Raw genomic sequence first — 55,763 nt, forward strand, 5'->3', positions numbered from 1 at the left:
CGCACTCCTGCCCCTCCGCCCCAAGACCGACCTCATGTCGACGGCGGACTGGCTGGCCACGCTCGACGAGCTCGTGGCCGAGGGGGTTCGGTCGGTCGTCGTCTCCGGCGGAGGCGAGCCGCTCCTCAACCCCGAGATCGGGACGATCCTCGACCACTGCCACGAGGTCGGTCTCCGCTACGACATCTACACGACGGGGTTCCAGCTCCGGTCGATGTCGGACCGGACCCTCGCGGCGATCGGTCGGGCGAGGAACCTCCGGCTGAGCATCCACTCGCCGTTCGAGGACGTCTACTCGACTATCACCGGTCTCCCCGAGCACACCCGTCCGCTCCGGCGCGTGCTGGACGGTGTGCAGCGGCTTCGGGAAGCGGGTGCCACGTGTGCGATCGGTGCCGGGTTCGTCATCCTCCCGGACAACGTGGGGCTCGTGTCGGACATGGTCGCGTTCGCCCGCGCCGAGCAGTTCGACTCCCTGCAGTTCCGCGCCGAGTCGGTGGATGCCACCGAGGCGCTCGGGGCCGAGGCTGTCGCGCTCCTCCGGACGCAGCTCCGCGACGTCCAGCTCGCCGCCCTGGCCGAGGACGGACCGGCGATCGACATCTCGGACGACCTCACCCGCCTCGCGAACGGCCAGCCCATGGGCCGCGCCCGGCTCATCACCGGTAACTGCTGGGCCAAGGCGTTCCGGCCGACCATCGATCCTGCCGGGTACATCGCTCCGTGCGACCTCAAGGCCGAGCCGCGGTTCCGGGTCGAGGACATGTTCCTCGGGCGGATCGACCCGGTGGACCGCGACGCGTTCCGGCGCGCGGCGGGACGGCACGTGCCGGACGACTGCGAGCAGTGCATGCCGTCGTCGCGTGCCGGCAACCTCATCTGGACGAAGCTCGCTGCCGACCTCGGAGCGGGCGTGCTGCCGGCGGACCAGCCCTTCGCCTGACCCGGTGCGTCGCGCGTCGGCTCACCTCGCGGCGCGGCGGGACGCCGATCGGGGCGGGTTCTTCCGGAGGTGCTCGCTGATCCGGCCGAGGATCCGGTCGAGCTCCGCGGCGTCCTCGTCCGTGATCGGTGCGAACAGCAGCCCGTGCACCGTGCCGATGTGCCCGGGGAACACCGCCGCGAGGACGGCTCTCCCGTCGTCGGTCAGCGACACCACGGTGCTGCGCTCGTCGTCCGGAGAGGGGCCGCGCGTGACGAGTCCGCGCTGCTCGAGCAACTGCGCCTGGTAGGTCAGCCCACTGCGGCTGTAGACCACCCCGTCGGCGAGGTCCGTCATCCGCAGGTGCCCGTCGGGGGAGTCCCCGAGTCGTGCCAGCAGCTGGAACTGCACGTACGACAGCCCGCCCACGTCCTTGAGCTGCTGCTCGACCGAGGGGCGCAGGAGCGCACTGACCTCGGTGAACGACAGGTAGGCGCGCAGCTGCGTCGGCGTCAGGGACGAGGGGGTTTCGGACATGATCCGATCCTACCTGTTGCTTCGAGTTCGAAGCAGTGTTACAGTTCCATCAATCGCTTCGAATTCGAAGCAAATGACGGAGGAGTCATCATGAAGGCAGTGCAGTTCCACGAGGTCGGCGGTCCCGAGGTCCTCACCTACGGCGACGTCGACCAGCCCACCCCCGGCCCGGGCGAGGTCCTCGTCCGGGTCACGGCATCGGCGTACAACGCGGCGGACAACGGCATGCGCGCCGGCTTCCTGCCCATCCCGGTCGCCCTGCCCCACGTCCCCGGGTACGACGTCTCCGGAACGGTCGCGTCCCTCGGGGACGACGTCACGGACCTGGCGGTCGGCGACGCGGTGATCGGCTTCCTGCCGATGGAACGCGACGGCGGAGCGGCCGAGTACGTCGTCGCTCCGGCGGACGCGCTCGTCGCCGCCCCGACGAGCATCCCGCTGGCGGACGCGGCTGCGCTGCCGTCGGTGGCGCTCACGGCGTGGCAGGCGCTCTTCGACGACGGTCGGCTCGAGGCCGGGCAGCGCGTGCTCGTCGTCGGCGCGGGCGGTGTGGTCGGGAAGTACGCGATCCAGCTCGCGAAGCGCGCCGGTGTCGAGGTCATCGCCACGGCCAGCCCGCGCAGCGCCGACGCCGTCCGGGTCGCCGGTGCCGACCAGGTCGTCGACCACACCACGACCGACGTGCTGCAGGCGGTCGACGGGCAGGTCGACGTCCTGCTCAACCTCGCCCCGATCGAGCCCGAGCAGTTCGCCTCGTTCGTGGCCGCGGTCCGCGACGGGGGTGCGGTCGTGAGCACGACGGCGTTCATGGCGACCCCGGGGGACGAGTCCCGCGGGGTCCGAGCGGCGACGGTGTTCGTGCTGCGGAACCGCGAACGGCTGGCCGAGCTCGTCCGGCTCGTCGACGCCGGGGAGCTCACGGTCGAGGTGACGCGGCGCATCCCGCTGACCGAGCTGCAGGCGCTGCACACCGAGGGCGCCGCCGGACGGATCGCCGGCAAGGTCGTCGTCCTCGTCTGAGCGACCAGCGACCCGGTGGGGGGATCGTGACCCACCACCGGGCCGGGCGCGTCAGGGGGAGCCGCGCCGCGCCTCCTGGGCCACCACCTCGTCGAGGTCCGCCAGCTTCCGCATCTGCTGGAGCGGACGCGCCATCCGGTTGTTGTCCCGCAGGGCGGGCTCCGTCCGCGCGAGGAAGGCCCAGTAGCCGGCGGTGAAGGGGCAGGCGTCCTCGCCGAGCCGCTTCGTCGGGTCGTAGCGGCACCCGCCGCAGTGGTCCGACATCCGGTCGATGTACCGACCACCGGACGCGTACGGCTTCGTCGCGACCATCCCGCCGTCGGCGTGCTGGGACATCCCGATGATGTTCGCGGGCATCACCCAGTCGGTCCCGTCGACGAACACGTCCGTGAACCACTCGGTGAGGTGCACGGGGTCGTACCCGCGCTGCAGCGCCCAGTTGCCCAGCACCATGAGCCGCTGGATGTGGTGCAGCCAGCCGTGGTCGTGCAGGCCCTCGATCGCGGTGCGGAGGCAGGCGGCCTCGACCCGGGACGCGTCGAGCTCCCGCCACCACCGGGGGAGCCGCTCGTGCGCTCCGAGGGCGTTCTCCGACGCGCCGTAGTCGTCGCCGAACCACCAGTAGAGGTGCCAGACGTAGTCGCGCCACCCGGCGACCTGCCGGACGAACCCCTCGACGCTCGCGAGCGGGGCGTCGTCGTCGCGGTGGGCCACGAGTGCCGCCTCGATCGCGTCGCGCGGGTCGAGGACACCGAGGTTCATCGGGACGCTGAGCAACGAGTGCGCCATCGTCCAGTCGTTCGTGAGCGTGGCGTCCTCGAACGGGCCGAAGTCGTTCAGCCGGGTGCGCACGAAATCGTCGAGTGCGTGACGGGCTTCGTCGGGCGTGACCGCGAAGCGCCGACGGTCGTCCGCACCGACGAAGCGGGCGATGCCGTCCCGCTCCCAGCGGTCCAGGTCGCGCCGGACCTCCTCGTCGACCTCGTCCTCCTCGGGCCACCATGGCTCCGGGAGTCCGAGCGTGGTCGCACCCTTCGGCGGCGACTCCCGGTTCTGCTCGTCGAGGCTGAACTTCCCGCCGACGGGCGCGTCCGAGCGCATCAGCCAGCCCTCGCGACGGCGGACCCGCTCGTAGAACGTCTCCATCCGGAAGCGACCGGTGCCCTGCGCGGCCCACTCGGCGAACTCGTCCTCGTCGGTCACGAAGCCGCGGCTCGGCAGCACCTCGGTGCCCCTGCCCCAGTGCCGCACCTGTGCGCGGAGCGTCCGCGACGGCGGGTCGACGACCTCGAGGTCGTCCCGGCCGACCAGCGCCTGCCGGAGCGTGTCGACCTGCACGTGCTCGACGCGGTCGCCCTCGCCCCGGTCGCGGAGGTCGCGGACCAGGTGCCGAAGCGCACTCAGCCACAGGTGCGCCTTCGCACGGTGCACGGGACGCTCGGTGAAGAACTCGCGGGCCTCGACCACGAGGAGCGGGCCGCCGTCGTCGAAGTCCGGGCCGTACTGTCCCGGCAGGATGAGGCGCCGGCGCCGCTCGGAGCGTCGGTCGGCCGGGGCGGTGCGCGCGTCCGTCATGCGGCGGACGGTACGCGAGCACGCGGGTGCGGGCCCGGCACGTCCCCCGACTCCACGGCGGTTCCGCGGGCGCGCCCTCCTGTGTAGGGTGGCGGACATGCAGTGCCGCTGAACCCGCTTCCGACTCCCTCCAGTGCCCCGTCGGGGCCGTCGAAAGGTTCAGCATGCCCGCATCCACCCTGCCCCTCGCCGGCAAGACCGCCCTCGTCACCGGTGTCTCACGACGCCGCGGCATCGGGTTCGCCGTCGCGTCGAAGCTCGCGTCCCTCGGCGCGAGTATCGTCGTGCACCACCACCGCCCGCACGACCTCGACCTGCCGTGGGGCGGCGACGACCTCGACGCCGTCCGCGACGGACTGCGCGCACACCTCACCGAGGGCGCCCGGTTCGCGGACGTCCCCGGCGACCTGTCCGATCCCTCCGTGATCCCGGAGCTGATCGACACCGCGACGGCACTCACCGGCCGCCTCGACGTCCTCGTGTGCAACCACGCCAAGAGCGGGGACGACGGCAGCATCCTCGACATGACGCCGGAGCGGCTCACTGCCTTCTGGGAGGTCAACACCCGCGCGACGATGCTGCTGACCGCCGAGTTCGCCCGGCGCCGCGCACCACGGACGGACGAGCCACGACGGCCGGGGGACCGGATCGTGGGGACCGGCCCGTACGCCGAGGCAGAGGGACACGTGTTCTGGATGACCTCGGGGCAGATCCACGGGGCGATGATCGGCGAGGTCGCGTACGCCGCGAGCAAGGCCGCGCTCGCCGGGGTGACCGCCACGGTCGCGAAGGAGCTGCTCGAGCTCGGCATCGTGCTGAACACCGTCAACCCCGGGCCGGTGAACACGGGCTACATGGACCCGGAGACCACGGACCGGTCGCTCGACGGCCTCGACGAGTACCTGGCGAGCACGCCGTTCGGTCGCGTCGGGACGCCGCAGGACCCGGCCGAGCTCATCGGGTGGCTCGCGACGTCCTCGGGCAGTTGGGTCGTCGGGCAGGTCCTCACGTCGGACGGCGGCTTCAGTCTGTGACGTGGCCACGGTCCTGACCCGGCCACGGTCCTGACGTGGCCACGGTTGGACGGGAGGCGCGGTGCGGGCCGGCACCGCGCCTCCCGTCCGACGGCGGGTCCTGTCCACCGCGACGGGTCGCTGTCCACCGCGACGGGTCGCGTCCACCGCGACAGCGCGGGCGGACGCGTGGTGACGCCGCGTGGTCGCGCCGTGGTCAGTCGGTCGCGCCGCGCGGGGGATCGACCAGCAGCCCGACGCGGTCCGTCAGGTACGCCTCGAGCGGGACGGCAGCGCCCGCGGTGGGGGACCAGCGGACGAACGGGCCGCCGTCGTCGACGAAGAGCACGCTGTCCGAGCCGACGAGTGACCCGTCGACCGGGATCGGCGTCGCGCCGTGGTTCACGGTGTCCCCGGGCTCGAAGTGCCCCTTCTGCGCCGCTGCCCGGTAGGCCCGACGGACCTCGGCGGAGACGGACACGAACTGCGACCGCCCGGGTTCGGTGACGCGCGTGATCCGTCCGGTCGCCCAGACCCGGCCGTCGGTCTCGGGGGAGGACCCGAGCAGCAGCGCGCCGACCCGCCACACCCGGCCGAGCGATCGGATGGTGGGCTCGCGCCGGATGCCGAGCACGGCCTTCGGCTCGACGTACTCGCCGAGGGCCTCGTCCGGGACGTCGGCGTCGCGGAGCCGTCGCGCCGCGTCGTCGAGCAGCGCCCTCGCCCGTTCCACGCCGTCCGTCACGTCACCCGAGCGTAGCCCGGTGGGCGCCGTGACCGCGTGGCCCCCGCCCGTCGGCATCGCCCGCGGCGCGTCGGCGGCGCACGGCCGACACTGTGCCGATCGTGACCATCACCGCGCCGTACGCCAGCAGGACCCCGGCGATCGCGGGCACGAGCCACGAGCGCGACCCGTTGACGAGCTGGTTCACCAGGCCGATGTCCGGCAGGCTGTACCAGACGACCCCGCGCACCTGGGCGGCCGTCACCGGCGCGGGATCGGCGAGCGCGTTGTTGTCGCCCTTGAGCGTGAACGTCCGGGACCCGTCCGACGACGACGCGACCGAGACGACCCGGTGGCTGATGACCGCCGGCTGCCCGGAGGTGATCTGGTAGGTCACGACGTCGCCGATGCGGATGTCCTCGACGGGCGTCGGCCGGACGACGAGGAGCGTGCCCGGCGGCAGCGTCGGGTCCATCGACTGCGTGAGCACGGTGAGCGGCGTGGACCCGGTCGCCTTCGGCACGACGATGAGCACGACGGCGAGCCCGGCGACGATGACGAGCAGCCCCGTGCTCAGCCCGAGCGCGAGGGCGTGGACGACCGCACGCCAGCCGGTGCGCGGCGAGCGCCGGGCGCGCCGGGCAGCGTCGTCGGTGGCCGCGCTCATGCGCCGCACCGGACGGCTGCCCCGTCGTTCTGGGTGAAGAGGGTGATCTGCCCGGTCCCGACCACGGTGCTCGTGGGGTTGCCCGCGCTGTCGAGGATCTTCACGGTGATCAGCACCGGGCCGCTCGTGGCGACGCTCGCGGGGATCTGGCTCGGCGCGATGGTGAAGCGGCCGTAGTAGTCCTGTTGCTTCGGGGCGACCATCGTGGACGCGTCGCGCCCGGCGTAGGCGCCGTACCAGGTGTCCTTCGGACGGGACGAGGTGGCCCAGGCGACCTCGACGTAGTTGCCGCTGTGGTCCGTGCACGTGAGGGCGGGTGTGGCGGCGGAGGTGTTCAGGTAGAAGCCGCCGGACACGACGCCCGAGCTCCACGTGCCGGCCGTCACCGTGAGGTTCACGTTCACGTTCGCGGTGCTCGACGCCGGCGCGGACGAGGACGGCGTGCTGCGGGTGCACCAGACGGCGCTCGCCCCGGCGGCGAGCTTCGTGGTCAGGCTCGGCAGCGACGCCCAGGTGCCGGAGACGGAGCCGGTGCCGACCGAGGTCGACGCCGTGCAGGCCGCGGTCCCGGTCACGGGCCACGCGACGACGCTCACGGCCTGCGCGAGGGCGGTCGAGCTGCCGGACACGACGGAGACGGTGGTGGTGGCGGTGCCGGCGAGCGACCCCGCGTTGGTCAGGGTGAGCGGCTTCGTCGTGCTCGTCACGCTCGAGGAGAACGTGGTCGTCATGTCGCTCGTGCCGGTGAGGGACGCCCCGGTCTTCCCGATGGTCACGCTCGAGGCCGTCGTGCCGGTCGCGCTCCAGAGCGCCCACGCGGCGGACGACCCGCCGACGACGAACGCCAGCGCGAGCAGCCCGGCGAGCACGGTGCGGAGTCGGCGGCTCATGCGCTGACCTGCGTCCCGGTCACGGTCAGGGTGAAGTCGGTGACGGCCCCGGCGACGGTCTGCGGTGCGTCGGCGTCGAGGTCCATCTCGACGCACCCGACCGCGCTCGCGCCGGCCGCGAGGGTGAACGAGCCGCTGCCGGTGTCGAAGGCAGCGAGCCGTCCGCTCGCGCCGGACAGGCCGGTGCGGCAGTCGGCGGTGCTGCCGACCACCGCGAGGCGCAGGCTCAGCTCACCGAGCACCGCAGCCGGGGTCGCGTTCGTGGCGTAGGCGACGTTCGTCGAGGTGGTGGCGACCCGCATGGTGAGCGGGATCGAGCCGGTGTTGCGGACCGTGAACGTGCCGGTGACGCCGCCACCAGGCCCGAGGACGGACGTGTTCATCGCGGAGAGCGGGCCGGTGGTGATGGTGGCGGTCGCGGACCGCACGGTCGAGGCCGAGGTGCTGGCGGTGCCGTTCCAGAGCGCGTAGGTGCCGCCCGTGCCGAGCAGCGCCGTCACGACCGCGACGACCAGGGCGAGGGCAGTGGGCCAGATCCACCGGTGACGACGCGGCGCCGCGTGGCGTCCGCTCGTCCTCGGTGTGCTGGTCATGTCCGTCCCCTGGTCGTCGTGGTGGTGTGCACCGCCGTCCGGCGGTGCGGGTGGGCCAGGAGGCGCGCGGTCGCGATCGGCGGATCAGGGACCCATCGAGACCACGGGCTCCACGGCCCGGGTTGCTTCCGCGGGTCAGGAACCGATCGCGGTCTGGGTCAGCGTGAACGCGAGCGCGCCGACGTTGAGCGTGCCGCCCTGGCCCGTGGTGGCCGACGACGGCAGGGTGATCGTGAAGACGACCTTGACGGTCGAGGTCGCGGCGGAGGGGGAGACCACGAAGGTGTTCGCGTTCGCGGTCGACTGCACGACCGAGGCGCTCGACGAGGTCACCGCGAGGGTCTTCGTCGTCGCGGCGAGCAGGGCGCTGTCACCGGTGATGCTCTGGCTGGCGTAGGTGAGGTTCGCCTTGAGGTCCTGGCCGGTCGCACCGATCGTCAGGGTCTGCGTGAACTGGTACGAGTTGCCCGGCACCATGAGGGCGCTCGCCGGGTTGATCGTCGCGGAGCGGCCGTTCGTGATGTCCGTCCAGACGCCGTCGTTGTTCGCGCTGAGGGTCAGCGATCCCGAGCTCACCGAGGAGGCCGCCGTGCTGGCGCTGGCGTTCCACAGGGCGAAGGTGCCCGCGCCGCCGAGGAGGAGGGCGACACCGGCGGCGCCGGCGATGGCACCGGTCACGATCTTGTGCATGAGGGGTCCGTTCTGCGCGTTCGGGCGCGCTGCGACCATCGGCAGTGCCGACGGGACGATGTCATCGACCCGTGGTTCGTGCGGGTCGCGGCTGACCTGTGCCGGAGAGCTGTCGCCGGGCTCCGCGACGTGACACGTCTCGGGCGGGCTGGACTCGCTCTGGTGTCGACGCTACCGGTCCCCCAAAGTGCGGACAAGTGGGAGCATGCGTCTGAATGGACCCAGTACAGGGGTCATTTTCGTCCCCGAGAGTGCCGACACGGTTTGTACCCCGATCGGTCTCGGTCGTGCAAGGAATGCCGACCGCCCCCGTACCGTTGCACCGTCCGGAAACGAGGAGGGCCCATGGGCATCGTGCGGTGGCTGTTCGACGCGCAGCTCGTCATCGGCGACCAGACCGTGCTCTGGCGCGAGGTGATCGGCAACGTGTTCGGCCTGCTCAGCGCCCTCGGTGGGATGCGCCGCAAGGTGTGGGCCTGGCCGGTCGGCATCGTCGGCAACGCCCTGCTCTTCACGGTCTTCATGGGAGCGCTCTTCGACACCCCCAACCCGGTGAACCTGCTCGGTCAGGCCGGACGCCAGGTGATGTTCATCATCGTGAGCGTCTACGGCTGGTACCGCTGGACGCACCGTCCCGACGACGCGACGACCGTGATCGAGCCGCGCTGGGCCTCCTGGAAGGCTCGTGGACTGATGGTCCTCGTCATGGTGGGCGGCACCGCCGTCCTGACCCCGGTGTTCCGCGCCCTCGGCTCGTACGAGCCGGTGTGGAGCGACGCCTGGATCTTCGTCGGCTCGCTGCTCGCGACCTACGGCATGGCCAAGGGCTGGGTGGAGTTCTGGCTGATCTGGGTCGCGGTCGACCTCGTCGGTGTGCCGCTGCTGTTCTCGGCCGGGTACTACGCCTCCGGGCTCATGTACGTGTTCTACGGCGTCTTCACCCTGACCGGGTTCTTCGTCTGGATGCGCCAGCGCACGAAGCCCTCGGCGGCCCCGGTCACGGTCGGCTGACCGAGGCCCCCGCTCTGGGACGAGACAAACCCTCGGGAACAGTGTGTGATGGTCGGATGGCACACCACCACGACGCGGCCTTCGAGGACGAACAGTCCCTGGCCGAACGGATCGTCCGCGCCGCGATCCGCGCCTACCGACTGCACCCGTTCGACAGCGTCGACGCCGAGGTGGTCGCCGAGGTCGCCGGTATCGAGGTGACCACGGTGGAGCGGCTCTTCCCGACGTGGGACGCGCTGCTGCTCGTGACCTACGACCGGTGGACGCAGCTGCGCGGGACGCGTCGGAGGAACCCGCCGACGTGCACGATCGAGCACGTCCGGATGACCCTCGCCGAGGACGTCGCCGACCCCGGCCTCGTGCGGGTGCTCGCCGGTGCCATCACGATCGCGGCGGCCGACACCGGCTTCGCCGAGCTCTTCCGCAAGCGCTTCGAGGAGTACGCCGAGCAGCTCTCGTCCGGGCTCGAGCGCGACGTCGAGTCCGGGTCCGAGCGCCTGGCGATCCCCGCGTACCAGGCCGCGACGCAACTGCTCGCGGTGTACGAGGGGCTGCAGATCCAGATGCTCGTGCGCCCGCACATCGACGTGCTCGTGGAGTTCGACCGTGCCGTCCGCACCCTCCGTCAGGGGTGGCGCGAACGCGAGGTGCGGGCGTGGGACCTCGACGAGGTCGTCCTCACCAGCTAGCCGGTCGGGCCGGTCAGGCCCGCGACCGACGCCGCCACGACACGATCTGCCGGAGCGTCACCTTCGAGCCGTACTGCGCGACGGAGTGCCGGAACAGGTACTCGGCGAACCACAGCAGCACGGCCGCGACCACGAACACCTCGACGATGCAGACCACCGACTCGGTGACGGTGAGCGACCCGACCGCGTTCCGGACCATCGCGGTGATCGGTGTGAACGTCGGGAAGTACGTGAAGAACGACGCCACCGGCGAGGTCGGCGTCGTCATCACGAAGAACGCCGCGTAGAGCGGGATGATGAGCGAGAAGATCGCCACCGACTGCAGCGCCGAGGCGTCCTTGATCGAGGGCACGGCAGCCCCGACCGCGACGAACAGCGCCGACGCCAGCAGGACCCCGCCGACGAGGAGCAGCGCGCCGACCACCATGCGCCAGGGGTCGATGGTCAGCCCGCCCAGTCGTGACGCAACGAGGGGGAGCGCGGCGAGCAGCCCGATCAGCCCCGGGACGACGAACACCCCGACCTGGACGAACCCGACGAGCAGCATCGCGATGACCTTGCCGCGGATGAGGTCGCCGGCCGTGACGGTCGTGAGGATCATCTCGGAGATGCGGTTCTCCTTCTCCTCGACCACCACCGTGACCATGCGGGTGGCGAGCAGGATGACGAGCCCGAAGAACGCGGCGACGTAGAGGAACGGCGGCACGATCGACAACCAGCCCGGCGCCACCCGGCCGTCCGCGTAGGTCGTCAGGTCGGTGTCCGGCGGGTTCCGGAGGAGTTCGACGGACTCCGGGTCGTCGACGGTCGCGGCGACGCTCTGCTCGAGGACCCGCTCCGCCAGCGAGGAGTACCCGCCGTTCCCGAAGAGTCCGCGGTCGGCCGCCTCGACCCGGATCGGCGACGTCGACGGCGACTCGGGGAAGGTGATGAACGCGTCGAGGGTCCCGGAGCGCACCGCGGCCCGGTCGGCGGCGGGGTCGGTCGACGGCGACCCGCCCCACTTCGCGGCGACGCTCTCGGACACCAGCCCGGAGTCGTCCACGTACCGGAAGGGCGTCTTCGTCGCGGACGAGCTGGACACCACCGAGTCGGTCCCGGCGGACTGCCCGACCCCGACGAGGAGCGACACCACGACGATGACGACCGGCAGCGCCAGCGTGCCGATCCAGAACGCGGGCTTCTTCACCGCACGCACGAACTCGAACCGGATGACGGTCCCGAGGCGGCTCACGCGGCGGCTCCGGCCCGTGCGGTGTCGGCAGCCGCGTCGGCTCCGGCGTCGTGGCCGTACACCTGGACGAAGATCTCGTCGAGCGGGATGCGCCGCATCTCGAACCCGGTGACGTGCACGCCGGCCGAGACGAGCGACGCGAGGATGTCCGACCCGTCGGCCGCGGCCGCGGGCATCGGCACGAGGTAGGCGACGTGCCCCTCGTGCCGGGCGAGGCGGTACAGCGGCGACGGCGGCACCGGCCCGTCGAGGCCGACCCGGGCGACCGCGCCCCCGAAGGCGTCCTGCACGTCCGGGATGGTGCCGTACGCGGCCGCGGTGCCGTCCTTCAGGAGCAGGATGCGGTCGCAGAGCCGCTCGACCTCGTCCATGTGGTGGGTGACGAGGACGACCGTGGCACCGTCGGCCTTCCGCTCGTCGACGAGGTCGAGCAGCAGCCGACGGTTGACCGGGTCGAGGCCCTTCGTCGGCTCGTCGAGGATGAGCAGGCGGGGCCGGTCCATGATCGTGATGCCGAGCTGGACCTTCTGCTGCTGCCCGCCGGAGAGCTTGTCCACCCGGAGCTTCGCCCGGTCCGCCAGGCCGACGCGGGCGAGGTAGTCCATGCTCCACGCCGTCGCCTCGGGCCCGCGCAGGCCGCGGAGCCGCCCGAAGTACGTCATCACGTCGATGACCGACTCCTTGCGGTACAGGCCGCGTTCCTCGGGCAGGTAGCCGATCCCGCCGGTGGCCGGTCGGTAGGGCTGCCCGTCGATCGTGAGGGTGCCGGCGGTCGGGGTGGTGATGCCGAGCAGCGCACGGATGGTCGTGGTCTTGCCCGAGCCGTTGCTGCCGAGCAGGCCGAAGGTCTCGCCGGGGGCGATGTCGAACGACAGCCCGTCGACCACGTTCCGGTCCCCGAACCGCATCACGAAGTCCTGCACGCTGATGGTCGCCCCGCTCATGCCGCGACCCTACCGGCACCGCCTGACGGCGCTCGGGCGTGACCGCCTGACGGACTGGAGGCGCGGTGCCTGCCCGCACCGCGCCTCCAGTCCGTCACCTGGTCGCGTCAGGAACGCAACCAGGCCGTCCCCACACCCGACAGTGCGCCGTCTGCCACCGGCGCGGAGGCGAGCAGCAGCTCGCCCGCAGGGAGGTCGTACGGCTCGTCGCCGAACACCGTCACGCTCGTCCAGCCGTTCGGCCGGCGGAACGCGAGCACGTCGTCGCGGCCGGTCTCGAGCCACTCGAGGTGTTCCTCGGACTGCAGCTGGCCGCGCAGGCCGAGCGCCTTCCGGTACAGGTTCAGCGTCGAGTCGGGGTCGGCGTCCTCGGCCTCGACCGACACATCGGCGAACCACGCCGGCTGCGGCAGGTGCGCACCGCCGTCGCCGAACCCGAAGCTCCTGCCGTTCCGGGTCCAGGGGAGCGGCACGCGGCAGCCGTCACGGCCGACGTCGACGCCCGGGTTCCGGAAGAACGCCGGGTCCTGGCGGTCGGCTTCGGGGATGTCGCCGACCTCCTGCAGGCCGAGCTCCTCGCCCTGGTAGAGGTAGGCCGAGCCGGGCAGCGCGAGTTCGAGCAGCGTCGCCGCGGTGGCACGGCGCAGTCCGAGCGAGCGGTCGAGCGCGTCCTGCGAGCCGCCGGCGAGCAGCCAGGCGCTGCCCTGCTTCTCCTCGGCGCCGTTGCGTGCCGGCAGGGCGTAGCGGGTGGCGTGCCGGACGACGTCGTGGTTCGAGAAGACCCACGTGGTCGACGAGCCGGACTCCTCGGCGAGCCCGAGGTTGAACTCGATGATGCTCCGGAACTGCCCGGCGTCGAAGTCGGCCTCGAGCAGGTCGAAGTTGAACGCCTGCCCGAGCCCCTCGGCGCTGGCGTACCGGGCGCGGCGGTCGGCGGCGACCCACGCCTCGGCGACGGCCGTGCGTGCGGGCGTGTACTCGTCGAAGACCTTCCGCCACTCGGCGTAGATCTCGTGGACGTCGTCGCGGTCCCAGAGGATGTGCGAGCCGTCCTTCGGCGACGCGAGGACCTCGGCCCACGTCGGGAGCGGGCCCGACGGCAGGTCCTTCGCCAGGCCGTGCGCGACGTCGATGCGGAACCCGTCCACACCGCGGTCGGACCAGAAGCGGAGGGTGTGCAGGAAGTCGTCTCGGACCTCGCGGTTCGCCCAGTTGAGGTCGGGCTGTTCCTTGGCGAAGTTGTGCAGGTACCACTGGCCGTCGCCGACCGCGGTCCAGGCCGGGCCGCCGAAGATCGACACCCAGTCGGCGGGGGCGCCCTCGCCGGACGGCCCGGTGCCGTCGCGGAACACGTAGCGGTCGCGTGCCGGGCTGCCCTTCGGGGACGCCAGGGCCTCGCGGAACCACTCGTGCCGGTCGCTCGTGTGGTTCGGGACGACGTCGACGATCACGCGGATCCCGGCACCGTGCAGCGCCGCGACCATCTCGTCGAAGTCCTCGAGCGTGCCGAGGCGCGGGTCGACGTCACGGTAGTCGTCCACGTCGTAGCCGCCGTCGGCGAGGGCGGACGGGTAGAACGGGCTGAGCCAGACGGCCTCGATCCCGAGGGACGCCAGGTACGGCACCTTCGCGGTGACACCGGGCAGGTCGCCGATGCCGTCGCCGTTCGCGTCGGCGAAGGACCGCGGGTAGATCTGGTAGACGCTGGCCTGGCGCCACCAGGTGCTGCTCCCGTCCTCGGTCGCGGGTGCGGCGGCGGTCTCGACGACGTCGGTCATGGTGGGGGTCCTCTCGGTTGCGGAGTCGGTGGTCGTCACTTGATCGCGCCCTGCGTGACCCCGGCCATCACCCAGCGCTGCGTGAACAGGTAGACGATGATCGCCGGCGCCATCGCCATCAGGTACGAGGCGAACGACACGTTGTAGTTGTTGCTGAACTGCGTCTGGAACATCTGCTGCAGCACCGGCAGGGTCTGCAGCGCCGGGTTCGAGGTGATCAGCGACGGCATCACGAAGTCGTTCCAGGACGCGAGGAACGCGAAGATGCCGACGGTGGCGCTCATCGGTGCCAGCAGCGGGAACACGAGTCGCCAGAACACCTGCGCCGTGCTCGCACCGTCGATGCGGGCACTCTCCTCCAGTTCGGCCGGGATCGACCGCAGGAACGCGGTGAAGAGCAGCACGCTGAACGACAGCTGGAACATGACGTGCAGGATCGCGACGCCGAACGGGTTGTCGAGGTGCGCCAGGCCGGTGAGCTTCACCTGCGACAGCGCGAGCACCGGGAACGGCAGGAACATCGCGGCGAGCAGGTAGAAGAACGACCAGCGGAACAGCCGGCGGTCCCAGTTCCGGGCGATCGCGTACGCCGTGAACGACGCGAGCAGGATCGTGCCGACGACGGTGATCGCGGCGACGAGCACCGAGACGCCGAACGCGCGCGGGAAGTCCGTCAGCTGCCAGGCCTGCACGAAGCCGTCGACGCTGAACGGAGCCGGGAGGGAGAACGCGTTGCCGTCGACCGCCTGGCTCGTCGTCTTGAACGCCATCGTGATAGTCACGTACAGCGGGACGAGGACGGACAGGGTGCAGAGGACGAGGACGACCGTGACCGGCCAGTTGAAGCGCTCGCCACGACGGCCGGCGTTCCGATCGGCGTCGACGGAGCGGATGGTGCCGGTCGCGGTGGTCCCCGGCTGGAGGGGTGCCTGGATGGTCATCAGAGCGCTGCCTTCCCGCGGGTCGCCCGCAGCTGGATCACGGCGATGACGACCGCGATGACGAAGAAGATCGTGGCGTTCGCCATCTGGTAGGCGTAGTCGCCGCCGTTGAAGCCCTTGAAGATCGACATCGCGACGCTGGTGGTCGAGGTGCCGGGGCCGCCGTCGGTGAGGCCGACGATGATGTCGTACGAGTTCAGGAAGTTCTTGAACCCGATCACGAGGTTGATGAGGATGTAGCCCGCCGTGAGCGGTGCCGTGATCGACACGAGCTGCCGCCAGGCGCTCGCGCCGTCGAGCGCCGACGCCTCGTACACCTCGGCCGGGATCGAGAGCACGCCGGCGATGTAAATGAGCAGTGTCGACGGGATCGCCTGCCACGCGGTCACGACCACGATCGCGATCCACGCCAGGTCCGGGTTCGCGAGGATGCTCTGCTCGAGCGGCGCGAAGCCGAGCGTGGTCGCGAGCGCCGGCAGGCTGTTCGCGAACAGGAACGAGAACACGTAGGCGATGACGATGCCCGAGATCACCATCGGCAGCACGAACACGGCGCGGAGGGTGATCTTGCCGCGGACCTTCGAGGTCAGGGCGATCGCGAGCAGGAACGCGACCGCGTTCACGACGAGGACCGTGACGAGGGAGAACCCGATCGTGAACAGGTACGCCTGCAGGATCGCCGGGTCGCTGAACACGGCGACGTAGTTCGTCAGGCCGATGAACCGGAAGTCACCGAAGCCGACGGAGTCGGTGAAGCTCAGCACGATGCCCATCACGGCGGGGAGCGTGATCGCCAGGGTGAAGAGCAGGAGGGTGGGGATCAGGAAGACCAGGAAGAGCGGGTCGGTCCGGCTGCGCTTCGTGCGCAGTCCGGCTCCGCCCCGTCGTCCGGACTGGAGGCGCGGTGCGGCTCCGCCCCGTCGGCGGCTGCCCGCCGTCGTGACGGATTCTGTGGTCGTGGTGGCCAAGGTCGTCTCCTTACGCGGCCGTACGGAGCGCGAGACGCGCCCAGTCGCCGTCGAGGGTGCGGAGTTGGGGAGCGGGGGCACCGCCGAAGGCGATGGACTGCAGGTAGTTCGCCACCGGGATCTCGGCGGGGATGAGCTGCGAGGCGCCCAGGGAGAACTTCGCCTGGTCGTAGGAGTCCTGCATGCCGCGGAGCGCGGGGTTCGATGCGGGTGGCGAGTCCTTCCGGACGCCGAAACCGTTGTTGTCGGCGTTGTACTTGTCGTTCACGGCGGGGCTCATCAGGAACGACAGGAACTCGCGCGCCGCCTCCTTCTTGCGGGACGCCTCCGGGATCCACAGGCCGAGGTCGACGTTCACCCGCACCTTGTTGTCGGCGGCGTCGTCGGTCGCCGGGAACGGGAACGTGCCGAGGTCGATGTCCTTGTTCGACTTCGCGATCTCACCGAGCGCCCACGGCCCTTGCAGGTACATCGCGGCCTTCCCCTGCGCGAACGCGAGGTTGCCGTCGCCGTACCCGCGGCTCGCCGCGCCCTTCTGGTGCCACTGCAGGAGGTCCACCATGCGGTCGACGGGGGCGGCGAAGTCCTTCTCGAACGAGACGCTCGAGCTCGTGCCCACCTTCGTGCCCTCGCGGTCGAGTGCCGCGAACGTCTGCTGCAGGTCGAGCATCCCGCCCACCGAGTAGTCGAACATGCCCTGGGCGATCGTCCAGTTGTCCTTGTACGTGCCGTACATCGGCGTGATGCCGGCCTTGGTGAGTCGTTCGCAGACGTCGCGGAACTCGCTCCACGTGGTCGGCACGTCGATGCCCTGGTCGGCGAAGATCTGCTTGTTGTAGATCACCGACGCTGCGGTCACCGAGTACGGCAGCACGCTCGTCCGACCCGGGTAGTCCGCGGTCTGCTTCATGAGCGGCCACAGGTCGGGGTTGATCGTGTCCCTCTCCGGCAGGTCCGACAGGTCGGAGAGGGCGCCGTGCTCGACGAACGAGACCATCGCGTAGTTGTAGTTCAGGCAGCCGAGGTCCGGCGGTCGGTTCCGGACGAAGTTGGCGGACATGTTGGACGTCGAGTCGCGGATGACGCGGATCCTCGACTGGCTGTCGTGGAACTTCGCGATGACCTCGTCGAAGTAGCCGATGACCTCGGGCTTCGACACGTAGAACGTGATCGTCTCGGGGCGGCTGCTCGAGGAACCGAGCGGGGCACACCCGGCGAGGGCCAGGCCCGCTCCGATGCCGCCCGCCCCGAGCAGGAACCCGCGGCGGCTGAGCGCGGCGGCGTTCCTGGTGGTGGCGTGTGTCTGCACGTCGTCTCCGTCCGTCCGGACCCGGCGTCCCTGCCGTTCCGGTTCGCGGTCCGGCTCCACTGCCGCCCGCAGAACTAAATCTAGCGACAAAATCTAATTCTGCAAGGAACTGTTTCCGCGGTAGTGTGCGGGCATGCCGCCGCCCCGTGGAACGAGCGCAGAGACGCTGCTCGCGTACGCCTTCTCCGTGCGCGCGTTCACCGCGACCGAGGCGATCGACACGACCGGCCTGACCCGTTCGACCGTCCTCGCCGCGTGCGAGGAGCTCGTCCGCCTCGGTTGGGTCCGCGAACTCGACGACGCCCGGGCCGCGGGGGAGTACCGCATCGGCCGACCGGCGCGCCGGTACGAGCTCGACACCGCCGGCGGCGTGGTCGTCGGGATCGACGCCGGGCAGCACCGGGTGACCGTGCTCGTCGCCGATCTGCGCGGCACCGTGCTCGGCCGTGCCGAAGGGGCCCTCGGCGACTCCGGTCTCGACGTCCCGGTCCGGCTCGGGGTCGTCGGCGAGACCGTCGCCGCCGCACTCCTCGACGCCGGGGTCGACCCGCTGCGGGTGCTCGTGTCCGTCGTCGGCATCCCCGCCCCCGTGGACGCCGGCGGCGCGTCACCCGGCGACGGCGGGTTCTGGGACCGGATGAACCCGGGCTTCGCCGACGCCGTCCCGGGGCACCGGGTCGTGGTCGAGAACGACGCCAACCTCGCCGCGCTCGCCGAACGGCCGTCCTCGGGCGACGCCTCGTTCGCAGCACTGCTCTCCGGCGAGCGGTTCGGCAGCGGACTCGTCGTCGACGGGGTCCTGCTCCGGGGTGCCCACGGCGGCGCGGGGGAGATGCGCGTGCTCGACCTCGTCGAGGGTGTCGGGTCGTCCGACGGCATCGGTGCCACCGCCCGCCGGCTCGTCGCCGAAGCGCTCGCCGCGGGCGACGTCCCGCCGGACAGCCCACTCGCTGCGGACGCCGACGCCTCCGTCCTGTTCCGCGCGGCGCACGACGGGGACCCGGTCGCCCTCGGCATCGTCGACCGCCTGGGGGACCGGTTGGCCCGCGTCTGCGTCCTGCTCGTCAGCCTGCTCGACATCGACCGCGTGGTCGTCGCGGGGGCCATCGCCGAGCCCGCCGGTGCCGTGATCGACCGGGCCCGGGCCTGGCTCGACGGCGCGGGGTTCGACCCGGTCCCCGAGATCGTCGCGTCGACGCTGGGCGCCGACGTCGTGGTGCTCGGTGCGGTCGCCCACGCGGTCGACGCGGTCCGGGCGGCGCCGTTGTCCTTCGCCCTCACGACACGCCCGGCTGTCCCCGCGCTGTGACGATCGGACCGGTCCGGACACTGCTGGGGTGAAGGGGGTGGTCATGGACCGATCACGAGAACCGGACACAGCACTGGTCCGGGCGGCGGGGAACGGCGACCGGGCAGCGGGCGTCGCGCTCTTCGACCGCTACGTGGCGACGGTGACCCGGTACGCCTGGGCGCTCGTCCCGTCGCGCCAGGACGTCGAGGAGGTCGTCCAGGACACGTTCGTGACGCTCTGGCGACGGGCGGCTTCCATCGAGCTCCCCGACGAGTCGATCCTGCCGTGGCTGCTGGTGGTCAGCCGCAACCACTCGGCGAACCTCCGGCGCACGCACCAGCGGCACCAGGGCGACGAACTGCCGGACGACCTGCCGGCACCGGTCGAGGACGACGACGCCCGCGACCGGCTGCGCTGGGTCAGAGCCGAGATCGACGCGCTCTCGCCGATCGACCGGCAGGTGTGCGAGCTGTGCCTCATCGACGGCCGTTCGTACGCCGAAGCCGCGACTGCGCTCGGGCTGAGCGTCGGAGCGGTCAGACAGCGGGTCGCGCGATCGCGGGCCCGGATCAAGAAGGCGGTGACGCACGATGAGCTCTGAACCTCCCGTCGGAGACGACCTGCAGCAGATGATCGTCGGCATGCGCCAGCGCTTCGTCGCACACCTCGACGCCGAACCCCGTCGGGTCTCCGTCCGCAAGCGTGTCGGGATCGCCGTCGCGATCGTGGCGCTGCTCGGTGTCGGCACCGCGAGTGGAGCGGTCGCGCTCGGGATGATCCCGAGTCCGATCGCCGCGCCGCCGGCTCCGAGCGCTTCGAGTCCCGCGGCCGAGCCCCGGCCGGACCGGACGGCCTCGTCGGCTCCCATCCGCCCGACCACCCGGCCGTCCTCACCGACGTCCGGTGGTGTCGCGGCATCGATCCCGGACTCGTGCGCCGCGGCAGTGCCGTCAGCCGATTCCGCGCGGCTGTTCGGCCAGCGGAAGGTCGAGCAGATCCGACCCGTCGCACCCGGCGGAGTCGGATCGGACTACTGGGTCGACCCGGACGAGCCGTTCGTCGCCGACGCGGCCCTCGTCTGCCGGTGGTCCCAGACCGGGAGCCCGGAAGAATCGGACAACCTCTTCCTCGCGATGGGGTCGACCGCGGAAGGGGCCCTCGACGAGCGACTCAGCGCACACGAGCAGGCGGGTTGGTCGTGCACCGATCGGCTCGGTGGGCGGGCCTGTCAGCACAGCGAGTCGTCGGACTACCACGGCGACCCGCTGGAGACCACCCACACGTTCTTCGTCCGGGGGGACACGTGGATCTCGGTCACGCAGACCAACACGCCCACGGACGGGCTGCTCGAGGTGCTGGTCCGGCAGACGTGGCGGTGAGACGGAGGTGACGGGGCACTGGAACCACGACACGCACGTCCACCGGCGCTCCTCGGTCACCTGGCGCCGTCCGCGCTGATCGTCACCGGCAGGCTCGCGCCGGACCCCTCGCCGTCGTGGCTCTGCACCGCGAGGACAGCGTCGCCCACCGGCGACCGTGAACTGCTCGCCCTGCGGGGTCGGCCGCCCGAGCAGCACCGGGTCGCCGGTCGACGCGGGCGTGATGGTCACCGTGACGTCGTCGGACGCACGGAACGTGCCGCCACCGTCCTCGCAGTCGCGGGAGAGCCAGTCGACGTGCAGGTCGACCGTGCCGCCGGGGCGCAGGTCCCAGTCGCCGAGCTCGATCGACGTCCCGGCGCAGGACGTGCGGCTCCGCTCTGCACGCCACAACCCCCACCTCCGGGCGGTCCATCGGGTCACGATCTCGGTACGTTCGGGGTGTGGGGAACGAACGATCAGCTGAACAGACCGAGCCGGAGCACGACCCGTACGCCCGGCGCCCGGGCTACGTCACCGCCATCGACGGCCGGACCGACCGGGTCACGACTGCGGCGGCGGTCGGCGCGGGCGTCGGCCTCGTCACGTCCTGGGTGCTCGGCTTCTTCCAAGCGCCCGAATGGGTCGTGTGGGCGGGGGCCATCGCCGTCGGTGTGACGACGTGGCTGCTGCTGCGCGCTCGACAACGTCGCCGCGACCGAAGCGAAGGCCGTGCGACCGGCGCCGTCGCCCGTGCGCGCGACCGTGCGATCGCCGACGCGAACGGCGGCCGACGCTTCTTCGTCGCCCCGAACCCGGTCGTCCTGATCGTGATGGGCGGGATCTTCATCGCGCTCGCCGTCGGCACGCTCGGGCTCGGGAGCATGTCGGTCCTCACCGTGATCCGGACGATCGTCCTGGTCGGCGGTGGCGCGTACTTCGTCGTCCAGGGCATCGGCACCCTCGTCGTGCGCCGCCGCCCGCCCGAACCCCGCTGACCCGCTCCGGCGCCTCGTCGGCGCCGAACCACGAATCCGACATCGAACCAGCGGCGCTGCCTGGTTCGACGTCGGATTCGTGGTTCAACACCCGCGTCGGCCAGGTCGGCCAGGTCGGCCACGCCGGCCGCGTCGGCCGCGACGCACCGCCGGCGTGACCGCGCGCCGGTCAGCCCCGCGCGACCGGCGTCAACCGCTGCAACTGCGTCACGTGCCCCGGCTCGAGCTCGTCGAGCGAGGCCACCCCGAGCAGCCGCATCGTCCGCTCGATCTGCTCGGACAGGATCTGGATCATCCGGTCGACCCCGGCCTCGCCACCCGCCATCAGGCCGTACAGGTACGCCCGACCGACCATCGTGAACTTCGCGCCGAGGGCCACCGCGGCGACGATGTCGGCGCCGGACATGATCCCCGTGTCGAGGTGCACCTCGGTGTCCTTGCCGACCTCGCGGACGACGGAGGGGAGCAGGTGGAACGGGACGGGAGCGCGGTCGAGCTGCCGGCCGCCGTGGTTCGACAGCGTGATCCCGTCGACGCCCATGTCTGCCAGGCGCTTCGCGTCCGCCAGTGACTGCACGCCCTTGACGACGACCTTCCCCTTCCACTGCGACCGGATCCACTCGAGGTCCTCGTAGGTGACGGTCGGGTCGAACATGTGGTCGAGGAGCTCGCCGACGGTGCCGGACCAGCGGTCGAGCGACGCGAACGCCAGCGGCTCGGTGGTGAGGAAGTCGAACCACCACCAGGGCCGCGGGATCGCGTTCAGCACGGTGCGGGCGCTCAGCTGCGGCGGGATGGAGAACCCGTTCCGCTTGTCCCGCAGCCGGGCACCGGCGACGGGCACGTCCACGGTGACGAGCAGCGTGTCGAACCCGGCCTTCTCGGCGCGGGAGACGAGCGCCATCGACTTCTCACGGTCCTTCCACATGTAGAGCTGGAACCAGTTGCGGCCCGACGGGTTGGCGTCGCGGACGTCCTCGATCGCGGTGGTCCCCATCGTGGAGAGCGAGAACGGGATGCCGGCGCGGCCTGCTGCCCGGGCTCCGGCGCGCTCGCCCTCGGTCTGCATCATGCGCGTGAAGCCGGTCGGGGCGATCCCGAACGGGTATGCGACGGGCGCACCGAGCACGTCGCGCGACGTGTCGACCTTCGAGACGTCGCGCAGGATCGCGGGCGTGAACTCGATGTCCTCGAACGCCTGGCGGGCACGGGCGAGGGAGATCTCGGCCTCGGCGGCGCCCTCGGTGTAGTCGAACGCGGCCTTCGGCGTGCGACGGGCGGCGATGTCGCGCAGGTCCCAGATCGTCAGCGCCGACTCGAGACGCTGTCGCCGACCCGGCAGCGACGGCTTCTTGAACTGCATGAGCGGCGCGAGGTCACGCACGGTCGGCAGCTGCCGCCTGATCGGTGTGCGCCGGGCCGACGGCGCCCCGGGGGTCGCTGCCGGAGCGCCCGTCGCGGGGTCGACGCGGTGCTGGTCGTCGGTCGAGGTCATACAGACATCCTACGTCTCGGGGTGGATCGGTGGGTGGAGTGATCGGCTCGCGGGGTGTAGCGCACGGGTTCGACGGAACGGGCGATCGTCGAGCGCAGGGCCTCGAGTGAGGCGCCACCGAGGCCGCCGAGCCCGACGGCCCGCGCCTGCACGAGGACGTTGCCGAGCGCGGTCGCCTCGACCGGCCCGGCGAGCACGGCGAGCCCGGTGCGGTCGGCGGTGAGCTGGCAGAGGAGCCGGTTCTGCGATCCTCCGCCGACGACGTGCACCTGTCGGACGTCTCGGCCCGTGACGGCGACGATCGTCTCGAGCGTCGAGGCGTACGCCGAGGCGAGCGACTCGAGGATCGACCGCACGGTCTCGGCCCGCGACGCCGGGGCGGCGAGTCCGTGTGCACCGCACCAGGCGGCGATCCGTGTCGGCATGTCACCCGGCGCGGTGAACGTGTCGTCCGCGACGTCGAAGACGGGGACCGGGGCGGTGACGTCCGCTGCGGAGGCGAGCAGCGCCTCCAGGTCGACGCGCTCGCCACCGCGCTCCCAGGTGCGCACGCTCTCGGAGAGCAGCCACAGCCCGGACACGTTCTTCAGGAACCGGACGCGTCCGTCGACGCCGCCCTCATTGGTGCAGTTCGCCTCGCGAGCCGCGTCCGACAGGACGGGTGCATCGAGCTCGACGCCGACGAGCGACCAGGTGCCGGACGAGATGTACGCGAAGTCCGGGTCGGTGGCCGGTACCGCCACCACGGCCGAGGCCGTGTCGTGGGAGCCGACGAGCGTGACCGGCGCGGTGCCGCCGACCGCCTCGGCGACGGCGGGCAGCAGGGGACCGAGTCGGTCGCCCGGGTCGCGCAGGGTGGGCAGGAGTCCGCTCGGGAGGCGCGCAGCAGCCCGCAACGCCGGGTCCCACCCGCGGGTGGTCGCGTTCAGGACCCCGGTCGTCGAGGCGTTCGTGCGCTCGGCCGCCTCGACGCCGGTCAGCCAGTAGCCGAGCAGGTCGGGCACGAGCAGCGCCCGTTGCGCGAGCTGCAGGGACGGGTCGGCGGCGAACTGGAACAGGGTGTTGAACGGCAGGTGCTGCAGGCCGTTCCGGGCGTACAGCTCGGCGGCGGAGAGCCGCTCGTGCACGGTCGCGACGCCGCCCTCGTGTCGTGCGTCGCGGTAGTGGGACGGCAGCCCGAGCAGCCGCCCGCCACGGAGCAGCCCGTAGTCGACCGCCCACGAGTCGATGCCGATGCTGGCGATGTCCGGCGTCCGGGCGAAGGCGTCGCCGAGGCCCGCGGTGACCTGCCGGTACAGCTCGACAACGTCCCAGTGCAGGGCGTCGCGGTCGCCCTCGTGGAGCGCGACCGGACCGTTCGGGAACCGGGCGACGTGCTCCATCCGGACGCCGTCGGTGTCGACGTGGCCGACGATCACCCGCCCGCTCGTGGCGCCGAGGTCGACCGCGGCGACGCTTCCGCTGTTCGTCACGCTGCTGCCCCTGTTCTGGACATCAGCGCAGGAACGCGGCGGCCACACCGGCGTCGACGGGGACGTGCAGGCCGGTCGTGTGCGAGAAGTCGTCGGTGCAGATGGCGTAGACGGCGTTGGCGACGTTCTCGGGCACGACCTCGCGCTTGAGGATCGTGCGCTGGGCGTAGAACGTGCCGAGGTCCTGCTCCTCGATGCCGTACGTCTTCGCCCGGTTCGCACCCCAGCCGGACGCGAAGATGCCCGAGCCACGGACGACACCGTCGGGGTTGATGCCGTTGACGCGCACCCCGTGCTCACCGAGTTCGGCCGCCAGCAGCCGGACCTGGTGCGCCTGGTCGGCCTTGGTCGCCGAGTACGCGATGTTGTTCGGGCCGGCGAACACCGAGTTCTTCGACGAGATGTACACGATGTCGCCGCCGAGGCCCTGCTCGATGAGGACCTTCGCGGCCGCCTTCGACACCAGGAACGACCCCTTCGCCATGACGTCGTGCTGCAGGTCCCAGTCCTGCTCGGTGGTCTCGAGCAGGCTCTTGCTGAGGCTCAGCCCGGCGTTGTTCACGACGAGGTCGAGGCCGCCGAAGTGCAGGAGCGTCTGCTCGATCGCGTGGTCGATCGCGCCGGCGTCCGTCACGTTCGCGGCGACGCCGATCGCCGTGTCGGTGTTCCCGATCTCGGCGGCGGCCTCCTGCGCCTTGGAAAGGTCGAGGTCCGCGATGACGACCGCGGCCCCCTCGGCTGCCAGGCGCTTCGCGATGGCCTTGCCGATGCCGCTCGCGGCTCCGGTGACGAGGGCGATGCGCGTGGCGAGCTTCTTCGGTGCGGGCATCCGCTGGAGCTTCGCCTCCTCGAGGGCCCAGTACTCGATGCGGAACTTCTCGGCCTCGTCGATGGGGGCGTACGTGCTGAGGGACTCCGCGCCGCGCATGACGTTGATGGCGTTCACGTAGAACTCGCCGGCGACGCGGGCGGTCTGGGCGTCCTTGCCGGAGGAGAACATCCCGATGCCCGGGACGAGCACGATGAGCGGGTCGGCGCCGCGGATCGCCGGGCTCGTCTCGTCGGCGTGCCGGTCGTAGTAGGCCTGGTAGTCGACGCGGTACTGCTCGTGGAGCTCGTGCAGGCGGGCGGTCTGCTCCTCGACCGTCGCCGTGGCGGGCAGGTCGAGGATGAGCGGCTTCACCTTGGTGCGGAGGAAGTGGTCCGGGCAGCTCGTCCCGAGGGCCGCGAGCTCCTCTGCCCGTGACGACGCGAGGAAGTCGAGCACGACGTCGCTGTCGGTGAAGTGACCCACCACCGGCTTGTCGTGCCCGGCGATGCCCCGGATCGTCGGGGCGAGGGCTGCGGCGCGCGCGCGGCGTTCGTCCGTCGGGAGCGCCTCGAAGCCGCGGCGGACGGGGCCGAACGGCTGGTCCTTCCCGTGTTCGGCGATGAAGGCCTCTGCGGTGTCGATGATCCAGCGGGAGTTCGCCTCGGCCTCATCGCTCGTGTCGCCCCAGGCGGTGATGCCGTGGCCGCCGAGGATCGTGCCGATCGCCGCGGGGTGGTCCCGCTTGACCGCCGCGATGTCGAGCCCGAGCTGGAACCCCGGTCGGCGCCACGGCACCCAGACCACCTTGTCGCCGAAGACCTGCTCGGTCAGGGCCGGGCCGTCGGCGGCGGTCGCGATGGCGATGCCGGCGTCCGGGTGCAGGTGGTCGACGTGCGCGGCGTCGACGAGGGCGTGCATCGCGGTGTCGATGGAGGGTGCTGCCCCACCGCGACCGAACAGGGTGTGGTCGAACGCGGCGACCATCTCGTCCTCGCGCTCGACGCCGGGGTAGACGTCCTGCAGTGCGCGGACCCGGTCGACGCGCAGGACTGCGAGGCCCGCCGGGGTGAGGGTGCCGAGGTCGCCCCCGGAGCCCTTCACCCAGAGCAGCTCCACCGGTTCGCCCGTGACCGGGTCGGTGTCGGTACCCTTGGCGGAGGTGTTGCCGCCCGCGTAGTTCGTGATCCGCGGATCCGAGCCGAGCGCGTTCGAACGTGCGACGAGCGCACTGATCGTCGTGTCTGCGTCGGTGCCGTGCGTTGCGGGGTCCACCCGGGCCTCCAGTCCTGTGCTTGTCATGATGTCTACGCGCCCCAGCCGGCCTGGACGCCGCCGACTCGGTCCTCGGCGATCTGCCGCTGGTAACCGGAGTCGAGGTAGGCGCGCATCGGGTTCGCGGGGAGCCCGCGGGACTCGCGCCAGGCGGCGAGGTCGGCGCGGACGTCGGTCTGGTACGCGTCCATGAAGATCTCGTTCGCGCCGAGGACGTCGTGCGCTTCCTGTGCGGCGGTGAGTGCGACGCGGTCGAGCAGCAGTGCGCGGGCCGTCATCTCCTGGACGTTGAGCACCGAGCGGATCTGCCCGGGGATCTTGTCCTCGATGTTGTGGCACTGGTCGAGCATGAACGCGACGTCGGGGTTGTCGTAGCCGCCGCCGCGGATGACCTCGACGAGGATGCGGAACAGCTGGAACGGGTCGGCGGCGCCCACGATCAGGTCGTCGTCGGCGTAGAAGCGCGAGTTGAAGTCGAAGCTGCCGAGCTTGCCGAGGCGGAGGAGCTGCATGACGATGAACTCGATGTTCGTGCCGGGGGCGTGGTGGCCGGTGTCGAGGCAGACCATCGCCTTGTCGCCGAGCGCGGCCGTCTGCACGTAGCTCGTGCCCCAGTCCGGGACGTCCGTGTGGTAGAACGACGGCTCGAAGAACTTGTACTCGAGCACGAGGCGCTGGTCCGGGCCGAGGCGGTCGTAGATCGTGGTCAGCGAGTCGTGGAGGCGGTCCTGGCGGGAGCGCATGTCCTCCTGCCCGGGGTAGTTGGAGCCCTCGGCGAGCCAGATCTTCAGGTCGCGGGAACCCGTGGCGTCCATCACGTCGATGCAGCGCAGGTGGTGGTCGATCGCCTTCTGCCGGATCGTCTCGTCGACGTGGGTCAGGGCGCCGAACTTGTAGTCGTCGTCCTGGAAGGTGTTCGAGTTGACGGTGCCGAGGGAGACGCCGTGCTCCTCCGCGTGGCGCTTCAGGTCGGCGAAGTCGTCGACGAGGTCCCACGGGATGTGGAGCGCGACGGTCGGTGCGAGCCCGGTGTACCGGTGCACCTGGGCGGCGTCGGCGATCTTCTCGTACGGGTCTCGCGGGGTGCCGGGGGTCCCGAACACCTTGAAGCGGGTGCCGGAGTTGCCGAACGCCCAGCTCGGGAGCTCGATCGCCTGCCGGGCCAGCTGGTCGGCGACGGAGCTGAAGCTCGCTGATGTCATCGTGTCACTTCCTCGTGTCGATTGAATCGTTTCATACGGTACGTGCTGCGCGGGGTTCGCGCAAGCCGGGGTCTGGTCGCGCGCTCCGTGGTGGCGGTTCGGGGCGGTGCTGCACAACCACAGTGCGTTCGAACCGCGCGATCGCGCGGCGCAACGTGCCTTTGGTTGTGCGCCGCCCCGCGGCCGCCGCGGCGGGGGCGCGGCGGGGCCGGGCGGCGCGGCGGGCGGCGCGGCAGGTGGCGCGGCGGGCGGCCGAGCGACGAAGCGCCGCCGCCCCGCGGCCGCCGCTACCCCGCGGGGACCGCGGCCGGCGCGCGCAGCTCGTGCGTGCCTCCCGACACGCGCTGCTCCGCAGCACCCGGCAGCCGCACCACCGCGGTGACGCCCTCGGGCACGGTCACCCGCACGAGCAGCTCCCCGTCGACGAGCTCCCACCGCACGGCGACGTGCCCGTGCACGGTGTCGAGCGAGGTCGACGCCCACGTGAGACCGCCTCCGGGCTGCGGCGCCACGAGCACCGACTCGTACCCGGGCGTCAACGGCGCGAGACCACCGACCACGCGGTGCATCCAGTCCGCCACGGCACCGAGCGCGTAGTGGTTGAACGACGTCATCTGGCCCGGGTTGATCGTGCCGTCCGGCAGCATCGAGTCCCACCGCTCCCACACCGTCGTCGCGCCCATCGTCACCGGGTACAGCCACGACGGGCACTCGGTCTGCAGCAGCAGCCGGTACGCGTCCTCGAGGTGTCCGGTCTGCGTCAGCGCATCCGTGATGAACGGCGTCCCGGCGAAGCCCGTCGAGATCCGGTACCCCGACTGCTCGACGAGCTCCGCCAGACGGTCGCCGGCCGTGGCCTGCTCCGCCTCGGACAGGATCCCGAACACGATCGCGAGCGTGTACACGGTCGTGCAGTCGGACAGGATCCGACCGTCGTCCTGCAGGTAGTGGGTCCGGAAGCCGGCCTGGAGGCGCGACGCGAGTTCCCGGAACTCGCTCGCCTCCGCCTCGTGGCCGCCCAACAGCTCGGCCGCGTCCGCCGCGATGGTGGCGGACCGGTACGCGCAGATCGTCGCGACGACGCCCTTGTCGGCCTTCGCCGCCGCGGGGTCCTCCGGCGGGGCGTCCGGGTCCAGCCAGTCGCCGAACTGGAACACGGTGTCCCACAGGTCCTCGGGGGAGAGGTGGTCGCGGATCCGCCGGAGGTGCGCGGCCATGGACGGGAACTGCTCCTCGAGCACCGCGGTGTCGCCGTACGCCTGGTAGAGCGTCCAGGGCACCCACACCCCGGCGTCCGACCAGACTGCGGTGGCGTCGGGCTTGCCGAAGTCCTCGGCGGGGGAGTACTTCAGCACGTCCGGCACGACGAAGGGGATGATGCCGTCGGCGTGCTGCTGCTCGAGCCACACGTCGCGGAGCCAGTCGCCGAGGAACGCCCGCGTGTCGAAGAGGTACGAGGCCGTCGGCGCGAACGCCGCGATGTCGCCGGTCCACCCGAGTCGTTCGTCGCGCTGCGGGCAGTCGGTCGGCACGCTGAGGAAGTTGCCCTGCATGCCCCGCACCACGTTGTCGTGGAAGGTGTTCAGCAGCTCGTGGCTCGACTCGAACGTGCCGGTGCGGGGGAGGTCCGACCCGACCTGCACCGCGGTGAGGGCGGTGCGGAGCTCGTCGAGCGTGCCGGGCCACCCGTCGACCTGGGCGTACCGGAAGCCGTGGAACGTGAAGCGCGGCTCGAAGACGTCCTGGCCGTCCCCGCTGAGGGTGAAGTGGTCGGTGGCCTTCGCGGTGCGCAGGGGGCGCGTGCCGAGCTCGTCGTGCTCGAGGACCTCGGCGTGCTGCAGGGTCAGGACCGTCCCCGCCGGGCCGGACGCGGTCACCCGGATCCAGCCGACGAGGTTCACGCCGAAGTCGACCAGCGTGGCGCCGGCGGGGCTCGTCCAGACCTCGACCGGGGCGATCTCGGCGAGCGGTCGGACGGGCGGCACGGTGTCGGCGACGAGCTCGCGCTCCCCGAGGTCCACCGTGTGCACCGTGCTCGTGCGGCCCTCGTGTCCGTCCACGCTCGGCACCGTCACGTCACCGGGCGTGAGGAAGGAGCCGTCGCGCAGGCGGGCGTCGACGTCCTCGCCGTCGTAGAGCTGGTCGGCCGTGATCGCACTCGACAGCGCCTGCCAGTCGGTGTCGGTCGCGACGAGCTGCTCGTGGCCGTCGGCGAAGGTGACGCGGAGTTCGGCGAACCCGGCGACCTCGTCGGCGTACCAGCCGCCGCCGCCTCCCCAGGCGAGGCGTCCGGCGGCCCAGCCCTTGCCGAGGACGAGCGCGAGGACGGCGGCGCCACCCGGCTCGGCACCGGCGAGGTGTGCCGTGACGTCGTGCGAGACGACGCGGACGCGCCACTCGTAGCTCGTCCACCCCGGCTCGAGCAGGTGGTCGGAGACGCGCTGCCCGCCGAGCCAGGCCTCGACGACGCCGAGGGCGCTGACGTCGAGGGTCGCGCTCGTCACGGCGCCGTGGCCGTCGTCGAGGGTGAACTCCCGGCGCAGGATCGGTGCGCTCCCGAGGTCGGCGTCGCTCGCGATGAACGGTGCTGTCCAGGCGGTCATGTGGTGTGTCCTTTCACGCGACCGGTCATCGTCGACCGGTGCGGGGGTCGTGGGCCCGGCCACCCGCCCGCGGGGGGCGGGGTGGTGGAGGCGGGTCGCGCCTCCAGGCCGTGGATCGGGCGTCAGCCCTTGACGGCGCCGCTCGTCATGCCGGCGACGATCTGACGGTTGAAGAAGATGTAGAGGATCAGCGGCGGGATCGTGATGAGCAGCACGTCCGTGAACAGCAGGTTCAGCTGGCTGACCGACTGGCTCTGGAACGTGTACAGCGTCTGCTGCACCGTCGCGTTCTCGGAACCCGGCAGGAAGTACAGCGGGTTCGTGAAGTCGTTGAACACGGTCACCGACTGCACGAGCACGACCGTGATGATGACCGGCTTGAGCAGCGGCAGGACGACCCCGAAGAACAGGCGGATCGGACCGGCGCCGTCGAGCACGGCTGCTTCGTCGAGCTCCTTGGGGATCGTCGCGACGAACGCCCGGAAGAGCAGGATGCAGAACGAGAGGCCGAAGGTCGCCTCGATGAGGATCATCCCGCCCATGGTCTTGAACAGGTTGAGCCCCTGCAGCACCCAGATCGTCGGGACGATCGCGGGCGGGACGATGAGGCCGGCGAGGACGAAGAAGTTGATCAGGCCGTTCCACTTGCTCGGTCGCCGTTGCAGGACGTAGCCGACCATCGCGGAGAACACCACCATGATGATGACGCTCCCCACGGTGAGCACGGCGCTGTTCAGGAACGAGCGCAGGATCCCGCCGTCGCCGGTCTGCATGACCGCCACGAGGTTCTGCCACAGCTGCCACTGGGTCGGCAGGCTGAAGCCGAGCTGGTTGGCCTCGGCCGGGCTCTTCGCGGCCTGCAGCAGGACGAAGACGAACGGCACGAGGAAGACCACGAAGCTGACGACGATCGCGACGATGCCGATGACCCACTTGCGTGCGGTGTGCGGGCTCCGTCGGCGCGGGGTGGGCGTCTTCGCGGCGCCGGCGCCGGCACGTCGGCTGGTGGTGATCGCGGTCACAGGTCCGCCTCCTTGCGGTTGATGAGCCAGGAGATCGGGACCATGATCGCTGTGACCACGATGAACAACACGACGTTGCCGGCGGTCGACAGCCCGTAGAACCCGGCCTGGTACTGCTTGTAGATCACGCTCGCGATGACGTCGCTCGTGAAGCCGGGTCCGCCGCCGGTCATCGCCCAGATGAGGTCGAACGACCGCAGGCCGCCGATGAGCGACAGGATGATGACCGTCCCCATCGCCGGGCGGGACAGCGGCAGCGTGATGTTCTTGAAGATCGTCCACGCGCTGGCGCCGTCGACACGGGCGGCCTCGAAGTACTCCTGGGGGATCGCCACGATGCCGGCGATGAAGATGAGCGTCGCGATGCCGACGCCCTTCCAGACGTCCACCGCGGCGACGCTCCAGAGGGCGAGGGCCGGGTCGGTCAGCCATCCAGGTGTGGGGAGGCCGACCGCCCCGAGGGCGCCGTTGATGATCCCGTGGAAGGGGTCCATCAGCGCCTTGAACGTGATGCCGATGCCGATGGTCGACACCAGCACGGGGAAGAACACCACCGCTCGGAGGTACCCGCGCCCGAGCACGGGGCTCGTGAGGAGCAGGGCGAGGGCGAGTCCGAGGACCACCTTCGCCGCGCTCGTCACGAACCCGTACTCGAACGTGTGCACGAACCCGGAGACGAGCTGCGGGTCCTGGAAGAACCGGACGAAGTTGTCGAAGCCGATGAAGGTCTGGTCGAACAGCGTCCAGCGGGTGAGCGAGAAGTAGAACCCCGCGAAGGTCGGGACCGCGAAGAACACGACGTAGAGCGCGATCGCCGGGATGAAGAACCAGGCCGGGTAGAACGAGCGCATGCGGCGCCGTGCCGGCCCGGGGCCTGCCTTCGTGGTCTGCGGCGGGGCCACCGCCGTCGTGAGGGTCGCGGTCACCGGATCACCAGCCCTTGATGCCGAGCTGCTGGGCCTGCTGGACGACGTCGTCGTCGTACTGGTCAGCGCCCTTCGCCGCGTTCGTGATGCCCGAGCCGACCTGCACGCAGATCTTCTCGAGGTTCGGGCCCTTGATCGGGGAGAGGAACTCGAGTGCCGGGCTCGCCTTGCCGTCGTCGAGGTACTTCTGCAGGTCGCCGATCATCGGCGGGACGGAGTCGGGCAGGGTGCAGGTCGAGATGACGTACGGGCCACCGGGGGTGCCGGTGTCGTTCTGCACCTTGCAGCCCTCGGACGAGTTCGCGAAGGCGACGAACTTCTTGGCGGCCGCGAGCTTGTCACCCGTGGTCGTCTTCGGGATGTAGAGGCCGTTCGGCTCCCAGATGGTGAGGTTCGTGTCGTCCGCGTTCTCCGCCGGCAACGCGAAGGCACCGATGTCGTTCACCGCGTCGGGCGAGTCCTGCTGGATCGCCGAGATCGCGTTGGTCAGCATCGGGTACTGGGCGCCCTTGCCCTCGGCGAGCATCTTCAGGCCGTTCGCCTGCGTGGCGGACGCGTAGTCCTCGTTGTAGAGGTCCTTGTCCTTGCCCTCCTGGAGGTGCTGGAACCCGGCCAGTGCCGGCTGCTCCGCGTAGGACTCCTTGTGCTTCGTGTACTGCGTCGCCCAGTTCTTCTGCTGCGCGGTGATGTTCGCGAAGTCGCCGAGGACGAACAGCTGGCTGGTCCAGGTGTCGCCGTAGGTCTGGATGATCGGCGCGATGCCGGCGTCCTTGATCTTCTCGCTGTTGCTGATGAAGTCCGCCCACGTGGTCGGGACGCTCAGGCCGAGGTCCGCGTAGACCTTCTTGTTGTAGAGGACGGCGCCGCCGAAGCTGGTGCCGAACGGGGCGCCGTACATGCCCTTGTCGGTGCTGACGACCTTGGTGAACTGCGGGTCGACGTCCTTCGCCCAGCTCTCCTTCGAGAGGTCGACGAGGGTGTTGTCCGGGTTGAGCGCCTGCATGAGCGAGCCGGAGTTGTAGTTGAAGACGTCGGCCATCTCGCCGGTCGACAGCCGGGTCTTCACCAGGTTGTCGCCGTCGGTGCCCTGCGGCTTCGTGTCGAACTTGACGGTGATGTCGGGGTTCGCCTTCTCGAACGCGGCGATGAGCGGCTTCGCGGTGGCGGCGGTGGCCTCGGCGTTGTCGGCGAGGTACGTGATCGTGACCTTGCCGCCGCCGCTGCCGGTGTCGGCGGAGCCGCCCGACGAGCACGCGGCCAGGCTGCCGATGAGGACCGCGGCGCCGCCGATGGCGAGCAACCTGGTGGTCAGGGGACGAGCTGACATTCCTTACCTCCTCGTAAGGCCCGGGACTGGGGGAACCCGGGTGAAACGGACCCGGTCACCGCGCCGATGCGGTTCCCGGTGGTGCTGTTTAGAACGTTTCAATCGGAATGGAACCATGTGGATTGAAGCGTGTCAATCACCGGTCCTGATTCGTTACGCAAGTGCGCGGTCCCGCCGGCCGCGGGAGCCGGGAGGCGCGGGGTGGGCCCCGGCGGGTGGGGCGCGCTGGGCGGGCGGTGCGGCCGCGGCTGCGCTGGCGGCAAAGCGACACCGTGCCGCCGAACCCGCGTGGGAATGTGTCGCTTGCGCGGGGTCGAGCGCGGAGCCGTCCTGTGAACTGTCGCTTTGGTGGAGCGGTCGGGGCGCGGCGGGCGGGCGGTCGCGCGCGGGCCGCCGCGCGAGACTCGCCTCGGCGGACACTTTCGCGGCTCCGCGCCCGCGAAAATGTCCGCCACCGCGAGACTCGGGAACGCCGAGCGCCGCGCGCGCCCCGTCAGGCCTCGGTACGCCTCGGGTCGCTCGGCGCCGTCCGGGCAGCCGCCTCGGCCGCCCCCGCCCGCCCGAGGGTGCTCTCGCGCGGCACGAGTTCGCTCCCGAGCACCACCGTCCGGTGCACGTGCTCCGCGGGGTCCTCGTCGAGCTCGGCCAGCATGAGCTCGACCGCCGCCGCGCCCATCTCCGACCCGTGCATCGTCACCGACGTCAACGGCACGGCGCCGCCCCACGCGACCGAGTTGTGGTCGCAGCCCGACACCGGGATGTCCTCCGGCACCCGGATCCCCGCCGCGCGCAGTTCGGACACGACCGCCATGGCCAGCAGGTCCGTCACGCCGAGGATGCCGTCCGGCCGCTCGTCCGCCGGCATCGCGGCGATGCGTGCACCGGCGTCGGTCCCGCCGGGAGGGTCGATGTCCCCCGCGTCGACGTCGACGAGCGTTACGTCGGGGTGAGCGGCGACCGCACGGAGCACCCCCGCCCGCCGACGTTCGACGGGCTGCAGCTCCGCGCGGGCGCTGACGAACCCGATGCGTCGGCAGCCGCGTTCGATGAGGTGCTCCGTCGCGAGGAACGCCGCTTGCTCGTTGTCCACCACCACCGAGCACGCATCGACCTCGGTCGGCTCGAAGTTCACGTAGACCACCGGTCGCCCGTGCCGCCGCGTGGTCTCGACCTGCTCGCGGGACTGGGTCATCGGGGCGAGCAGGATCCCCGACACACGTGCGCTCTCGAGGAACGCGAGGTGCTCACCCTGCGCCTGCAGGTCGTCCTCGCTGCTCGTGATGAGCAGGGTCAGCCCACGTTCACGCGCGGCGAGCTGCGCACCGTTCACCATGTCGCTGAACAGGGAGTTGCGGAGGGACATCACGACGAGCCCGATCGCTCGCGTGCTCCCCGAGGCGAGTGCCCGCGCGTTGCGGTTCGGCGTGTACCCGAGGTCGGTGATCGCGGCACGGACCCGCGCTGCGGTCGCGTCGGCCACGCGTTCCGGGTGGTTCAGCACGTTCGAGACCGTCGCGAGCGAGACGCCCGCCCGAGCGGCGACGTGGTGCACGCTCGGCGGTCCGTCGCGCCGGGGGACATGCACCATGCTCCGATCGTATGCGGACCGGCGCGCCCTCCCGGCCATCCGCCGGACAGGACGGCCGACCGACGCGCCCACCCGGCCATCCGTCGGACGGGAGGTGGGCCCCACCAGCCGGTTCCGGCGCACCGCGCCAGCGCGGCGACTGCCGTGACGGGAGGCGCGGTGCGGCGCCGACCCGCGCCTCCCGTCCGACGCGGCTCGCCGCCCCGTTCGCCAAAGCGACGGTGTGCCGCGAACGGTTGCCTGGGGTCTGTCGCTCTGCCGTCACGGACGCCGCGGCCTTCCTGTGTCCTGTCGCTCCGGCGGCACGATCACGGGCGCGCGGCGAAGCGCGCAGCGCCCCTCAGCGCTCGGCGACGGTGGACTGCCGCACGACGAGCTCGGGCGTGAACTCGACGTGCAGCTGGTCCGTGCCCTGCCCCTGGTCCACCTGGGCGAGCAGCAGCTCGATCGCCCGCCGCCCGAGGTCCTGCGCCGGCTGCCGCACCGAGGTGAGCGGGACGACCGCGGCCTCGGCGAACGCGATGTCGTCGTACCCGACGATCGCGATCTCCTCCGGAACCCGGATCGACCCGCGCATGATGAACGCCTGTTCGAGGCCGACGGCGAGCAGGTCGTTCGCCGCGAACACCGCGTCCGGGCGGTCGGCGGCCGGGCGGGCCTGGATCTCCTCGCCGACGCGCCGACCCTCGAGGACGGAGAGCGACGTGGTCGGGATCACCTCGAGCGCCGCACCCGCCGCCTCGGCCGCGGCGACCGCGCCGGTGTGCCGGTCGGTGACCTGCCGGATGCCGAACGGGCCGCCGACGAAGGCGATCCGCCGACGTCCGATCGCGGTGAGGTGCGTGACGGCGATGCGGCCTCCGGCGACGTCGTCGACGGAGACGGACGCGAAGTGCTCGTCGTCGGCGCGGCGGTCCACGAGGACCACGGCGGTGCCCTGGTCGCGCAGTCGCTCGAGGCGGCCGAGGTCGTCCCCGGCGGGGGAGATGAGGAGTCCGGCGACGCGGCGCTCCTCGAAGAGGTCGACGTAGGTGTGCTCGCGGTCGACCGACTCGTCGGAGTTCCCGACGAGGACGGCCAGGCCCTTCTGCATCGCCGCGTCCTCGGCGCCGCGGGCGACGTCGGTGAAGAACGGGTTGCCGCCGTCGAGCACGATGAGCCCGACGGTCGAGCTGCGGCCGGCGCGGAGCTGGCGGGCGGAGTCGTTGCGGACGAACCCGAGTTCGGCGATCGCGGACTGCACGCGTTCGACGGTCCCCGGTGCCACCTTGTCGGGACGGTTCAGCACGTTCGAGACGGTGCCGAGTGACACCCCGGCGAGCGCTGCGACGTCCCGAACGCTCACTGCCATGGGGTCATCCTGGCATCGGGGCGGGCGTTCCGGTGGAGCGACTTGCCCTCCGGCCGAACGACGAGTACCGTCTCCGCAGCACCGTTGAAACGATTCACTGACGAACACGCGAACGGAGGACCAATGGCGGTCCGTATCGGAGCCCGCAACACCACGGGCTGGAAGGCGACGATCTCGGTCGCCATGTCGAACTACATCGAGTCGGGGTCGATCATCGCGATCGCCACGAGCCTCAGCCTCTGGCAGGCGCAGTTCCACGTCGGGGACCTGCAGGTCGGGCTCCTCGCCAGCCTGTCCGCGAACGCGTTCGGCGCAGCGGCCGGCGCCATCATCGGCGGACCCCTGTGCGACCGCTACGGCCGGAAGTTCATCTACACCTACGACCTGCTGCTCTACATGCTCGGGATCCTGCTCGCGGTGTTCGCCGGCAGCTACGGCATGCTGCTCGTCGGGTTCATCCTCACCGGCATCGCGGTCGGCGCGGGCGTCCCCGCGAGCTGGACCTACATCGCCGAACAGGCCCCGGCCGACAAGCGCGCTGCCCACGTCGGCACCGCGCAGCTCGCCTGGTCGATCGGCCCCATGGTCGGCTTCGCCCTGGCCATCGCCGCCGCGCCGCTCGGGCTCCTCGGCAGCCGCCTGATCTTCGCGCACCTGTTCGTCGTCGCCGCGATCGTGTGGTGGCTGCGACGCGGCCTGCCCGAGTCCACGATCTGGAAGGACGAGCGCGCGGCCACCGGCTCCGCGAACTTCTTCCACGGCTTCACCCAGCTGTTCAGCCGCCGCAAGAACCTCACCGCGATGCTGTTCCTGTTCGGCGTCTACGCGCTCTGGAACACCGTGGCCGGGCAGGCCGGCATCTTCCAGCCCCGCGTCTACTCCGCCACCGGCGTGACGAGCGTCACCGAGCAGTACGGGCTGCAGATCCTCGTGTGGGGCTGCACCGTCGCCGCGACGTACTTCGGATTCATGCGCTTCGCCGACCGGATGAGCCGGAGGCTGCTCTACGCGATCGGCGCCGCGCTCGCGGTCGTCGCCTGGGCCGTCCTCATCTACGCGCCCGCGAACCTCGGCACGCTGCTGTTCTTCGCGATCGCGTGGGGCATCTCGTCTGGCATCGGCGCGCAGGCGTTCTACGGGCTCTGGACGAGCGAGCTGTTCGCCACCCGGTACCGGGCGAGCGCGCAGGGCGTCCTGTTCCTCGCCGCGCGGGTCATGGTCGGCCTGCTGAGCATCTGGTTCCCGCTCCTGCTCTCCGACATCGGGCTCCGTGCACTCGGCGGGCTCATCCTCGGCCTGCTCGCGCTGTCGTTCCTGGTCGGGACGATCTGGGCGCCGCGAACGCAGGGCAAGACCCTCGAGGAGATCGAGGCCGAACGCTACGGCACCGTCACCAGCGCGACCGGCACGGTCCGCACGCCCGAGGAGCACGCCGCGCGTCAACAGACGCTGCGGGGTGCGCGAGACGAGCGGACGCCACGGTGAGCGACGCGGACCAGCGTGATGCGCGCCTCCCGGACGGCCCTGGAGGCGCGGATCACGTGACCCGCGTCTGCTTCCGCCTGCAGGTGGGGACCGAGCACCTCGACGCCTACCGCGAGCGGCACGCCGCGGTCTGGCCGGCGATGCTGCGGGCGATCGCGGCCGCGGGACGTCGGAACTACTCGCTGTTCCTCGACGACGACGGCCTGCTCATCGGGTACTACGAGACGGAGTCGGTGGCGGATGCCGACGCGTCGCTCGCCGCGTCCGAGGTGGCCGCCGCGTGGGAGGCGCACATGCAGGACCTGTTCGACGGCGCGACCGGGCGGGCGGACCAGACGGCGCGCGTGCTGCCGGAGGTCTTCAACCTCGAGGACCAGCTCGCTTCGTGCGCATCGTGAGCAGGAATGGTCGGGTCCCGTCGCCGGACCCGACCATTCCTGCTCACCGAACGACGCCCGCGGGGCACCGGGGACTGCAAGGCACCCTCGCTACCGTGGGGCCATGCAGCAGCCCGCAGCCGGGACCCTCCGCGTCCTCCACCTGTCCGACACCCACCTCACGGGCGACGGTGCCCTGCACCAGGGGTCCGTCGACACGACCGCCGCGCTCGAGGGCGTGCTCGCCCGGGTCGACGGCGTCCCGGGGATCGGGCTCGTGGTGGTGTCCGGCGACGTGTCCGAGGACGGCACTCCGGAGTCGTACGCCGCGGTGCTCGAGCGCGTCGGTGGCTGGGCGGAACGCCACGGTGCGGCGCTCGTCACCGTCCCGGGCAACCACGACCTCCGCGAGGGGTTCCGACAGGTCCTCGCGAACGGCCACGTCCTCGGCGAGGGCGGCCGGCCGCTCATGCACACCATGGAGTACCACCCGCCGACCGTGCCGGTCTGGGGGCAGTCACTCGTCGCTGGTCGGCGGATCGTCACGGTCGACACGAGCGTCCCCGGGGTCGGCTACGGCGAGATCGCCGAGGCGTCGCTCGAACGACTCCGCGCCGCGCTCGCCGGCGACCACGCGCCGCACGGCACCGTCGTCGTGCTGCACCACCCGCCGCTGCCGGCACCGACCGCGCTGCACGAGGCCCTGCGACTCCGCAACCCGGAGGCGCTCGCCGACGCGATCCGCGGCTCCGACGTCCGGGTCGTGCTCGCGGGGCACTACCACCACCACTTCGCCGGGACCCTCGCGGGCGTGCCCGTGCTCGTCGCGCCCGGTGTCGCGAACGACACCGACGTCACCGGCGCCTACGACGAGGAGTCCGCGTACGTCGACTCCGGAGCGCTCGTCGTCGACGTCGCCGAGGACGGCTCGGTCTGGTCGACCCCGGTCCGCGTGCCGCGGCCGGACGCGGACCCGCTCGCGTTCGCGCTCGACGCGGACACCGTGGCGCGCGTCATCGAGGCATCCACCGGGCAGTAGACGCACCGTTCGTCGGACGGGAGGGACGGTGCGGGCCCGCACCGTCCCTCCCGTCCGTCGTGTGCGGACGCCGGTACCCCGCGCGTTCGGGTTGCAGTCGGGAACTCCGAGTAGGCCGGTGGCACACCTGGAGCGAAGGAGCACCCCATGCGGATCGGCAGTGCAGTGCAGTACGACCGGTACGGCGACTTCGACGTCGTCGAGCTCGTCCCGCAGGAACGCCCGGAGGCGGGTCCCGGCGAGATCGTCGTCGAGATCGTCGCGGCGGGGCTCAACCACATCGAACGGTTCCTGCGGGAGGGCAAGCTCCAGGACCACATCGAGCTCACGTTCCCGGCTCGTCAGGGCGTCGACTTCGCCGGCATCGTCCGGGCACGCGGCGACGGGGTCAAGGACCTGCGCGTCGGCGACGAGGTGATGGGGCACGCACCGAACGGCGGGTCGCACGCCACCTGGCTCGTCGTGCCGCGCGCTGCCGTCATCAAGAAGCCGGAGCACGTCGGCTGGGAGGTCGCCGGCGGCCTCTACCTGGCCGGGTGCACCGCGGTGTCGGTCGTCCGCAGCCTCAAGCTCGGACCGGAGGACACCGTCGTCATCACCGCCGCGGCCGGCGGCGTCGGGCACATCGAGTGCCAGCTGGCGCACGATGCCGGGGCGACCGTCATCGCGCTCGGCAGTGCGCGCAACCACGACTACCTCCGCCAGATCGGCACCCTGCCCGTCGTGTACGGCGAGGGCGAGGAGGAACGCATCCGTGCGATCGCGGACGGCCGCCCGGTCACCGCGTTCATCGACAACCACGGCGAGAGCCGGGCCGAGGAACTCGCGGAACGCCTCGGCGTCGCACCGGGGCGGTTCGTGTCGTCCGAGGCGCGGCGCGACATCGAGATCCGGTTCCTGCGGGCGCCGGCCGAGGACGAGGAGACCCGGGAGCTCCTGACCCTCCTGGCGAAGGCCGTGCAGGACCGTCGCGTGCAGGTGCTCATCTCCGGGTTCTACCCGTTCGAGTACATCGTCGAGGCGTACGAGGACCTCGCCGAGATGAAGTCCCGCGGCAAGGTCGTGATCGGGATGCAGACCGTCGAGACCGGTACACGGATGGACTGGTACCGCTCGGAGAAGGCCCGTGACCTGCGCGACCGGTACGCCGACGCGCGGGGGAGCGACTCCGAGACGATGGCGGGCGGGTCGGCGAGTCCGAGCGCCTAGCTCAGGACGTCCTTCGTGGTGAACCGGCTGTACGCCAGCGCGCCGAAGACGACGACGTAGCCGAGCTGGAGCACGGCGTTCGACCCGAACGAGTCGAACGCGATCGGGTCGCGGAGCAGGTCGCCGAACCCGAGCCACTGGTGCGAGAACAGGTACGGGTGCAGCCAGTCGAGCTGCGGCAGCTGGTCGAGCACCTGGGACGCCCCGGCGAGCACCACCGTCGCGGCCATCGCACCGACCGGCACGCTCGTCAGGGTCGAGGCGACCAGCCCGATCGCCGACAGCCCGAGCATCGACAGCGTGACGTAGAGCGCGAGCAGCACGGCCCGGCCGGCGTAGGACCAGCCGTCGACCTGCGTACCCGAGAGCAGGGTCACCGGGCCGATCGGGAACAGCACGGCACCGATCGCGGCCCCGACCAGGACGATGAGGAGCGTCGCGGCGAGGCAGAACGCCACTGCCCCCGCGTACTTGACGAGGATGAACCGCACGCGGCCGGTCGGGGCCACGAGCAGGTAGCGGATGGTGCCGTGGCTGGCCTCGCCCGCGACGGTGTCACCCGCGACCACGCCCACGGTGAGCGGCAGGAACAGCGGGATCGACACGGTCAGCGCGGTGAACGCCACGAACAGCCCGTTGTTCGTGATGTCGCCGAGGAACGCGGGACCGCCGGAGTCGTCACCGGTCGTGAGCCGGACGGCGACGGCGATGAGGATCGGCACGAGCGCGAGCGCCCCGAGCATCGCCCACGTGCGGCGGCGTCGGAAGACGAGGGCGAGCTCGGAGCCGAGGAGTGCGAAGGGGCGCTGGCGGGGACGCGGGGAGGCGCGGACGTCGTGCGACTGCGGGTCGTCCGTCGGCACGGTGGCGGCGTCAGGCTGCGACATCGAAGCCCTCTCCGGTGAGGGCGACGAAGAGGTCCTCGAGGGTGCCGCCGCCGACGGTGAGCCCGCGCACCCGGACGTCGGCGCGGACGAGCTCGGTCGTGATGGTCTCGGGCAGGACCTCTGGTGGCAGGTCGGCCACGAGGACGTCGGCACCGCCCTCGTGCCGCGGGGTCAGGCCGAGACGGCTCAGCACGGTGCCGGCCTGCCCGAGGTCGGGCGTCCGGACCGTGACCGTCCGGGCACCGGCGGCGCGGAGCTCGTCGAGCGGCCCCTGCGCGACGAGCTTGCCGGTCCGCATCACGGCGGCGTGCGTGCACACCTGCTCGATCTCGGCGAGCAGGTGGCTCGAGACGAACACCGTGGTGCCGTCGTCGGCGAGGGAGCGGATGAGGTTGCGGACCTCGCGCGTGCCCTGGGGGTCGAGGCCGTTCGTCGGTTCGTCGAGCACGAGGAGGTCCCGCGGGGCGAGCAGGGCGTTCGCGAGCCCGAGCCGCTGCTTCATGCCGAGCGAGTACGCGTGCGCCTTCTTGTCGGCCGCGTGCGAGAGCCCGACGCGGTCGAGGGCGCTCGCCACCCGGGTCTTGCGGGTCCGTGGGTCGGAGGTGGGGTCGGCGGCGTCGAACCGGTACAGGTTCGCGCGGCCGGAGAGGTACGGGTAGAACGCCGGACCCTCGACGAGTGCACCGACGCGCGGCAGGACGTCGTGGAGGGCCTTCGGCATCGGTTCGCCGAGCACCTCGATCGTGCCGCCCGTCGCGCTGGAGAGCCCGAGGAGCATGCGGATCGTCGTCGTCTTGCCGGAGCCGTTCGGCCCGAGGAAGCCGAACACCGCGCCGCGCGGGACGGCGAGGTCGATCCCGTCGACCGCGCGCTGCTTGCGGAAGACCTTCGCCAGTCCCGTGGTGCGGATCGCGAGGGCTGCGTCGGGCGTGCTCACTCGGCTGCGGCGACCAGCGCCGACACCGGGACCGCGCCCGCGAGGACCCGGCCGTCGTCGGTGAGGTAGACCGAGACGAGCGAGGTCTGCACCGCGCGGCCCCCGTCGACCGAACGGGTCAGCTGGTCGAGCAGCCCGCTGGCGTCGTCGCCGAGCGCGGTCTGGTCGACCGAGCCCTTCGGCAGTTCGGCGATGGTGCTCCAGCCCGTCCCCGTGAGCGTCGGCTCGTCGCCGGTGCGTCCGTGTCGGTGCTGCGCGTCGCCCTCGCCGTGGGCTGCCGCGTCGGAGAGGTCCTTCGTCTCGACCGTCGCGCCCGTGGGCGGCGTGAAGTCGAACAGGCGTGCGGCCGGCGCGCCGTACTGCAGGCTCGTGAAGCCGACCTCGACGGCGGGGTCGGACTGGCCCTTCGCCTCGATCGTGGCGCGCAGCGGGAGGCCGGTCTGCTGGTCGACCGCCAGGCGCACGGACCCGACGAGCGTGCCCGTCGACTTCGGCGTGAGGGTGATCTGCCAGGCGTCGTGGCCGGCGACCCGGACGTCCTTCGGCTTCGACACCGTGGTGCTCGGCGTGATCGCGTCGATCGCCTGCTTCGCGATGTCGGACGGCGTCGCGGCGCCGGACTCCGGCGTCCGGGCGTCCTTCGGGAGGGTGACGTGCGTCGCCGTGCGCTCCTTCGAGTCCCAGGTCCAGACGTCGGACCCGTTCCGGACGAGGTCCTGCTCGGCGAGCTGCTGCGTCAGCTGGACGCGCTGCTTGTCGGGACCGTCGACGTAGACGCGGGCGGTGTGCGACGAGGTGAGGAGGCCGAGCGCGTCGGAGGCGTCGCCCTCCAGCGAGGAGCCGCCGGACCCGGTCGGGAGCTCCGGCAGGCCGAGGTCGCTCGTCTGCACGAGCTTGCCGGAGTACTTCGCGTCGGACGACCCCGCGATGCTGGCGATGACGTCCGCCGCGCTCGGGTTCGTCCCCGCGACCGGGTCGCTCGACGCGTTCGCGATCATCGGCGCAGCGACGGCGCCGGCGACGACGACCGGTGCGATGACGGCGGGCAGCCAGGCTGACTTCTTCATCGGTTTCCCCTCGGTGGAGCATTCGGAGTCGGCAGTACGGTACGTCGGCCCGCCGACAGTGGGCTGGGCGTTCGTAGACTCGGGGGCGACCGACGCGGGTCGGTGGCGGCGAAGGAGGCGGCATGCGGGCGGTGCTCGGTCTGGACATCGGGACGTCGAGTACGAAGGCGCTGCTCACGCGGTTCGACGGCACGGTGATCGCCGAGGTCGGACGACGGCACGAGGTCGACCGTCCGGAGCAGGGGCTCGTCGAGATGGACGCCGCGGTGTGGTGGGACGAGTTCACCGCCCTGACCCGTGAGCTGCTCGAGCGGGTGCCGGACGCCGAGGTCGAGGCCGTCGGCGTGAGCGGCATCGGCCCGTGCGTGCTCCTCACCGACGACGCCGGGGAACCGCTGCGGCCCGCGATCCTGTACGGCGTCGACACCCGGACGGCCGAGATGCTCCCCGCCGTGACGGCCGAGCTCGGCGGCGAGGAGGCGATCCGTTCCCGGTGCGGCTCCGCCCTCAGCACGCAGGCGGCCGGGGTCAAGCTCGCCTGGGTCGCCCGGCACGAACCCGACGTGTGGGCGCGTGCGGCGCGGTTCACGATGCCGTCGTCACGCGTGGTGGAGCTGCTGACGGGGGAGTACGTCCTCGACCACCACTCGGCGAGCCAGTGCACACCGCTCTACGACGTGCACGAGAACACCTGGATCGACGCGTGGTGCGAACGGCTCGCGCCGGGGCTCGCCATGCCGAGGCTCGTCTGGTCGGGTGACCGGGCCGGCACCGTGACGGTTGCTGCGGCTGCGGCCACGGGCCTCCCGGTCGGCATCCCCGTGACGGCCGGGACCATCGACGCCTGGGCCGAGGGCGTGAGCGTCGGAGCCGCCGTGCCCGGGCGGATGTTCCTGCAGTACGGCACGACGATGTTCATGATCGCGCCGACCGACGAGCCGGTCTCGGTGCCGGGGATGTGGACCACCGTCGGCACCCGTCCGGGGCAGCCGAGCGTCGCCGGTGGGATGGCGACCTCCGGAGCGATCACCGACTGGCTCCGGCGGCTCGTCGACGGCGAGTGGTCGACGATGCTCGAGGAGGCCCGCTGCGCCGGCATCGGGGCGAACGGCCTGCTGATGCTGCCGTACTTCGCGGGGGAGCGGACCCCGATCGCGGACCCGGACGCACGCGGGGTGATCGCGGGCCTCACGGTGCGGCACACCCGCGGTGACCTGTACCGGGCGACGCTCGAGGCGACGGCCTACGCGGTGCGGCACAACGTCGAGGTGCTGCGCGAGGCCGGGGTCGAGGTCCACGAGCTCGTCGGCGCCGGCGGCGGACTGCTCGGACGGCTCTGGCCGACGATCGTCTCGGACGTCACCGGGCTGCCGCAGACGGTCCCGAGCGTGACGATCGGTGCGTGCTACGGGTCGGCGTTCCTCGCGGCCGGGCTCGTCGAGGACGTGGACGTCACCGCGTGGAACCCCCCGGCCGCGCGCATCGAGCCCGATCTCGCGGCGACGGCGGCGTACGAGCCGGGCTACCGCGACTACCGCGAGCTGTACGAGGCGACGAGGGCCGTCGTGCACCGGTTGGCCGCGCGCGGTCGCTCGCACTGACGAACCACGAATCCGACATCGAACCAGGCTCGGCGGCCGGTTCGATGTCGGATTCGTGGTTCGGAGCGCCCTACGCGAGCGCCCTACGCGGACGCGTCCACGCCCGCCGGCGCGCTGCCGTCGTACTCGCAGATCGCCGCGACCTTCGACGCGCTCGCGGACGAGCGGTCGAACTCGTAGCCCAACCACTCGCGAGCCATGCGCCGGGCGACCTCGACGCCGACGACGCGCTGGCCCATGCAGAGGACCTGGGCGTCGTTCGACAGGATCGAGCGCTCGACGCTGAACGAGTCGTGCGCGGTGACGGCCCGGATGCCGGGGACCTTGTTCGCGCTGATCGCGACGCCGAGTCCGGTGCCGCAGATCAGGATCGCCCGGTCCGCCTCGCCGTTCGCGACGAGCCGTGCGGCGTCGACGGCGACGTGCGGGTAGGCGGTGTGCCCGTCCGCGTCGACCCCCACGTCCACCACGGACTCCACCCGCGGATCGGCGAGCAGGTCGGCCTTGATGATCTCCTTGTAGTCGAACCCTGCGTCGTCCGAACCGACCACGAGACGGTACGTCATGCGTGTGTCCCTTCCTTGTCTGCTGCACGGGTGGCGAGGACCTCGCCGACCCGCGTGAGGATCATCCCCATCGAGGTGGCACCCGCGTCGGGTGTCCCCAGGCTCTTCTCCGCCAGCGGCCGGGCACGCCCGACCTTCGGCTTGAGGTCTGCGGTCGCAGCGGCTTCCGCGACCGCGACCTGCGCGGCAGCCTGCCACGCCTCGGTGAGCGGCGTGCCAGCCTCGACGCCGCTCCGCAGCTCGTCGACGAACGGGAGCAGCGCATCGAGCAGCGTCTTGTCCCCGCGGGACGCCCCGCCGAGGTGCACGATCGAGTCCGCGAACGCCTGCGCCGCCTCGACGACGTCGGACGCCTCGTACGCGGAGCGGTCGTCGCGGAGCGACCGGCCGAACGCCTCGAGCGCCGCACCCCACAGGACCCCGGAGGTGCCGCCCGCGAACTCGGCCCACGCGTCACCGGCGCGTCCGAGGACGAAGGCGACCCCTGCCTCCTGGCCCGCCCGGTCGACCGCCTTGCGGGCCGCACCGATCCCCTTCACCATGCCGCGTCCGTGGTCGCCGTCCCCGGCGACCGCGTCGATGCGGCCGAGCTCCTCCTCGTGCTCCCGCAGGAGCGCGTCGATCGCCTCGATCGCGGCGCGCGCCGTCTGCGCGGCCTGCCTGGAGGCGCCACTCGCGTCCGGCACGACCGTCGCCTCGTCCTCGGCAGCGTCCACGGCGTCGGCCGGCACGAGCGCCGCGACCGGCGCCGCCACCTTGCGGTACGCGGGCGTGTACGCGTCGGCCCTCCACAGCGCCTCGAGCTCGTCGTCGAGCCACTGCAGGGTGAGCGAGCAGCCGCCCATGTCGAGGCTCGTGACGAGTTCACCCACCTCGGGCTCGACGACGTCGATCCCGGCGTCCTGCAGGAGCGGGAGCACACGGCCCCAGAGCAGGAAGAGCTCCTCGTACTTGGTGTCGCCGAGACCGTTCAGGATCGGCGCGACCCTGGTGCCGGCGGCGTCCGGGCGGTCCGCGAGCAGCCGCTCGACGAGGAGCGACGCGAGTTCGGTCGCACGGAGGAGCGGGACGTCCTCGATACCCGGCTCGCCGTGGATGCCGAGCCCGAGGCCGAGGTGGCCCTCGGGGACGGTGAACAGCGGCTCGGTCGCGCCGGGCATCGTGCAGCCGGAGAACGCGACGCCGATGGTGCGGGTCGCCCGGTTGGATGCGGTGCCGATGCGCTCGACCTCGTCGAGGTCGGCTCCGGCGGCCGCCGCGGCACCCATGGCCTTGAAGACCGAGAAGTCACCGGCGATGCCGCGGCGCTTCGACTCCTCGTCGGCGCTGGCGATGTCGTCGGTGACGACCACGATGCGGGTGTCGATGCCCTCGGCGTTCAGCCGCTCGGCCGCGAGCCCGAAGTTCATCGTGTCGCCGGCGTAGTTGCCGAACGACAGCACGACGCCCTTCCCCTGGTCCGCCGCCTTGGCGACCGAGTAGACCTGCGCCGTGGACGGCGAGGTGAAGATGTTGCCGACGACGGCCCCGGTGGCGAACCCCGGCCCGACCACGCCGCAGAACGCGGGGTAGTGGCCGGAACCGCCGCCGACGACGACCGCGACCTGCGGCTCGGCGCCCTCGGTCGGCAGGGCGACGACGCCGCCGTGGACGCCGCGGACCCGGTCGGCGTAGAGGGCGAGCCAGCCCGCGAGCTGGTCCTCGGCGAACTCCTCCGGGTCGTCGTGGATCGTGGTCATGGTGCTTGTCCTTCGCATCGAGTGGGGGTGGTGCACCGGGCGACGGCGGGACGGCCGCCGTCGCCCGGGGTTCAGTGTCCTCGGTCTCCCTGCGGGACCTTGAGGAAGTGGATCATCACGAACGCGCAGGCGTACAGGCCGACGAACGTCCAGGTCACGGCCTGGCCACCACCGCCCAGGGCGAGCACCGCGGCGACGACGCCCGTGCCGAGGAACGCGGCTCCACCGGCGGCGGTGGTGTACATCGCCATCGCGGCGCCCTTGTGCTCGGGGGCGAGCGCCGGCATGATCGCGCCCATCGGGACGAAGCCCGCGAGCAGGCAGCCGAACACGCACCCGGCGACGACGGAGAGCACGTAGCCCCAGTCGGACCCGGCGGGGACGAGCTGCGGGACGTACCACCAGGCGATGAGCCCGAGGGCGGACCCGACGATGCCGAACCACTTGACGGTGCGCTGCCAGCCGATCTTGTCGCCGACCCAGCCGAACAGGGCGTTCACGAGGATGTTCGTCGCGTAGACGCACACCGTCATGAGCAGCCACCGGCTCTGGCCCCAACCGCGCTCGTTCGCGATCACCGCCGGGAGGATGACGAACATGCCGAACTCCGGCGCGGTGTTGATCAGGCGGACGAGGAAGCCCATCAGGATCTTCGGTCGCGTGGCCGTCAGGCGGATGCCGCTCGTCAGCACGCGCCAGGCGCTCTCGCCCTCCGGCGCGATGCGGGAGAACCCGTTCGGCAGGCGCACCCCGAACAGCAGGATGAGGAACCCGATCACGACGAGGCCGATCGAGGCGATCATCGCGCCGGTCTCACCGACCGTGCCGCCGCCGAACACCGGGATGGCGCCGATCGCGAAGAGCGAGCCGAGCGTGGGCAGGCCGCCGGTGAAGGCGACGTAGAACCAGCCGACGGCCGAGCCGTTGCGCTCCACGGGCGTCGTGATGTTCACCCAGACCAGGAATGCGAAGGCGAACAGCGGGTACCCGAAGCCGCGGATGGCGTAGGCGACGGCGGCGAACGGCACGCTGCCGAGTCCGAGGGCGATGAGGAACAGGACCTCGAACACGACCCAGACGGCGAACCCGAGGATCATCACCCGTCGCGGACCGATCAGGTCGGCGAGGGCGCCGGAGACGTAGCTCCCCACCAGGGCGGCGAGGCTGTAGAACGTGACGATCGTCGCGACCGTGGCCTCGGGGGAGCCGAGGACCGCGACCATGTGCGGCGTGATGAAGTTCGACTCGACGCCGTTGCCGGTCATGAAGACCAGGACGGCGAGGAAGCCGAGGGCGAGCGGGCGGGGGATGCCCATCTTGTCGAGCCGGCCCTCGGTGCGGGGCATCGTCGGCGCACCGGTGGCGCGCTGTGTCGTCGTTGACATGCTTGCTGACTCCTGTGGTGGCTGCGGCTCAGGCCTGCAGGGACGGGATGATCGAGACCTTGACGCTCGCGCCCGCGGAGTCGCCGACGAGGTCGAGGGCCTCCTGGAAGCGCTCGAGCGGGAACTGGTGCGTGCAGATCTCCGACATCGGCAGGGTCTCGGCCTCGAGCAGCTTGATCGCCGCCGGCCAGGTGTGCGGGCCGAGGTGGGCACCGCGGACGTCGAGCTCCTTGTCGTCCGAGATGATCGACCAGTCGACGGACACGTTGTCCTTGAAGACCGAGTACTCGACGAACGTGCCGAGCTTGCGGAGCAGGTTGAGCCCCTGCGGGACCGCGGACGGGTGCCCGGTCGCCTCGATGTAGACGTCGGCGCCGTACCCGTCGGTGAGTTCCTTGACCCGGGCGACCGCGTCGTCCTGGGCGATGTTGATCGTGATGTCGGCACCGACCTTGCGTGCGAGTTCGAGCTTGTCCTCGACGACGTCGAGCGCGATGATCCGCAGCGGGTTCTTCTGGCGGGCACCGGCGATCGCGGAGAGCCCGATCGGCCCGGCACCGGCGATGACGACGGTGTCGCCGAACTTGATGTCGCCCCGCTCGACGGCGTGGAACGCGCACGAGAGCGGCTCGGCGAAGGCGGCGACCTGCCCGGGGAGGGCGCTCGACACCGGGTGGGTCAGGGCCTTCGCCGGTACCAGGACGTACTCGGCCATCGCGCCGTCGTAGCCCTTGAAGCCGAACATGTCGTGCACGTTGCACATCCAGTACGCGCCCTCGAGGCAGTAGCGGCACTCCCAGCACGGCACGATCTGCTCGCAGGCGATCCGGTCGCCCACGGACACCCCCCGCTTGGCGAGGGCGGCGTCGTCACCGGCGACGATCGTGCCGACGAACTCGTGTCCGGGGATCCGGTCGGTGTCGGCCCAGGCGGGGCGGTTCTCGTCGCCCCAGAACTTCGCGGCGCCGTGGTAGCACTTCAGGTCGCTCGCGCAGATGCCGACGGCGTCGGTGCGGAGCAGGAGTTCGCCGGGTCCGGGGGTCGGCACGGGGCGGGTCTCGAGGCGGTAGTCCTCGGGACCGTGGACCACGACGGCGCGCATCGTGGTCGGGATCTCGGTGGGCGTCGCGGCCGTGGTGGTCGCGTTCTCGGTCGTCGTCGACATGAGCTGCTCCTTCGTCGGGGTGCTTCGGCGACGACTGTACACCCCGCGGAACGTTTGTCCAGAACACAATTTCTGGTACGGTCGGCACAACGCAAGGGAGCGAACATGACCACCGACTTCGCCGCAGCCCTCCGACCGGGCCCGGACACGATCGACCTGACGAACGACTTCAGCGGCCGCACGGCGGTGGTCACCGGCGGGGCGTCCGGCATCGGCAACGCGATCGCCGTTGCCCTCGCGTCCCGCGGCGCCCGGGTCGCCATCGTCGACGTGCGGGCGGACGGCGCAGCAGCCGCCGCGGCAGCGCTGCCGACCGCCGGCGCACCGGCCCACCTCGGCCTCGGCTGCGACGTCACGGACGAGACGTCGGTAGCCCGCGCGGTCGCCGCCGTCACCGGTGCCGCCGGCCGGATCGACGTCCTCGTGAACTGCGCCGGCGTCGCGCTGCTCGCCCCCGCCGAGGACCTCGACCCCGGTGCCTGGGCCACGACCATCGACGTCAACCTCACCGGCACCTACCGGGTCTCCCAGGCCGTCGGGCGCCACATGCTCGCCGCCGGGTACGGCCGGATCGTGAACATCGCCTCGCAGGCAGCGCACGTCGGCATCGACGGCCACGCGGCGTACTGCGCGTCGAAGGCCGGTGTCATCGGGCTCACCCGCGTGCTCGCGCTCGAGTGGGGCGGACGGGGCGTCACCGTCAACACCGTGTCACCGACGGTCGTGCTGACCGACCTCGGCCGCGGGGCGTGGGCGAACGAGAAGGGCCTGCGCCACCAGGACGAGATCCCCACCGGACGGTTCGCGACACCCGACGAGATCGCCGCCGCCGTCCTGTTCCTCGCCGGGGAGTCGAGCGCCATGGTGAACGGCGCCGACCTCCGCGTGGACGGCGGGTTCACGATCCGCTGACGCGTGCCAGGGCTACGATCGCCCCATGTCCGCCGAGAACCCCGCCGCCGAGGGTGCCCGGACCCGCTTCCCGCTCGACACCGTCTACCAGGCCGCGCGGATGTACTACCTCGAGGACGCCACCCAGGTCGAGATCGCCTCGCGCCTCGGAGTGTCCCGTCCGACGGTCAGCCGGCTCGTCGCCGAGGCACGGAAGGCCGGCCTGGTCCGGATCGAGGTCGTCGACCCGTTCCAGGACGAGACCGTCGCGCTCGCCGAACGGCTGCAGGTGGTGCTGGGACTCCGTGCCGTGCACCTCGCCGCCGTGACGCACACCGCCACGCTCGGCGCCGACCTCGCCGCCCCGCTCGCCGCCGCGGTCGAGGGGATGTCGCTCGTGCCGGGCGACGCCGTGCTCATGTCGTCGGGTCGGACGGTGTACGACGTCGCGCACGCCGGCATGCCGCAGCTGCCGGGCGTGCAGCTCGTCCCGACGGTCGGCGGGCAGGCCGACCCGATGCCGTGGTTCCAGACGAACGAGATCACCCGCGCCGCCGCCGAGCACTCCGGCGCGATCCCGGCGTTCCTGTTCGCGCAGGCCCTGCCGTCACCGGCGATGCGGTCCTCGCTCGACGAGGACCCCGCGTTCCAGCACGTCGTCGGCCTGTGGGGTCGGGCGAAGGGCGCCATCCTCGGCATCGGCGCGCCGACCCCGACCCGGGACGCACTCGCGCGGGGCGTCCCGGTCGAGGACGCCGTCTTCGACCAGGCGGCGGGTGACGTCTGCCTCAACTTCTACGCCGCGGACGGCTCGGCGATCGAGTTCCCGGGCAGCGACCGGATGGTGCGCACCTCCCGCGAGGTCCTCTCCGCCGTCCCGCACGCGATCGGCGTCGCGGTCGGTGCCGCGAAGGTGTCGAGCATCGTCGGGGCCGTCCGCGGGCGTCTCGTCAACGAGCTGGTCACCGACGCGGCCACGGCGCGCGCCCTGCTGGACGCGCTCGCCTGAGCGGTTCCCACCTGTGGGCCCGGAGGGGCGGTGCGGGCCCGCACCGCGCCTCCGGGCCCACAGGCGGTACGGCTACTGCGTGCGCCGCACGTCCCACAGATGGTGCACCGGGTCGTGCGCGTAGTAGGTGGCGAGCGTGGCGACGGTGAACGCGCTGCCGTCCGACCGGAGGCCGGTGCGTCCCAGCTGGTCCTCCCGGACGTCGTCGAATGCACGGGCAGCACGGTGCGCCGCCTCGCCGAGCTCCCGCACGACGGTGGCGGGGTCCTGCTCGCCGTAGCGGTCCTCGACGGCCGTGGCGTCCTGGTCCCAGTTCGGGAAGGTCGGGGCGTCCTCGGTGAGCATGAGCGTCAACCGCTCCGCCATCTTCCGGTGGACGTCACGCACGTGCGCGGCGTACTCGAGCGGCGACCAGGTGTGGTCGTCGGGGCGGTCGCGCACGTCCGCACGGTCGAGGACCGCCGGCCACGCCGAGGTGTTCGCGTCGATGATCCCCGGGACGTCGCGGATCGTGACCGTGCTGCCGTCGTAGCCGCACTCGGGGCACGCGGACTCGATGACCCACGTCCAGTTCTTCGTCTCGGGTTCGATCGCCATGACTGGATGTTATGTGCTCGTTACCGTCCGCCCCGATCCGCGTGCCCGAGGCGATCGGCGCTGACCCCCGTTCGGGTGACACGCCGGTTCCTGTGAATCACCGGCCAATGACATTTCGGTTGCTCGGTAACGTCGTCCGCTGTTCCCGGGCCGGTACCCGTCGGCCCGCCGATCCTCGAGGAGAGATGCATGGGCTCCGATCCCAGCAGTACCCCCACCCGACCGCACCGACGCCTGCGCGAGAGCGACGTCACCGTGGTCGACAAGAGCATGATGCGCCGTGCCGTCAGCGGCATGGTCGTTGGCAACACCATGGAGTGGTACGACGTCGGCGTCTACGGCTACCTGGCCGTCACGATGGGGAAGGTCTTCCTCCCCACGGCCGAACCCTCGGTCCAGATCCTGTTCAGCCTCGGTGTCTTCGCGGCGACGTACATCGCCCGGCCGCTCGGCGGCATCGTGTTCGGTCGTCTCGGCGACCGCATCGGGCGGCAGAAGGTCCTCGCGACGACGCTCATCATGATGGCGGCGTCCACGTTCCTCATCGGGGCGCTGCCCGCCTACGCCACGATCGGGGTGTTCGCGCCGATCGTCCTCGTCGTGCTGAAGCTCGCGCAGGGCTTCTCGACCGGCGGTGAGTACGCCGGCGCGACGACGTTCGTGACCGAGTACGCGCCGGACCGCCGCCGCGGCTTCTTCGCCAGCATCCTCGACTTCGGCAGCTACCTGGGCTTCGCGCTCGGGGCCACCGTCGTCTCGGTGCTGCAGCTCACCCTGGGCGAGGAGGCGATGACCGCCTACGGCTGGCGCTTCCCGTTCCTCGCCGCCGGGGTGATCGGCGTCGTCGCCATCTACTTCCGCCTGCGCATCGAGGAGTCGCCGGTGTTCCAGGCCACCCAGGCCGCGCAGGAGGCCGCGTCCGAGACCCGTGCCTCGCTGTCCGGGGAGCGCCCGGCGAACGTGTTCGTCATGGTCCGCGACCACTGGCGCCCGATCGTCATCGCCGTGATGCTCGTCGCCGCGTCGAACACCGTCGGGTACGCGCTGACCTCGTACATGCCGACGTACCTCACCGACTCGCTCGGCTACTCGGCGCTCGACGGCACGCTGCTCACCATCCCGGTGCTCGTGCTGCTCGCGGTGATGCTCCCGCTCACGGGCAAGCTGTCCGACAAGCTCGGCCGTCGCGTCGTGATGTGGATCGGTGCCGCGACCACCGTCGTGCTCGTCGTCCCGGCGTTCCTGCTGATCGGGCACGGCGCGCAGTGGTCGACGCTCGCCGGGCTCGGGCTCCTCGCGCTCATGACGGCGCTGTGGGTCTCGAACCAGGCGGCCTCGCTGCCGGCGCTGTTCCCGACGTCGACCCGGTACGGCGGCATGGGGTTCGCGTACAACATCGCGATCGCGGTGTTCGGCGGGACGACGCCCCTCATCGTGCAGGCCCTGCTCACGGCGACGGGCGACGAGCTCGCGCCGGCGTACTTCCTGATGGCGATGAGCGTCGTCGGGGCGATCGGGGTGTTCTGCATGAAGGAGTCCTCGCGGCGCCCGCTGCCGGGGTCGATGCCGGCGGTGGAGACCGCTGAGGAAGCCCGCGAGCTCGTCCTCACGCAGGACACGAACCCGAACCTCGACCTGGGGGACCTGCCGTTCGCCGCCGAGGACGCTGCCCGCCGTGCGCGCGAGCGGGAGATGAGCGCGGTGCGCTGACGTGGCCTGCTGACGCGACCACGGACGGGAGGCGCGGTGCGGGTCCGACCCGCGCCGCGCCTCCCGTGCGTGCGTGCGTCTGTGCGCATGGTGCGACGTTCCACCAGTCGATCGACGCGTGTCTCGTCGGATGATGCGCGCGCACTGACCGAGCGCGCACCCGCACCCGCCGCGGGCGTCACTCGTGCCGGTGCTCCTCCGACGGGTCGAGCGCCGGCCACACCGGGAACGGGTCGGCCCACGTGCGCCACACCTCCGGCCCCGCGAGCAGCTCGTCCGACGTGAGGAGCGCCCCGTCCAGTGCCCGCTCGATCGCCGGCACGTCCAACCGCTCGCCGACGAACCAGAGCGCCTGCCCGATCGGCGCGTCCGCGTCCCACGACGGGTTCGCCGTCGGGTCGAGCGCCAGCATCGCTCCGAGGCTCGACCACGACCCGACGTGGTCCGGCCGGGAGGCGAGCCGGAAGAACCCCCGAGACCGCAGCACCCGGCCGTTCCGCCCCGCGGCCAGCTCCCGTTCGATCACCGACGCCAGGCGGCCGGGGTGGAAGGGCAGCGGCTCCCGGTAGCGCAGCGCGACCAGGCCGTCCCGTGGGTCCCGTCCGACCGAGCCCGAGAGTGCGCGCATCCATCCCGCTCCCTGGGCGAGGACCCGCGCCGCCCCGCCGTTCGACGCGGGCAGGTCGGCCGCGCTCCGGATCGCCGAGAGCGCCACGACGACCGCCTGCGGGGCCAACCGGTGGAGCAGCGCGAGCAGTCCGCGGCGGCGCTCCAGCGGCACCGGGCCGACCCGGTCGAGGACGATCACCGTGGCGTACTCGACGAGCGACGCCACGCGGTCGGCCGCGACGAACGCGTCGTCGACCTCGGACCAGAGCAGGTGCGCCACGTCGTCTGCGCGCAGCACGCTCACCACGTGGCGGAGCACCCGGTCGTCGCCGGTCTCCGCGCGCGCGGCGTTGGCGAGCATCATCCCCACCGCACGCGTGTCGGCACCCGGCGGGAGCGTGACGACGAGCCCGTGGTCGGCATCCGGCCCGCAGACCCGGTCGAGGTGCTCGGCGCGGTCGGCGACGGCTCGGACCGCGGCGACGGCGTTCGCGGGCGCGTGCATCCGGTGACCGGTCGCGAGCCGGACGGCCACGCGGTCGGCGTCGACGTCGTGCAGGGCGGAGACGAGGGTGATGGCGGCGGGACGCATGTCGGCTAATGTACATGATCATCGTTCTCAACAATGAGGACACTGACGCAGGAGGTCGCTCGTGAAGGTCCGCAACTCGCTCAAGGCGCTCAAGAAGATCCCGGGGTCGCAGGTGGTCCGTCGCCGCGGCCGTGTCTACGTCATCAACAAGCAGAACCCCCGGTGGAACACCCGGCAGGGGTGACGTCTCCGGCGTTCCGTAGGGTGGCTCCATGCGACTGCTGCTCATCCGCCACGGCCAGACCCCAGCGAACGTGAACGGCGTGCTCGACGCCGTCGTCCCCGGACCGGGCCTGACCGAACTCGGGCAGCAGCAGGCCGACGCCCTGCCGGCAGCGCTCGCCGACCGGGGGATCGAGCGGCTGTTCGTCTCGACGATGGTCCGCACGCAGATCACCGCGGCGCCCCTCGCCACGTCGCTCGGCCTCGAGCCGGTGGTGCTGCCGGGCCTCCGCGAGATCGAGGCCGGCGACACCCAGGGCAAGCGCGACCAGGTGTCCGTGCAGACGTACATCTCGACCGTGCACGGCTGGTCGCTCGGGGACCGCACCACCCGGATGCCCGGCGCCGAGAGCGGGACCGAGTTCTTCGCGCGCTACGACGACGCGGTCCGGCAGATCCTCGAGACCGGTGTCGACGTGGCGGCCGCGGTCAGCCACGGAGCGGCCATCCGGACG

Annotated in this window: 51 protein-coding genes (2 of these 51 only partly in view); 19 read left to right on the forward strand and 32 right to left on the reverse strand. The window is 71.6% G+C overall.

Going from position 1 to position 55,763, the window contains the following annotated elements:
* On the forward strand, positions 1 to 943 hold the 3' portion of the coding sequence (locus ACIPEP_RS03500; protein ID WP_402716515.1) for a radical SAM protein. The gene continues 425 nt to the left of window position 1, outside the view; 943 of the gene's 1,368 nt are visible here — the last part of the coding sequence; its start codon lies beyond the left edge, outside the window; it ends in the stop codon at positions 941 to 943.
* 21 nt (positions 944 to 964) lie between these two features.
* On the opposite strand, the gene ACIPEP_RS03505 is transcribed toward ACIPEP_RS03500, so the two are convergent.
* Positions 965 to 1,459 carry a MarR family winged helix-turn-helix transcriptional regulator gene (locus ACIPEP_RS03505; protein ID WP_071302739.1) on the reverse strand — a complete coding sequence of 165 codons (495 nt, stop codon included), beginning with the start codon at positions 1,457 to 1,459 and terminating at the stop codon, positions 965 to 967.
* Positions 1,460 to 1,549: 90 nt separating this feature from the next.
* On the opposite strand from ACIPEP_RS03505, the gene ACIPEP_RS03510 reads away from it, so the two are divergent.
* The gene (locus tag ACIPEP_RS03510) at positions 1,550 to 2,479 is read left to right on the forward strand and encodes an NADP-dependent oxidoreductase (protein WP_229086866.1); all 930 of its coding nucleotides are present in this window, start codon (positions 1,550 to 1,552) and stop codon (positions 2,477 to 2,479) included.
* Positions 2,480 to 2,530: 51 nt separating this feature from the next.
* Here the strand turns inward: ACIPEP_RS03510 and ACIPEP_RS03515 are convergent, their stop codons facing one another.
* Positions 2,531 to 4,054, reverse strand: a complete 1,524-nt coding sequence (locus ACIPEP_RS03515; RefSeq protein ID WP_402716516.1) for a cryptochrome/photolyase family protein — start codon at positions 4,052 to 4,054, stop codon at positions 2,531 to 2,533.
* Positions 4,055 to 4,218: 164 nt separating this feature from the next.
* Here ACIPEP_RS03515 and ACIPEP_RS03520 point away from each other — a divergent pair, with 164 nt between their 5' ends.
* Positions 4,219 to 5,088: an SDR family oxidoreductase gene (locus ACIPEP_RS03520; protein WP_402716517.1), complete on the forward strand. Its 870-nt coding sequence runs from the start codon at positions 4,219 to 4,221 to the stop codon at positions 5,086 to 5,088.
* Between the two features lie 196 nt (positions 5,089 to 5,284).
* On the opposite strand, the gene ACIPEP_RS03525 is transcribed toward ACIPEP_RS03520, so the two are convergent.
* The 5 genes from ACIPEP_RS03525 to ACIPEP_RS03545 all read right to left on the reverse strand — a co-directional run bounded on the left by ACIPEP_RS03525 (position 5,285) and on the right by ACIPEP_RS03545 (position 8,631).
* Positions 5,285 to 5,812 (reverse strand): hypothetical protein, encoded by a 528-nt coding sequence (locus ACIPEP_RS03525; protein WP_402716518.1) that lies wholly within the window; start codon positions 5,810 to 5,812, stop codon positions 5,285 to 5,287.
* A gap of 1 nt (position 5,813) precedes the next feature.
* Positions 5,814 to 6,458, reverse strand: a complete 645-nt coding sequence (locus tag ACIPEP_RS03530; RefSeq protein WP_402716519.1) for a signal peptidase I — start codon at positions 6,456 to 6,458, stop codon at positions 5,814 to 5,816.
* Positions 6,455 to 7,348, reverse strand: a complete 894-nt coding sequence (locus tag ACIPEP_RS03535; RefSeq protein WP_071295597.1) for a hypothetical protein — start codon at positions 7,346 to 7,348, stop codon at positions 6,455 to 6,457. The genes ACIPEP_RS03530 and ACIPEP_RS03535 overlap by 4 nt, the downstream gene beginning before the upstream one ends.
* On the reverse strand, positions 7,345 to 7,941 hold the full coding sequence (locus tag ACIPEP_RS03540) for a TasA family protein (protein WP_092386151.1): 597 nt from the start codon (positions 7,939 to 7,941) through the stop codon (positions 7,345 to 7,347). Before ACIPEP_RS03540 ends, ACIPEP_RS03535 begins: the two co-directional genes overlap by 4 nt.
* A gap of 135 nt (positions 7,942 to 8,076) precedes the next feature.
* Positions 8,077 to 8,631, reverse strand: coding sequence for an alternate-type signal peptide domain-containing protein (locus tag ACIPEP_RS03545; protein ID WP_070419449.1), 555 nt, complete (start codon positions 8,629 to 8,631; stop codon positions 8,077 to 8,079).
* A gap of 345 nt (positions 8,632 to 8,976) precedes the next feature.
* On the opposite strand from ACIPEP_RS03545, the gene pnuC reads away from it, so the two are divergent.
* Together pnuC and ACIPEP_RS03555 are read left to right on the forward strand one after the other, a co-directional pair.
* On the forward strand, positions 8,977 to 9,642 hold the full coding sequence (pnuC, locus tag ACIPEP_RS03550; RefSeq protein ID WP_070418223.1) for a nicotinamide riboside transporter PnuC: 666 nt from the start codon (positions 8,977 to 8,979) through the stop codon (positions 9,640 to 9,642).
* Between the two features lie 56 nt (positions 9,643 to 9,698).
* The gene (locus ACIPEP_RS03555; RefSeq protein WP_070418224.1) at positions 9,699 to 10,331 is read left to right on the forward strand and encodes a TetR/AcrR family transcriptional regulator; all 633 of its coding nucleotides are present in this window, start codon (positions 9,699 to 9,701) and stop codon (positions 10,329 to 10,331) included.
* A gap of 13 nt (positions 10,332 to 10,344) precedes the next feature.
* On the opposite strand, the gene ACIPEP_RS03560 is transcribed toward ACIPEP_RS03555, so the two are convergent.
* From ACIPEP_RS03560 to ACIPEP_RS03585, 6 genes are all read right to left on the reverse strand, one after another.
* Positions 10,345 to 11,565, reverse strand: coding sequence for an ABC transporter permease (locus ACIPEP_RS03560; protein WP_070418225.1), 1,221 nt, complete (start codon positions 11,563 to 11,565; stop codon positions 10,345 to 10,347).
* Entirely contained in the window at positions 11,562 to 12,509 is a 948-nt protein-coding gene (locus ACIPEP_RS03565; RefSeq protein WP_070418226.1) for an ABC transporter ATP-binding protein, read from the reverse strand. Before ACIPEP_RS03565 ends, ACIPEP_RS03560 begins: the two co-directional genes overlap by 4 nt.
* 107 nt (positions 12,510 to 12,616) lie before the next feature.
* Positions 12,617 to 14,287 carry a glycoside hydrolase family 13 protein gene (locus ACIPEP_RS03570; protein WP_402716520.1) on the reverse strand — a complete coding sequence of 557 codons (1,671 nt, stop codon included), beginning with the start codon at positions 14,285 to 14,287 and terminating at the stop codon, positions 12,617 to 12,619.
* A gap of 35 nt (positions 14,288 to 14,322) precedes the next feature.
* Positions 14,323 to 15,228 (reverse strand): carbohydrate ABC transporter permease, encoded by a 906-nt coding sequence (locus ACIPEP_RS03575; RefSeq protein WP_402716521.1) that lies wholly within the window; start codon positions 15,226 to 15,228, stop codon positions 14,323 to 14,325.
* The gene (locus tag ACIPEP_RS03580) at positions 15,228 to 16,196 is read right to left on the reverse strand and encodes a carbohydrate ABC transporter permease (protein ID WP_071295602.1); all 969 of its coding nucleotides are present in this window, start codon (positions 16,194 to 16,196) and stop codon (positions 15,228 to 15,230) included. The genes ACIPEP_RS03575 and ACIPEP_RS03580 overlap by 1 nt, the downstream gene beginning before the upstream one ends.
* 10 nt (positions 16,197 to 16,206) lie before the next feature.
* On the reverse strand, positions 16,207 to 17,505 hold the full coding sequence (locus tag ACIPEP_RS03585; RefSeq protein ID WP_070419450.1) for an ABC transporter substrate-binding protein: 1,299 nt from the start codon (positions 17,503 to 17,505) through the stop codon (positions 16,207 to 16,209).
* A gap of 133 nt (positions 17,506 to 17,638) precedes the next feature.
* On the opposite strand from ACIPEP_RS03585, the gene ACIPEP_RS03590 reads away from it, so the two are divergent.
* The 4 genes from ACIPEP_RS03590 (at position 17,639) to ACIPEP_RS03605 (ending at position 21,152) form a co-directional block, all read left to right on the forward strand.
* Positions 17,639 to 18,814, forward strand: coding sequence for an ROK family protein (locus tag ACIPEP_RS03590; protein ID WP_070418230.1), 1,176 nt, complete (start codon positions 17,639 to 17,641; stop codon positions 18,812 to 18,814).
* 43 nt (positions 18,815 to 18,857) lie between these two features.
* On the forward strand, positions 18,858 to 19,397 hold the full coding sequence (locus ACIPEP_RS03595) for an RNA polymerase sigma factor (protein ID WP_402716522.1): 540 nt from the start codon (positions 18,858 to 18,860) through the stop codon (positions 19,395 to 19,397).
* Complete coding sequence (locus ACIPEP_RS03600; protein WP_402716523.1) at positions 19,387 to 20,175, forward strand: hypothetical protein; 789 nt, start codon at positions 19,387 to 19,389, stop codon at positions 20,173 to 20,175. The genes ACIPEP_RS03595 and ACIPEP_RS03600 overlap by 11 nt, the downstream gene beginning before the upstream one ends.
* A gap of 443 nt (positions 20,176 to 20,618) precedes the next feature.
* Positions 20,619 to 21,152: a hypothetical protein gene (locus ACIPEP_RS03605; RefSeq protein ID WP_402716524.1), complete on the forward strand. Its 534-nt coding sequence runs from the start codon at positions 20,619 to 20,621 to the stop codon at positions 21,150 to 21,152.
* A 169-nt stretch (positions 21,153 to 21,321) separates the two neighbouring features.
* Here the strand turns inward: ACIPEP_RS03605 and ACIPEP_RS03610 are convergent, their stop codons facing one another.
* From ACIPEP_RS03610 to ACIPEP_RS03655, 10 genes are all read right to left on the reverse strand, one after another.
* Positions 21,322 to 22,515, reverse strand: a complete 1,194-nt coding sequence (locus ACIPEP_RS03610) for an alpha-hydroxy acid oxidase (RefSeq protein ID WP_309886476.1) — start codon at positions 22,513 to 22,515, stop codon at positions 21,322 to 21,324.
* A gap of 128 nt (positions 22,516 to 22,643) precedes the next feature.
* The gene (locus ACIPEP_RS03615) at positions 22,644 to 24,119 is read right to left on the reverse strand and encodes a rhamnulokinase family protein (protein WP_402716525.1); all 1,476 of its coding nucleotides are present in this window, start codon (positions 24,117 to 24,119) and stop codon (positions 22,644 to 22,646) included.
* 22 nt (positions 24,120 to 24,141) lie between these two features.
* A complete protein-coding gene (locus ACIPEP_RS03620; RefSeq protein WP_402716526.1) occupies positions 24,142 to 26,229 on the reverse strand; it encodes a bifunctional aldolase/short-chain dehydrogenase in 2,088 nt (695 codons plus the stop codon).
* Between the two features lie 5 nt (positions 26,230 to 26,234).
* Positions 26,235 to 27,404 carry an L-rhamnose isomerase gene (gene rhaI, locus ACIPEP_RS03625; protein ID WP_071295609.1) on the reverse strand — a complete coding sequence of 390 codons (1,170 nt, stop codon included), beginning with the start codon at positions 27,402 to 27,404 and terminating at the stop codon, positions 26,235 to 26,237.
* 287 nt (positions 27,405 to 27,691) lie between these two features.
* Entirely contained in the window at positions 27,692 to 30,007 is a 2,316-nt protein-coding gene (locus ACIPEP_RS03630; RefSeq protein ID WP_402716527.1) for a family 78 glycoside hydrolase catalytic domain, read from the reverse strand.
* A gap of 122 nt (positions 30,008 to 30,129) precedes the next feature.
* Positions 30,130 to 30,933 carry a carbohydrate ABC transporter permease gene (locus tag ACIPEP_RS03635; RefSeq protein ID WP_071295632.1) on the reverse strand — a complete coding sequence of 268 codons (804 nt, stop codon included), beginning with the start codon at positions 30,931 to 30,933 and terminating at the stop codon, positions 30,130 to 30,132.
* Between the two features lie 92 nt (positions 30,934 to 31,025).
* The gene (locus ACIPEP_RS03640; RefSeq protein ID WP_083295454.1) at positions 31,026 to 31,880 is read right to left on the reverse strand and encodes a carbohydrate ABC transporter permease; all 855 of its coding nucleotides are present in this window, start codon (positions 31,878 to 31,880) and stop codon (positions 31,026 to 31,028) included.
* A 79-nt stretch (positions 31,881 to 31,959) separates the two neighbouring features.
* Positions 31,960 to 33,282, reverse strand: a complete 1,323-nt coding sequence (locus ACIPEP_RS03645; RefSeq protein ID WP_070418239.1) for an ABC transporter substrate-binding protein — start codon at positions 33,280 to 33,282, stop codon at positions 31,960 to 31,962.
* A 493-nt stretch (positions 33,283 to 33,775) separates the two neighbouring features.
* The gene (locus ACIPEP_RS03650; RefSeq protein WP_402716528.1) at positions 33,776 to 34,870 is read right to left on the reverse strand and encodes a LacI family DNA-binding transcriptional regulator; all 1,095 of its coding nucleotides are present in this window, start codon (positions 34,868 to 34,870) and stop codon (positions 33,776 to 33,778) included.
* A gap of 340 nt (positions 34,871 to 35,210) precedes the next feature.
* Positions 35,211 to 36,221 carry a LacI family DNA-binding transcriptional regulator gene (locus tag ACIPEP_RS03655; protein WP_402716529.1) on the reverse strand — a complete coding sequence of 337 codons (1,011 nt, stop codon included), beginning with the start codon at positions 36,219 to 36,221 and terminating at the stop codon, positions 35,211 to 35,213.
* Positions 36,222 to 36,344: 123 nt separating this feature from the next.
* Between ACIPEP_RS03655 and ACIPEP_RS03660 the strand changes: the two genes are divergently transcribed.
* The 4 genes from ACIPEP_RS03660 (at position 36,345) to ACIPEP_RS03675 (ending at position 40,331) form a co-directional block, all read left to right on the forward strand.
* Entirely contained in the window at positions 36,345 to 37,706 is a 1,362-nt protein-coding gene (locus ACIPEP_RS03660; protein WP_309886291.1) for an MFS transporter, read from the forward strand.
* Between the two features lie 56 nt (positions 37,707 to 37,762).
* Positions 37,763 to 38,104, forward strand: a complete 342-nt coding sequence (locus ACIPEP_RS03665; RefSeq protein ID WP_402716530.1) for an L-rhamnose mutarotase — start codon at positions 37,763 to 37,765, stop codon at positions 38,102 to 38,104.
* 103 nt (positions 38,105 to 38,207) lie between these two features.
* The gene (locus ACIPEP_RS03670) at positions 38,208 to 39,122 is read left to right on the forward strand and encodes a metallophosphoesterase (protein ID WP_071295615.1); all 915 of its coding nucleotides are present in this window, start codon (positions 38,208 to 38,210) and stop codon (positions 39,120 to 39,122) included.
* 147 nt (positions 39,123 to 39,269) lie between these two features.
* Entirely contained in the window at positions 39,270 to 40,331 is a 1,062-nt protein-coding gene (locus tag ACIPEP_RS03675; protein WP_402716531.1) for an NADP-dependent oxidoreductase, read from the forward strand.
* On the opposite strand, the gene ACIPEP_RS03680 is transcribed toward ACIPEP_RS03675, so the two are convergent.
* The 3 genes from ACIPEP_RS03680 to ACIPEP_RS03690 are packed head-to-tail and all read right to left on the reverse strand — an operon-like array spanning position 40,328 to position 43,222.
* On the reverse strand, positions 40,328 to 41,218 hold the full coding sequence (locus ACIPEP_RS03680) for an ABC transporter permease (protein WP_402716532.1): 891 nt from the start codon (positions 41,216 to 41,218) through the stop codon (positions 40,328 to 40,330). The genes ACIPEP_RS03675 and ACIPEP_RS03680 overlap by 4 nt on opposite strands.
* The gene (locus tag ACIPEP_RS03685; RefSeq protein WP_402716533.1) at positions 41,205 to 42,155 is read right to left on the reverse strand and encodes an ABC transporter ATP-binding protein; all 951 of its coding nucleotides are present in this window, start codon (positions 42,153 to 42,155) and stop codon (positions 41,205 to 41,207) included. The genes ACIPEP_RS03680 and ACIPEP_RS03685 overlap by 14 nt, the downstream gene beginning before the upstream one ends.
* Positions 42,152 to 43,222 carry an outer membrane lipoprotein carrier protein LolA gene (locus tag ACIPEP_RS03690; RefSeq protein ID WP_402716534.1) on the reverse strand — a complete coding sequence of 357 codons (1,071 nt, stop codon included), beginning with the start codon at positions 43,220 to 43,222 and terminating at the stop codon, positions 42,152 to 42,154. Before ACIPEP_RS03690 ends, ACIPEP_RS03685 begins: the two co-directional genes overlap by 4 nt.
* Before the next feature lie 122 nt (positions 43,223 to 43,344).
* On the opposite strand from ACIPEP_RS03690, the gene ACIPEP_RS03695 reads away from it, so the two are divergent.
* A complete protein-coding gene (locus ACIPEP_RS03695) occupies positions 43,345 to 44,823 on the forward strand; it encodes an FGGY-family carbohydrate kinase (protein WP_402716535.1) in 1,479 nt (492 codons plus the stop codon).
* Between the two features lie 83 nt (positions 44,824 to 44,906).
* On the opposite strand, the gene ACIPEP_RS03700 is transcribed toward ACIPEP_RS03695, so the two are convergent.
* The 4 genes from ACIPEP_RS03700 to ACIPEP_RS03715 all read right to left on the reverse strand — a co-directional run bounded on the left by ACIPEP_RS03700 (position 44,907) and on the right by ACIPEP_RS03715 (position 49,678).
* Positions 44,907 to 45,389, reverse strand: coding sequence for a ribose-5-phosphate isomerase (locus tag ACIPEP_RS03700; protein ID WP_070418249.1), 483 nt, complete (start codon positions 45,387 to 45,389; stop codon positions 44,907 to 44,909).
* Positions 45,386 to 47,128, reverse strand: coding sequence for a dihydroxyacetone kinase family protein (locus ACIPEP_RS03705; RefSeq protein ID WP_402716536.1), 1,743 nt, complete (start codon positions 47,126 to 47,128; stop codon positions 45,386 to 45,388). The genes ACIPEP_RS03700 and ACIPEP_RS03705 overlap by 4 nt, the downstream gene beginning before the upstream one ends.
* A 71-nt stretch (positions 47,129 to 47,199) precedes the next feature.
* On the reverse strand, positions 47,200 to 48,513 hold the full coding sequence (locus tag ACIPEP_RS03710) for an MFS transporter (RefSeq protein ID WP_217637371.1): 1,314 nt from the start codon (positions 48,511 to 48,513) through the stop codon (positions 47,200 to 47,202).
* A gap of 28 nt (positions 48,514 to 48,541) precedes the next feature.
* Positions 48,542 to 49,678 carry a zinc-binding dehydrogenase gene (locus tag ACIPEP_RS03715; RefSeq protein WP_309886300.1) on the reverse strand — a complete coding sequence of 379 codons (1,137 nt, stop codon included), beginning with the start codon at positions 49,676 to 49,678 and terminating at the stop codon, positions 48,542 to 48,544.
* A 105-nt stretch (positions 49,679 to 49,783) separates the two neighbouring features.
* Here ACIPEP_RS03715 and ACIPEP_RS03720 point away from each other — a divergent pair, with 105 nt between their 5' ends.
* Both ACIPEP_RS03720 and ACIPEP_RS03725 read left to right on the forward strand, forming a co-directional pair.
* A complete protein-coding gene (locus ACIPEP_RS03720) occupies positions 49,784 to 50,590 on the forward strand; it encodes a GolD/DthD family dehydrogenase (RefSeq protein ID WP_402716537.1) in 807 nt (268 codons plus the stop codon).
* A gap of 25 nt (positions 50,591 to 50,615) precedes the next feature.
* Positions 50,616 to 51,578 carry a sugar-binding transcriptional regulator gene (locus tag ACIPEP_RS03725; RefSeq protein WP_402716538.1) on the forward strand — a complete coding sequence of 321 codons (963 nt, stop codon included), beginning with the start codon at positions 50,616 to 50,618 and terminating at the stop codon, positions 51,576 to 51,578.
* A 72-nt stretch (positions 51,579 to 51,650) separates the two neighbouring features.
* Here ACIPEP_RS03725 and ACIPEP_RS03730 read toward each other — a convergent pair whose 3' ends face one another.
* Positions 51,651 to 52,175, reverse strand: coding sequence for a DinB family protein (locus ACIPEP_RS03730; protein WP_309780133.1), 525 nt, complete (start codon positions 52,173 to 52,175; stop codon positions 51,651 to 51,653).
* A 189-nt stretch (positions 52,176 to 52,364) separates the two neighbouring features.
* Between ACIPEP_RS03730 and ACIPEP_RS03735 the strand changes: the two genes are divergently transcribed.
* Positions 52,365 to 53,885 (forward strand): MFS transporter, encoded by a 1,521-nt coding sequence (locus ACIPEP_RS03735; protein WP_071295626.1) that lies wholly within the window; start codon positions 52,365 to 52,367, stop codon positions 53,883 to 53,885.
* Positions 53,886 to 54,063: 178 nt separating this feature from the next.
* On the opposite strand, the gene ACIPEP_RS03740 is transcribed toward ACIPEP_RS03735, so the two are convergent.
* Positions 54,064 to 55,086 (reverse strand): GTP-binding protein, encoded by a 1,023-nt coding sequence (locus tag ACIPEP_RS03740; protein WP_402716539.1) that lies wholly within the window; start codon positions 55,084 to 55,086, stop codon positions 54,064 to 54,066.
* A 61-nt stretch (positions 55,087 to 55,147) separates the two neighbouring features.
* Here ACIPEP_RS03740 and ykgO point away from each other — a divergent pair, with 61 nt between their 5' ends.
* Positions 55,148 to 55,270 carry a type B 50S ribosomal protein L36 gene (gene ykgO, locus ACIPEP_RS03745; RefSeq protein ID WP_022905672.1) on the forward strand — a complete coding sequence of 41 codons (123 nt, stop codon included), beginning with the start codon at positions 55,148 to 55,150 and terminating at the stop codon, positions 55,268 to 55,270.
* Positions 55,271 to 55,298: 28 nt separating this feature from the next.
* Positions 55,299 to 55,763 carry the 5' portion of a histidine phosphatase family protein gene (locus ACIPEP_RS03750; protein WP_070418258.1) on the forward strand. The gene runs 192 nt beyond the window's last position, so 465 of the gene's 657 nt are visible here — the first part of the coding sequence; the start codon lies at positions 55,299 to 55,301; the stop codon falls past the right edge of the window.

The organism is Curtobacterium sp. NPDC087082, assembly GCF_044745045.1.
Taxonomy (GTDB): Bacteria; Actinomycetota; Actinomycetes; order Actinomycetales; family Microbacteriaceae; genus Curtobacterium.

Excerpts from the sequence above, each read along its gene's own strand:
- ACIPEP_RS03505 (WP_071302739.1), bottom strand. The coding sequence starts at position 1,459 with ATGTCCGAAACCCCCTCGTCCCTGACGCCGACGCAGCTGCGCGCCTAC.
- ACIPEP_RS03510 (WP_229086866.1), top strand. The coding sequence starts at position 1,550 with ATGAAGGCAGTGCAGTTCCACGAGGTCGGCGGTCCCGAGGTCCTCACC.
- ACIPEP_RS03515 (WP_402716516.1), bottom strand. The coding sequence starts at position 4,054 with ATGACGGACGCGCGCACCGCCCCGGCCGACCGACGCTCCGAGCGGCGC.
- ACIPEP_RS03520 (WP_402716517.1), top strand. The coding sequence starts at position 4,219 with ATGCCCGCATCCACCCTGCCCCTCGCCGGCAAGACCGCCCTCGTCACC.
- ACIPEP_RS03530 (WP_402716519.1), bottom strand. The coding sequence starts at position 6,458 with ATGAGCGCGGCCACCGACGACGCTGCCCGGCGCGCCCGGCGCTCGCCG.
- ACIPEP_RS03535 (WP_071295597.1), bottom strand. The coding sequence starts at position 7,348 with ATGAGCCGCCGACTCCGCACCGTGCTCGCCGGGCTGCTCGCGCTGGCG.
- ACIPEP_RS03540 (WP_092386151.1), bottom strand. The coding sequence starts at position 7,941 with ATGACCAGCACACCGAGGACGAGCGGACGCCACGCGGCGCCGCGTCGT.
- ACIPEP_RS03545 (WP_070419449.1), bottom strand. The coding sequence starts at position 8,631 with ATGCACAAGATCGTGACCGGTGCCATCGCCGGCGCCGCCGGTGTCGCC.
- pnuC (WP_070418223.1), top strand. The coding sequence starts at position 8,977 with ATGGGCATCGTGCGGTGGCTGTTCGACGCGCAGCTCGTCATCGGCGAC.
- ACIPEP_RS03555 (WP_070418224.1), top strand. The coding sequence starts at position 9,699 with ATGGCACACCACCACGACGCGGCCTTCGAGGACGAACAGTCCCTGGCC.
- ACIPEP_RS03565 (WP_070418226.1), bottom strand. The coding sequence starts at position 12,509 with ATGAGCGGGGCGACCATCAGCGTGCAGGACTTCGTGATGCGGTTCGGG.
- ACIPEP_RS03570 (WP_402716520.1), bottom strand. The coding sequence starts at position 14,287 with ATGACCGACGTCGTCGAGACCGCCGCCGCACCCGCGACCGAGGACGGG.
- ACIPEP_RS03575 (WP_402716521.1), bottom strand. The coding sequence starts at position 15,228 with ATGACCATCCAGGCACCCCTCCAGCCGGGGACCACCGCGACCGGCACC.
- ACIPEP_RS03590 (WP_070418230.1), top strand. The coding sequence starts at position 17,639 with ATGCCGCCGCCCCGTGGAACGAGCGCAGAGACGCTGCTCGCGTACGCC.
- ACIPEP_RS03595 (WP_402716522.1), top strand. The coding sequence starts at position 18,858 with ATGGACCGATCACGAGAACCGGACACAGCACTGGTCCGGGCGGCGGGG.
- ACIPEP_RS03600 (WP_402716523.1), top strand. The coding sequence starts at position 19,387 with ATGAGCTCTGAACCTCCCGTCGGAGACGACCTGCAGCAGATGATCGTC.
- ACIPEP_RS03610 (WP_309886476.1), bottom strand. The coding sequence starts at position 22,515 with ATGCAGTTCAAGAAGCCGTCGCTGCCGGGTCGGCGACAGCGTCTCGAG.
- ACIPEP_RS03620 (WP_402716526.1), bottom strand. The coding sequence starts at position 26,229 with ATGACAAGCACAGGACTGGAGGCCCGGGTGGACCCCGCAACGCACGGC.
- rhaI (WP_071295609.1), bottom strand. The coding sequence starts at position 27,404 with ATGACATCAGCGAGCTTCAGCTCCGTCGCCGACCAGCTGGCCCGGCAG.
- ACIPEP_RS03630 (WP_402716527.1), bottom strand. The coding sequence starts at position 30,007 with ATGACCGCCTGGACAGCACCGTTCATCGCGAGCGACGCCGACCTCGGG.
- ACIPEP_RS03640 (WP_083295454.1), bottom strand. The coding sequence starts at position 31,880 with ATGCGCTCGTTCTACCCGGCCTGGTTCTTCATCCCGGCGATCGCGCTC.
- ACIPEP_RS03645 (WP_070418239.1), bottom strand. The coding sequence starts at position 33,282 with ATGTCAGCTCGTCCCCTGACCACCAGGTTGCTCGCCATCGGCGGCGCC.
- ACIPEP_RS03650 (WP_402716528.1), bottom strand. The coding sequence starts at position 34,870 with ATGGTGCATGTCCCCCGGCGCGACGGACCGCCGAGCGTGCACCACGTC.
- ACIPEP_RS03655 (WP_402716529.1), bottom strand. The coding sequence starts at position 36,221 with ATGGCAGTGAGCGTTCGGGACGTCGCAGCGCTCGCCGGGGTGTCACTC.
- ACIPEP_RS03660 (WP_309886291.1), top strand. The coding sequence starts at position 36,345 with ATGGCGGTCCGTATCGGAGCCCGCAACACCACGGGCTGGAAGGCGACG.
- ACIPEP_RS03670 (WP_071295615.1), top strand. The coding sequence starts at position 38,208 with ATGCAGCAGCCCGCAGCCGGGACCCTCCGCGTCCTCCACCTGTCCGAC.
- ACIPEP_RS03675 (WP_402716531.1), top strand. The coding sequence starts at position 39,270 with ATGCGGATCGGCAGTGCAGTGCAGTACGACCGGTACGGCGACTTCGAC.
- ACIPEP_RS03680 (WP_402716532.1), bottom strand. The coding sequence starts at position 41,218 with ATGTCGCAGCCTGACGCCGCCACCGTGCCGACGGACGACCCGCAGTCG.
- ACIPEP_RS03690 (WP_402716534.1), bottom strand. The coding sequence starts at position 43,222 with ATGAAGAAGTCAGCCTGGCTGCCCGCCGTCATCGCACCGGTCGTCGTC.
- ACIPEP_RS03695 (WP_402716535.1), top strand. The coding sequence starts at position 43,345 with ATGCGGGCGGTGCTCGGTCTGGACATCGGGACGTCGAGTACGAAGGCG.
- ACIPEP_RS03700 (WP_070418249.1), bottom strand. The coding sequence starts at position 45,389 with ATGACGTACCGTCTCGTGGTCGGTTCGGACGACGCAGGGTTCGACTAC.
- ACIPEP_RS03705 (WP_402716536.1), bottom strand. The coding sequence starts at position 47,128 with ATGACCACGATCCACGACGACCCGGAGGAGTTCGCCGAGGACCAGCTC.
- ACIPEP_RS03710 (WP_217637371.1), bottom strand. The coding sequence starts at position 48,513 with ATGTCAACGACGACACAGCGCGCCACCGGTGCGCCGACGATGCCCCGC.
- ACIPEP_RS03715 (WP_309886300.1), bottom strand. The coding sequence starts at position 49,678 with ATGTCGACGACGACCGAGAACGCGACCACCACGGCCGCGACGCCCACC.
- ACIPEP_RS03720 (WP_402716537.1), top strand. The coding sequence starts at position 49,784 with ATGACCACCGACTTCGCCGCAGCCCTCCGACCGGGCCCGGACACGATC.
- ACIPEP_RS03725 (WP_402716538.1), top strand. The coding sequence starts at position 50,616 with ATGTCCGCCGAGAACCCCGCCGCCGAGGGTGCCCGGACCCGCTTCCCG.
- ACIPEP_RS03730 (WP_309780133.1), bottom strand. The coding sequence starts at position 52,175 with ATGGCGATCGAACCCGAGACGAAGAACTGGACGTGGGTCATCGAGTCC.
- ACIPEP_RS03735 (WP_071295626.1), top strand. The coding sequence starts at position 52,365 with ATGGGCTCCGATCCCAGCAGTACCCCCACCCGACCGCACCGACGCCTG.
- ACIPEP_RS03740 (WP_402716539.1), bottom strand. The coding sequence starts at position 55,086 with ATGCGTCCCGCCGCCATCACCCTCGTCTCCGCCCTGCACGACGTCGAC.